Source organism: Vibrio sp. B172a (genome assembly GCF_030248355.1).
GTDB classification, from domain to species: domain Bacteria; phylum Pseudomonadota; class Gammaproteobacteria; order Enterobacterales; family Vibrionaceae; genus Vibrio; species Vibrio owensii.
Genome location: NZ_JAHGAC010000005.1, coordinates 114,397 through 172,067, shown reverse-complemented (window position 1 = coordinate 172,067; position 57,671 = coordinate 114,397). Strand labels below are relative to the sequence as shown.

Genomic DNA, 57,671 nt, shown 5'->3' with positions numbered 1-57,671 from the left:
GAGTCACCATGCGGGTGGTATTTACCCAGTACGTCACCAACGGTACGTGCTGATTTTTTGTATTTTGCTGATGCCGAAAGACCAAGCTCCGACATTGCGTAAATGATGCGTCGTTGAACCGGCTTCAAACCATCGCCAATGTATGGCAATGCGCGGTCCATGATTACGTACATCGAGTAGTTCAGATAAGCGTCTTCAGTGAACTTGCGCATTGGCAACTGTTCAACGCCATCATAAGTAATTTCTGTAGACATCCGTTAAACCTCTGCCATATCGCCGTTGCTTTGTAGCCAAGAACGACGGTCATCTGCTCGTTTCTTACCAAGCAGCATATCCATCATTTCCATGGTCGCCGCTGAGTCATCAATGGTTAACTGAACCAGACGACGCGTATTTGGATCCATGGTTGTTTCACGCAACTGAAGTGGGTTCATCTCACCCAGACCTTTGAATCGTTGCACGTTGATTTTGGCTTTCTTCTTCGACAAGCGCTCTAATACGCCATCTTTTTCGTCATCGTCTAGGGCATAGAATACTTCTTTACCACAGTCGATACGGTACAGAGGCGGCATCGCCACGTAGATATGACCAGCTTCAACCAGCGCACGGAAGTGACGTGTGAACAGTGCACACAATAGCGTTGCGATGTGCAGACCATCCGAGTCCGCATCGGCAAGGATACAGATTTTACCGTAACGAAGGCTGTCTAGGTTGTCACTGTCTGGGTCGATACCCAAAGCAACTGAGATATCGTGCACTTCTTGAGAAGCCAAAACTTGGTCTGCAGAGACTTCCCACGTGTTTAGGATCTTACCGCGCAGTGGCATGACCGCTTGGAACTCACGATCACGTGCTTGTTTAGCTGAACCACCCGCCGAGTCACCCTCCACGAAGAAGATTTCGGTGCGGTTAAGGTCTTGCACAGAACAGTCTGTCAGCTTACCCGGCAGTGCTGGGCCTGAGGCCACTTTCTTACGCACAACCTTTTTGCTCGCACGCATACGGCGATGGGCGTTCGCGATACAGACTTCGGCAAGTTGCTCTGCAAGTTGCGGTTTTTCGTTCAACCAAAGGCTGAATGAGTCTTTCACAACACCTGATACAAACGCAGCGGTTTGACGAGAAGAGAGGCGCTCTTTGGTCTGACCCGCAAACTGAGGATCTTGAATCTTAACCGATAGCACGTATGAACAACGGTCAAATACGTCATCACCGGTTAGCTTCACGCCACGAGGCAGCAAGTTGCGGAATTCACAGAACTCACGCATTGCATCAAGCAAACCTTGGCGCAGACCATTAACGTGAGTACCGCCTTGTGCGGTTGGGATAAGGTTCACGTAACTTTCCGTGATCATCTCACCGCCTTCTGGCTGCCAGATCACCGCCCAGTTTGCCGCTTCGGTTTCCGCTGAGAATTCACCAGTAAATGGTTCTTCTGGCAGAACGGTATAACCTTTTACACCTTCCGCTAGATAGTCTTTCAAACCATCTTCATAGAACCATTTGTAGTCTTTGTTGTTTACTTTATCTGTGAAAGTAATTTCTAGACCAGGACAAAGAACTGCTTTCGCTCGTAGGTTATTCACCAGACGAGTTACTGAGAAGTTTGCAGAATCAAAGTACTTAGCATCTGGCCAGAAGTGCACACTGGTACCACGGTTACGACGACCACATGTGCCTACAACCGTTAGGTCAGAAACTTTATCACCGTGTTCAAAAGCAATCTCATACACTTGACCATCACGACGAACGGTCACTTCAACACGCTTAGACAGCGCGTTTACAACAGAGATACCTACACCGTGCAAACCACCAGAGAATTGGTAGTTCTTATTAGAGAATTTACCACCTGCGTGAAGCTTACATAGGATCAGTTCAACACCTGATACCTTTTCTTCTGGGTGGATATCAACAGGCATGCCTCGACCATCATCGATCACTTCTAGTGATTGGTCAGCATGTAGGATGACTTGTACTTTTGAGGCATGTCCGGCTAGCGCTTCATCGACACTGTTATCGATAACTTCTTGGCCCAAGTGGTTTGGGCGCGCTGTATCCGTATACATCCCTGGTCGGCGACGTACTGGCTCTAAGCCATTCAGTACTTCAATGGCACCAGCATTATATTGTTCAGTCATAATACGGAATTGTTCTCAAAGTTTACTTGTAACCCGAGCCTCGCAATTGTGCGAGCCATACTCGAGAAACGAAAAAGCTACTTCGTCTGCATGCTTATCAAAGATAAGGTCACGCATAACAAAGTAGTCAGGGCTTCATACCCTTAAGATCTTTTTTGGCAAAACATAGTCGGAAAGCCTGCCAACTATGTCAAGAAACGGTTGGATATAGCAATGAAAACTATGAGCCTATTCCAATCGTCTCGTTAGTATTACAGTTTTAGGAATTCAATGATTTGAGCAGGATAACGCTCAAAGCCTACAAAACTGTGATCACCGCCTTCTTCTACCGTTTGTTTCGCGTTTGCGAACTTTTCTACGGCTTGGCGGTAGTCTAAAACCTCGTCTTCAGTTTGCTGTAAAAGCCAGAAGCTCTCAGGCGACGCGATGCTTTGTACATCAAGTGCTTTTAGCTCGTCAATATGACAGGCCTCAAGTGTATAGGTTTCGTGCGTATATGGGTTAGTTTGTTCACCGAGGTAATCCACCAGCAATTCATAAGGCTTCACTGCTGGGTTAACAACGACGGCAGGAAAGCCAAACTTTGCATTAAGCCAAGTCGACATGTAGCCCCCCAAAGAACTCCCCACTAAACCAATGTTGTAGTCGTCTTTGTATTGCTCAACGATATCCAATAGGCATTGAGCAGCCAGTTGAGGGAAACACGGCAATTGAGGCACGATAACCTTGATGTCCGGTCGTTGCTGCTCACAGAACGCTTTCATTAAATTCGCCTTCATCGAAAGCGGCGAACTGTTAAAGCCATGGATATAAAGCAACAAAGAAGGTTTACTCATGATCACCTCAAGTTAAAAAAGTAAGCCCGAACATAAGGTTCGGGCGTGATAATGATTAGTATCCGTTTGAGGTAAAGTCTGGCTGGAATTGGCCATCTGGTAAACGGTTGACCTCAGTCGTAATGTCGCCATTACTGTGCAACTCAAGTTCTCGCCAACCTGGAGATTCAGTATCCAAGGCGAAGTCATCGGAATTCGGTTTGAACTGCACACAAGTTGACGGCGTTGCCATCACACGGATGCCATTATAAAGAACATTCATGTCTTGGTGCACATGACCACATAAAATGCCTTTTACGTTCTCAAAACGGTCCACGACTTGCCAGAATGCTTCCGCATCTTTGAGCGTGTGTTGGTCAAGCCACGCACTACCAACTAAAAGCGGGTGGTGGTGTAAAAGCACCAAGGTGTGTCTTTGCGGGTTTTCCGCTAACTTTTCTTCCAACAGAGACAATTGCTGATCACTTAAGCGTCCGTGAGGTACGCCTACCACTTGTGAATCCAATAGAATCAACTGCCAATGCTCGCCAAGCATTAGATGCTCAACGGCTTGAATTTGAGGAGATGGCAGTACACTGCCCATGTTTGGCTTGTAGTCGTGGTTACCCGGGAGCCAGAAACAATCTTTTTTCAGCGGTGCGATGCCTTCAGCAAAACGCTGATAAGACTCTGCACTGTGGTCCTGTGAAATATCGCCAGTTGCCAAAACGTATTCAAACTGCACCTGACGATGAAGAACCTCTTGTATCACAGCAGCAAAGCTGTCGGCGGTTCTTACGCTCAGCAAGCTGCCCTCATCGGCTTCAAACAGATGAGTATCCGTGATTTGTAATAGCTTTATGCTGTCACTAGATGATTGCAAAATGAAAACCTGATTCGTCCACTATATTGTTTTTTGTTATTTTCCCTTAGCGACGTGACAATCAATTGAAGGCAAGTGGCGTTCTACTAATGCCACTTCGTAAACAGAACGTCAGCCATTCACCAAGGAACGTATTAAGCTGATGCTTTTCATCTTTCTGCATCAACTGGTCGTTGGGATAATCATATTTAGCTTTGATGCGAGAAAACTCTCCGCTTGAGCATACTTCGGCGACTCTCGCATCGTGATAAAGCCTGACAGACATCGTAGGTAAAGGAAACACTGGTGTTTCATCACTCTGACATATCTCAACAACTGTGGTGTATTTTGTGATTTCATTCACGGTCAGTTGGTAAACCATGTTCGCCGCTTGATAGCAACGAACATCACCAACTTCGGCAGAGACAGGCAGCAAAGCGTTCAGCTTGGCGTAGTTGGTCTCATAAGTTCTCATCAGACCCGCTAAGTCAACATGGTATCGCTGTTTTTCAGCTACTTGCGCCATCATTATTTCTCCACCTTTGAGGTTTGTCCCCATTGTGATGTCAATTCTTGGTGATTCAATTGTAACCATTGAAGTGCAATGATTGAGGCACCATTTTCGAATTTTCCATCCTTCACCCATTGATACGCAGTTTCACGGCTGATCACATGAACTCGAATATCTTCATTTTCATAGTCTAAACCATGAATGCCATGCGCTTTAGTTGCATCGACTTCACCGATGAACACATCAAGCTTTTCAGAACAGCCACCAGAAGAAGGGTAATAAGAGGTAACCGAAGCCACACGTCCGACTTGGATACCCGCTTCTTCTTCCGCTTCTCGACGAATCACTTCTTCTGATGACTCGTCACGATCAATCATGCCAGCGACAATTTCTAGCTGCCAAGGATGCGAATGTTCTAATGCGCCAACGCGGATCTGTTCAATGATCACTACCTGATCAGTCACAGGATCATACGGGAGCATGGCAGCAGCATGACCACGTTCGAACATTTCTCGTTCGACAATCCCACTCCATCCGCCTGCGAATAATCTATGCTTAAAACGGTATTTCACCATTTTAAAGAAGCCTTTAAACACGGTTTCTTTTGAGATTATTTCCACATCTTGGGGAGTAAAATCATTTTGTTGCTTGTCACACTGTTGCATTCAACACCTCTCTGAGTGAATCTTGTAGTTTACTCATTGTTATTCGCTTGCTCAAAGGACTTGGCTCAACTTTTTGTACAATAGTTATAAATTATTTTAAGCGTTTCCCAATTATTTATTGCACAAGTGGATAATTACGTGTAAAAAAGTGCAAAGTTTCGAGTAAATATCGTCCAAATTGAGTTAAACTACTGAGAATTAACCAATCTATATACCGCGGGAATGGAAAATGAAAAAACTGCTTCCACTATTTATCAGTGCAGCGCTAGGCAGTATGAGCACATCTGCATGGGCAGACTCTCTTGCTGAAATCTATGACTTAGCAAAACAAAACGACCCTCAATTGCTCAGTGTAGCAGCGCAGCGTGATCAAGCTTTTGAAGCAATCAACTCTAGCCGCAGTGCCCTACTACCACAAATCAACCTAACAGCGGGTTACGACATCGCTCGTGGTGATACTGATTTTGATAGCAAATTACGTTCAAAACAAAGCAATGACCAAAACGTTCTGTCTGCAGGTGTTGGCTTCTCGCAAGAGTTGTACAACCGTGCATCATGGATCACGCTAGACACGGCTGAGAAAACGGCTCGTCGTGCAGACGCAACGTACGCAGCGACACAACAAGGTTTGATCCTTCGTGTTTCTCAAGCTTACTTTGAAGTACTGCGTGCGCAAGACAACCTTGTGTTCGTTCGTGCAGAAAAAGCAGCCGTTGGTCGTCAGCTAGAACAAACTAAGCAACGTTTTGAAGTAGGTCTATCGGCAATCACTGACGTACACGATGCACAAGCACAGTACGATGCAGTACTAGCCGATGAAGTATTGGCAGAAAACGATCTGATCAACAGCTACGAATCACTACGTGAAATCACAGGCCAAGAGCACAAGAACCTCAACGTTCTAGACACTGCTCGTTTCTCTGCAAGCCGCTCTTCTGAGCCTGCTGAAGCTCTGATTGAAGAAGCGAAGACAACTAACCTGAGCCTACTGTCTGCGCGTATCGCACAAGACATCGCTCGCGACAACATCTCGCTAGCAAGCTCTGGTCACCTACCAACGCTATCTCTTGACGGTGGTTACAACTACTCTGACACAGCAGAAAGCACAGCGGACAACACAACGGATGGCTTCAATGTTGGTGTTAACCTAGCAGTGCCTCTATACACTGGTGGTCGTACAACGTCTGAAGTGAAACAAGCGGAATTCGGTTACGTATCTGCGAGTGAAGATCTAGAAGCAGAATACCGTAGTGTTGTGAAAGAAGTGCGTGCACAGAACAACAACATCAACGCTTCTATCGGCGCACTAAAAGCGTACGAGCAATCTGTAGTGTCAGCACAGTCTGCACTTGAAGCAACAGAAGCTGGTTTCGATGTAGGTACTCGTACTATCGTTGACGTACTAGACGCAACTCGTCGTCTATACGATGCGAACAAGAACCTATCAGACGCACGTTACAACTACATCCTTGCAGGCCTACAGCTTCGTCAAGCGGTAGGTACACTGAGCGAGCAAGATATCCTAGATGTTGATGCAGGCCTTAAGCCAGTAAAATAAACATCGATAGCGAAGTAACACGCAAAACGCCAGCTGATTTTTCAGCTGGCGTTTTTATTGCTGCTAGACAAGCCATTCCCCCCTCTAACTCCCCCTTGAAAACGGGAAGGACTGGAATGACTTTGTGGTTAGATTCACTCGTCCAAAAACAACAAAGGCCGCTCGAAAGCGGCCTTTAATAATTAGTTTGTCGTAATCAGCTTGGTTAGGAAGGAATTAACCTTTACCACCTTTGATAGCATTGATGATTTCGCTGGTTGAACAACCGTCTTCAAAGTTCAGTACGCGAACTTCACCACCAGCAGCAATCACTTCTTTACCACCAGCGATCTCTTCTGGTTTGTAATCGCCACCTTTTACTAACAAGCTTGGCAACACTTCAGAGATCAAACGTTGCGGAGTGTCTTCACTGAAAGGTACTACCCAATCTACCGCGCCAAGACCTGCCAATACCGCCATACGACGATCGGTTGGGTTTACTGGACGACCTGGGCCTTTTAGGCGCTTAACGGAATCATCGGTATTTACTGCAACGATTAGGCGATCGCCTAGCTCAGCAGCGTGGTTTAAGTAAGACACATGGCCTGCGTGTAGAATGTCGAAACAACCATTGGTCATCACAACCTTCTCGCCTTTCGCACGTGCTTTCTTCACTGCTTCAATCAGTGCTTGTTCTGAAATCACACCGTAGTCGGTGTCTTGGCTACCGTGAATCGCTTCTGCTAGCTCAATCTCAGAAAGCGTTGATGTACCCAGTTTACCAACTACAACACCTGCGGCTGCGTTTGCCAGTGCACACGCTTCTTCAAACGATTTGCCCGCAGCAACAGATGCTGCAAGAACAGAGATAACCGTGTCGCCAGCACCTGTCACGTCGTACACTTCTTTCGCTTGGGTCGGCAAATGGAACGGCTCTTGGCCACGGCGAATCAAGGTCATACCGTTTTCGCTGCGTGTTACCAATAACGCTTCAAATTCGAACTCTTCAACCAAAGCCAGCGCTTTCTCGACTAGCTCTTGGTCAGATTTCACTTTGCCCACTACGTCTTCAAACTCTTTCATGTTTGGAGTAAGCAGTGTTGCGCCGCGGTAGCGTTCAAAGTCCGCACCTTTCGGGTCAATGAAGACAGGGATGTTTGCTGCGCGCGCTTTTTGGATGTATGCCTGAACGTGCTCTAGAGAACCTTTCGCGTAGTCAGACATGATCACCGCTTTCACACTTGGTAGTGCGGTTTCCATGCGAGACAGCACTGGTTCTGCGTCTGTGTTCTCGAACTTGTCTTCGAAATCCAGACGAATCAATTGCTGACCACGGCTCATCACGCGAAGCTTAGTGATAGTTGGGTACTCTGGCAGCGCCACGAAGTCGCATTTCACTTTTAGCGAGTTCAGCGTTTCCGTTAGTACTTTCGCTGGCTCATCCATACCCGTTAGACCAACAATGTGAGCGTGACCGCCAAGTGAAGCAATGTTCATTGCCACGTTCGCAGCACCACCCGGACGCTCTTCATTGTTTTCTACTTTCACAACAGGTACTGGCGCTTCAGGAGAGATACGTCCAGTCGGGCCATACCAGTAACGATCTAGCATGACATCACCGATGATTAGCACACCAGCGCTGTTGTAATCAGGTAGAATTGGTTTCATTATTGGTCTCCAAAAATTAAATCGTGGTGAGTTTAACACAGCCTTTTTCTAGGCTGAACCTTGTGCACTACTTCTGCTTAGGCAAACCATTGATTCCATGCTTGCTTCACCCACTCTCGCTCTGCAACAAATTTCTCTTCCGCCACATCGGCATCCAAGTTGAGCAAGTTTCGACGATGAATCTCATCGCGCATTGATGTGTATGCGCGCGTCAATTGCATCGCTTGATCTTCTTCCATGACACCTTGTGCAATCAGGGTTTCAAAAATACGCACGTTATCGCACCAGCGAATCAGCTTCGGCTTACTGTGACTGTAGTTGAGCACAAGGTATTGAGCGAGAAATTCAATATCGGTAATACCGCCGTTGTCTTGCTTAAGCATAAAGCGACCGGATTTTTTCCCGCCCAAGTGGTCACGCATTTTCTCGCGCATATCGACCACGTCTTTCTTCAGCGCGTCTTGGTCACGCTGTTTACACAACACATCATGACGGATGTTGTGAAAGGCGATAGCCAAAGGCTCATCACCATAAATCATGCGCGCACGAACAAGGGCTTGATGCTCCCATGTCCATGCATCTTTGTGTTGATAGTCATCAAAAGCATCGGTTGGGCTAACCAATAACCCCGAAGCACCAGATGGACGTAAGCGAGTATCCACTTCGTACAGAATGCCTGATGCAGTGCGGGTCGAGAAAATATGGATGATGCGCTGCGCTAAGCGAAGATAGAACTGGCGACCATCGATTTCTTTCTTACCATCGGTGTAGACGTTCACTGGGCAATCGTGCATGAACACGATATCCAGGTCTGAGTTATAACCCAGCTCCCAACCACCAACTTTCCCGTAACCAATCACGGCGAAACCTTTACCTTCTCGATCTTTCACATGGGTTGGTTCGCCATATTTTTCCGACACTTGTAACCAAGCTTGGTTCACTACCGCTTCCACAATCGCTTCTGCCAAGTAGGTTAAGTGATCACTCACTTTCATCACAGGAAGTACACCAGCAATGTCCGCGGCGGCAATACGCAAGATGCAGATCTGCTTGAACTGGCGCAGCGCTTCCATCTGTTGCTCCATATCATCCTCTGGGATGCGGGCAAGGAAATCACGTAGCTCTGTTCGGTAGCTATCGAGTGGAATTGGGTTGTACAGATGCTGAGGATCGATCAACTCATCAAGCAGAATTGGATAACGCGATAGCTGCTCAGAAATCATTGGGCTAGCGGTACATAGGCGAACCAATTGCACTAACGCAGCCGGATGTTCATCCAACAGCTCAAGGTACGTTGTTCGTGTACAGATGTTATGCAGCAAATGCAAAACTCGCGGCAAGCCAAACTGCGCATCTGGGTGGGCAAATACTGCATCGAAGACTTTTGGCATTAGCTTGGTCAACACTTCTCGCCCACGTGGCCCAAGCGTCTTCTTCGCCAAATCTGCTTTGAACTGCATGATGGTTTTCGCCAAGTGTTCTGGGTTCTCAGCTTTGATGTCCTCTTGTAGAACGTGTTCAAGCACGTCTTGTTTAGTCGCCATGTCCCACAACTCATGGAAATGACGAGCGACGGCTTCCGCTTCGTCCTCTTCATCATCACCAATCAAGCTTTCAAACACCTTGTGCACGTTCGCCATGTGTAGCTGGGTTTGAGCAATGAGCGCATCCCAGCTATCAAAGCGCATCGCAGTAGCAAGTTTTAGCTGCTCGTCTTCACAATCAGGCAAGGTTTGCGTTTGCTTGTCCGCCATCGCTTGTAGTAGGTTTTCTAACTGGCGCAGGTACTTATAAGCCGCTTCAAGGTTATCGACTTCTGGCTGCGTGAGCTGACCTAGCTCACCAATGGCATTCAAGGTTTCTAGCAGGCCACGACCACGTAAAGATGGCTCGCGACCACCACGAATTAACTGGAACACTTGAGCGATAAACTCAATCTCACGAATGCCGCCCGCACCCAATTTGATGTTATTGCTCAAACCACGACGGCGCACTTCACTGCTGATCATGGATTTCATGCGGCGTAGGGATTGAATCGCACTAAAGTCGATATAACGGCGGAAAACAAACGGACGCAGCATCTGGCGCAACTCTTGATATTGCGGATACATTTCACTGCCCATCACGCGCGCTTTGATCATCGCGTAACGTTCCCAATCCCTTCCCTGTTCTTGGTAGTAATCTTCGAGCGCGGCATAGCTCATCACCAACGGACCACTTTCACCAAATGGACGTAAACGCATGTCCACGCGGTAACAGAAGCCATCAAAGGTTTGTTGGTCGAGTGCTTTAATAATGCGTTGACCCAAACGGGTAAAGAACTGCGCGTTGGCAATGCTGCGGCGCGCACCTTGCGTCTCACCGTTTTCTGGGTATGTGAAAATCAAGTCGATGTCAGAAGAGAAATTCAACTCACCACCGCCAAGCTTACCCATTCCGATGATCAGCATAGGTTGCGCTTCACCCTCGGCATTGGTTGGCGTGCCCCACTCATTACAGCAAATCTTGTATTGCCATTGATAAGTTTCGAAGATCATCGCTTCGGCCAATTGAGACAAATGACTGAGCGACTCTTCTAGTATCCAAGTGTGGGTAAAGTCTTTCCACGCAATGTAGACCATTTCGCGGTTACGGAACTGACGCAGCACACGGTGGCCTGCCATTTCATCTTGGCATTCAGCTAAGAGATCGGCGAGGCGTGTACGATAAGCTTGTTGTCGACTGCTTTCTGCCAGCATGCTTGGCAAGTTTTGTGCGAGTGTCTCATCACGATGAATCGCTTCGGTTATGAACTTACTTAACCCAGACACAAAACGAAATTGCTCAGCAATCTCGGTTGGCCATTGTTGAAAGTATCCCGCTTGCTCGGCGTTTTGAACCGCAGAATCCGCGACAGAAATCAGTGACGAAGGCAGCTGCATTTTTCTTCCTTGTGTGAAAAGCACTGTGGTTTGAGAGGTATACATTCTTTTATACCAGAGTTGGCACAAATAAAAACGCCCACAAAAGGTTTGTGGGCGTTTTATCAAAGCTTGCTGAAACTAGACTTCGAAAGATTTAATCTTCTTGTCGAGCTCTTCTGCGTTGTTTTGCATCATCTCAGAGGTCTCTAGCAACTCGCTGACCACCACGACCGATGCTTCCACAAGCTCACGAACATTGGTTAAGTTCTGGCTCATTTCTTCTGCGACGCTGCTTTGCTGACCTGATGCCGTTGCAATCTGGAAGTTCATGTCGTTAATTTGCGTCACTTGACCAACAATGCCGTCAAGCTCAGTGCCAGCATTTGAAACCAGCTCAACACCTTCTGCCGCCTCAACCACGCTCTTCTCCATCAACTCTACCGCTGAGGTTGCGCTCGCTTGAAGCTGAGTGATCATCTCTTGGATTTCTACCGTTGCTTGCTGCGTGCGTTGAGCAAGGTTACGAACTTCATCGGCTACTACTGCAAAGCCACGACCCGCTTCACCCGCACGCGCCGCTTCAATTGCCGCATTCAGAGCAAGTAAGTTGGTTTGCTCAGAAATACCTTGGATGGTACCAACCACGCTGCCGATTGCGTCAACACGCTCTTCCACTTGGTTTACCGCGCTTGCTGAAGAAGCGATATCAGAAGACAGTTCGCTCATCTTAGACACGGTTTTCTGTAAGAACTGCTGACCAGTCACAGCTTGAGTCGACGCTTGCTCGGTAAGAGAAGATGCCGTTTGAGCGTGCTCTGCTACCGTTTGAACCGTAGATGACATCTCGCTCATTGCGGTTGCTAGCTGATCGATCTCGTTGAACTCTTCTTGTGCTGATTCTTTGGTTTCTGACATGCTGAGCGTCATTACTTCCGTCAGCGTAGAAAGCTCATCAGAAGCATTGATCTGCATTTGAATCACATCATGCAGCTGACGACGCGTTTTCTCTAGCTCACGGGCGACATCGCCATACTCATCTTTACAATCCATACCAAATGGCACAGACAGATTTTTGCTTGCCATCAACTTGATTGCATCATTCAAGTACTGTGTTTGACGCAGCATGACACGAGCAGCGGCGAGCAATAACACCACAAACACAGCAATGAGTATCGCGGTTTGCCACGCCACTTGCGTTAGGTAGGCTTCGTAATGTTGTTGGGCAACTTGCTCGTTCTGTGTTGCCGCCAATAATGAGTTATAGAACGTGCTCGCGTCCCATAATTGTTTTGCCACAATCAGGATGGTACTGAATACCATCAACATGACCATTTTCGGAACGAGCTTGATGTCGGATATCACCCTTTCCCACGGCTTAAATGCCAGCTTTTCCATTGTCAGTTCTCCACCGAGTCTTATATAGTCTTTATCTTACTTATAGTTATGCTCGCGCTTGATTCTGGTTGCGCGATTTATTTCGAGCTTCGTATGAAAAACTATGATATCAAAGACAGCACTAAACCGATGGGGTTGCTATCACTAATCTTGTCCTTCATGGCGCTATTTGTGATCTCTGGCCTGTTGTTTTTCCCGCTTGATCACGAAACCCGTCAAGTCTTTATCGGTCTGGATTTTATAATCTGTAGTATTTTTATACTGCAGCTCACTATAGATTTGATCCGAGCCACAGATCGCAAGTTGTTTCTTAAGCACCACTGGATCGATTTTGTGGCGAGCATCCCAATGGTTGAGCCTTTGCGCTTCGCTCGCTTATTCCATATCTTGCGCGTCATTCTGGTACTACGCTCTTCCAAGTTCATTCTTTTCCAGCTCAAGCAAAACCGTCGTGAAACCACATTAGCGTCCATTCTGTTGTTAATGGTGGTACTGATTACTTTAGGTTCTAGTGCGATGCTGTTTATTGAAGGGCAGAATCCTGATGCCAACATTCAGACGGGAACAGACGCATTGTGGTGGGCCTTTGTGACTATTTCGACCGTTGGCTATGGTGACCATTATCCAGTGACGACGGGAGGTAAGCTGCTTGCCGTGCTGATCATCATATGTGGTGTTGGTATCTTCGGTATGATTTCAGGTTTAATCACCTCGTTCCTGACCGCTCCCACTCGTCAGCAAGATAACCGTTCGAAGAATAAAGAAAAGCTGTTGGAACAAGTATTGGATAGGCAGGAGCAGATACTAGATAGGCTTCAATCCATCGAAAACGAACTCAATGAACAGAAACAACGGACAAAAAAATAGGACCTTCAAGGTCCTATTTTTTGTAGTCATCTTATTCTTGCCAGTAGGGCTCAACTTCCACGCTGATAGCGCGAGTCTGATCCATCGCGTGCAAGATGGAGCGCTCTTGGCGATGTAGCCAACGCTCTAACTGTTCTTGCTCTTCCCCTTCTAACATGCCAACTAATGGCAGCAAATGGTTGAGCATGAGCAGGTCGTCAATGCCATGCACTAAGTCCGCCCAAGGTAGACGGAAGCTGGTGCGCTCTTCTGCATCGTACAAACTCGCGAAGCCAATACCAGTGTAAAGATTACGCAGCAGACGGTAACGTTGATCGACATATTCTTGTGCTGACAAATCACGCTCAGCCGGGAAAGCTTCCATCAACTCAGCCCATGTGCGATCTAGTTGCTTCACTGAGAACGGTTGGATGTTACTCGACATCTTTTCACGCGCTTTGTCATCAAGGAATGGCTGCCAGCCACGCGTTAAGATCCAACGGCTCAAATCCAATAGCAAACCCGTGTAGCGAGCAGAACTTAGCAGCTCTAGCACTTCTTCACGGCTTGGTAGCTCGCCCAGTTGTTGAGTTAACTCAGAAACAAGGAACTTACGTGCATCCAGCTTACGCAGCACGTTACCTTTATCGTCCAGTAGCTCTTCTAAATGTGCGTGCTCATCGAGCCACTCAAGTTCTTCTTCCAACCATTTCATTTCTTGGCGCAGAATCGCACTTGCTCGACGTGGCACCATGCTGCCAAAGATAGTGAACGTTTGGCGGATAAAGCGAATGGCGTTGACTATTTCTCTTAGTGATTCGACACAATCACGCTCTGCGTAGATTTGCTCATGGTAATGCCAGTGTGCTAATGCATGCTCTAATGAGTTAATTAGGCAGTATTCCACGGTGTCGTTTTTGCTGCTGTCGACCAATGCCAGCGGTTTCACTTCATCACCCGTGTAGCCACTTGCCAAACGGTAGCCTTTGGCCGCTTTGCTTAAGTTGCCTAGACGCATACCGCCCGCTTCACATAGGCTGCGAGCAAGGGTAAATAGCGCATCTGTTTGACCAGACTTGAGTTCAAGTTCCACTTCACAGATAGGGTCTTGCTTTTCTTCTCCGTCTTCACCTTGGGCAATCACGGCACCTTGGTCGAACGCAACTTCGATTTGGCTGCCATCAGGCATACCAATCAGCCACTGCTCACGAGTGAAGTTAGTAGAGAATAGAGGCCTCAGCTCCGCTTGCAGTGTTGCGATATCTTTACCTGCTGGCCAGATATCAGAAGGATGAAGCGTGAGGTCCGGCTCATTACTGGTGTGCTCGGCATTGTATTCTGGTCTTTGATGAAGGCCAGCAACAACGCGTCCTGCTGTTTTTACAGTCTGGACAAAAACATCATCAAAACGGCGAATTCTTAAACCAATGTCGTGCTTTCTTAACCATTTATCAGCGGTATCAAAGTAGGTGTTACCTAAGTCACGACTACTGTGCTGAAGTACTTTTGTTTCGGAAATTTTAGCTCTTAAAGTTTCTGAAAATTCAGGAGAAACAAAAAACTTCAGTTCTATCTCGGTTTCCATAGCTATACCTTTCAAAGCAGATAGAAACAGGATATTGCCTAATTTCTCACACGGCAAGAAAGAAATATCACCCGAATGATGATCTAAAACAGTTTTAATGAGCGATTTAATGCGTTAACATGCGCGCCTTTATAGCCATCGTTCAACATTTCGCCAAGAAATGGTGTATGTTTTTTTAAGGTTATAGTTATTAGGTTGAATGACCATGCCAGTAAATACAATTATGGGGTTATTTGCAAAGTCCCCAATTAAGCCTTTGCAGCGCCACGTTGTGTGTGTCAACGAATGTTGTTCACACCTGGTTAAGTTCTTTGAAGTTTCTTCAAAGGGTGACTGGGAAAAAGCAGCTGAAATCCGTGCTCAGATTTCTCACCTAGAGAAAGAGGCGGACGTGCTGAAACGTGAAATCCGTCTAAAACTGCCTCGCGGTTTGTTTATGCCAGTCGATCGTACTGACATGCTTGAGCTTCTAACTCAACAAGACAAACTTGCTAACCTGGCAAAAGACATTGCTGGCCGTGTATATGGTCGACAACTTGTCATTCCTGAGGCTCTCCAACCAAACTTCCTCGCATACGTTCAACGTTGTCTTGATGCGGCTGATCAGGCGCAAAAAGTGATCAACGAACTTGATGAACTTCTAGAGACCGGCTTCAAAGGCCGTGAAGTAACGCTAGTTGCTGAAATGATTCATCAGTTGGACGTTATTGAAGATGATACCGATGCAATGCAGATTGAACTTCGCCAACAACTGATGGCGATTGAAGCTGACATGAATCCTATCGATGTCATGTTCTTGTACAAGATTCTTGAATGGGTAGGTGGTATTGCCGACCAAGCGCAGCGCGTAGGTGCTCGTTTGGAAGTCATGCTATCTCGATCTTAAAACATAAGTTAACGACATAACGAAGAGCATTACTAACGCGTGTCAGATGGACGATGACTATTTTCACCGTCTTATGGGCTGACGCGCGCAAAATTTTGCTCCGCTTGTTATAAAACAACTAGGTATTACGATGGATATCCTTGCGAACTACGGCACTGTCCTGATTATTGTTGCAGCGATTTTTGGTTTCATGATGGCGATTGGTATTGGCGCGAACGACGTTGCTAATGCTATGGGTACATCTGTTGGCTCAAAAGCGCTTACCGTTAAACAAGCGATCATTATTGCAATGATCTTTGAATTTGCGGGTGCATATCTTGCAGGCGGTGAAGTAACCGACACTATCCGTAAAGGTGTTATCGAAACATCTCTATTTGCTAGCCAACCTGACATTCTTGTCTACGGCATGATGTCAGCGCTTCTTGCGGCTGGTACTTGGCTTCTACTTGCTTCTTACATGGGCTGGCCTGTATCAACGACTCACTCAATCATCGGTGCAATCATCGGTTTTGCGTGTGTGTCTGTAGGTACAGAAGCAGTTGACTGGAGCAGTGTTCAAGGTATTGTCGGTAGCTGGATTATTACTCCGGTTATCTCAGGCTTCTTTGCTTACGTTATCTTTGTCAGCGCACAGCGTCTGATCTTTGATACTGAGAACCCACTATTCAACGCGAAACGTTTCGTTCCAGTGTACATGTTCATCACGACTATGGTGATTGCGCTTGTAACGATTAAGAAAGGTCTGAAACACGTTGGCCTTCACCTAAGTAATGGTGAAGCGTGGATGTGGGCAGCAATCGTCTCTGCTGCAGTAATGGCAGGTGGTTACTTCTACATTCAGAAGAAATTCGCGAACCGCGAAGAAGACCGCAGCTTTGCTGGCGTAGAAGGCATCTTCAGCGTACTAATGGTTATCACAGCGTGTGCAATGGCATTCGCACACGGTTCAAACGACGTAGCTAACGCGATCGGTCCACTGTCTGCCGTTGTTTCAACGGTTGAACACATGGGTGAAGTTACAGCGAAAAGCACAATCGCATGGTGGATTCTTCCTCTAGGTGGTTTTGGTATCGTAGTTGGTCTAGCAACGCTAGGTCATAAAGTTATGGCTACCGTTGGTACTGGTATTACTGAACTAACACCAAGCCGTGGCTTTGCAGCTCAGCTAGCAACAGCATGTACAGTAGTTCTAGCATCAGGTACTGGTCTACCTATCTCTACTACTCAAACTCTAGTAGGTGCGGTTCTAGGTGTAGGTTTCGCTCGCGGTATCGCAGCACTTAACCTAGGCGTGGTTCGTAACATCGTTGCATCTTGGATCGTTACGCTACCAGCAGGCGCACTATTGGCAGTAGTATTCTTCTACGGCATCCAAGCGATGTTCTCGTAAGAGTAAACACCGTCAATACAATGTAAGCGCTTTGTCATTATTGACTCAAACGCACAGAAAGGGAGGCTTTGCCTCCCTTCTTTGTTGCACCGAAGTTTGAAACTGCATAATATTCGTCTATTTCCGGCTCCAATAATTCGGTGCCAAAGCTGTATCCAAGAAAATCGTTAAGGGATTTACTGTGAAAAAACTAATCATCACGGTTTTGTTTACTTTGCTAGCAGCGCCAGCGGCACTAGCGGCAGACCGTTATATTTCTGATGACCTATTCACTTTTATGCACTCTGGTCCAAACAACACTTACCGCATTATGGGCAGTGTTAACGCAGGCTCTAAAGTACAACTTCTTCAAACAAACAAAGACACGGGTTACACACAAATCCGTGACGCTCGTGGCCGTACAGGCTGGGTGCAAAGCAAGTTTGTTACGAACCAAGAAAGCATGGCAATTCGCCTTCCTCGCGTAGAGAAAGAGCTGAAAGAAGTGAAAGAGCAACTAGCAAACGCACGCCAGAACTCAGACACCGAAAAAGCGGGTCTAGTGACATCACTAGAAACACGCAACCAACAGATTTCTGATCTAGAGAAGAAATACTCTGAAATCAGCGACCAGCTTACTTCTGTTGAAACAGAAAACCGCGAACTTCGCGCGAAGCTAGACACGCAAAAAGACGACATGCTACTGAAGTACTTCACTTACGGTGGTGGTGTTGCAGGTCTTGGTCTGCTATTTGGTTTGGTGCTGCCACACCTGATTCCTCGCAGAAAGAAATCGCCAGCAGGTTGGGCATAATTGCCTTCAGCTGAATAGATAAAGAAAAGCCAGTCGTACTCGACTGGCTTTTTTGTTGGCTTGTTAAGTAGGGGTCTTGTTACTCACCCATTGAACTGGATGCTCGGCGTCTGTCCGTTGCCCCGTAAATCTTGCCATCTTTTAGCTCAATGGCGTTCAAACCACTTACAACTGGAATCACGTGTACTGGGTAGCCAAGTTCCATAAACTCCGGCACCAGCATTTCTGCGAACGTTTTCTTCTCCACCAGCAAGCCCGTCGGGTCATAAGGCTTAGTGCGGTCTATTTTGGTGCCGTACTGGATGTTCGGCAAATCGATGGCCTCTTGCGCTGATAAGTTCCAATCCAGCACCCCAACCACGGTTTTCAACACATAACCCGGGATTTGTGAACTGCCCGGAGAACCAACCACTAAACGCAGGTTGTCGTCACTGTCCATCACCATTAATGGCGTAATGGCAGAACGTGGACGTTTACCCGCTTCAATCGAGTTCTGAGTTGGTTTACCGTTAACCGTTGGCTGAGGTGAAAAGTTTGCCATCTGTGCATTCAGAATAACGCCATCAACCATCACGCCTGAACCCATGCCAGTGCCTACCGTGCTGGTCATGGCAATGGCATTCCCTTCTTTATCGACAATAGAGATGTGTCCGGTATCTTTACTCTCAAAACCTTGGTACTGCGCGTACTGTGTTGCGGTGACTTGCCCTGCTTTTGGATTTTCTTTTGCTACCCCTTCACTTGGAATAAGTCCACGACGCTCATCTAAGTACTCTTTGGACAGCAATTCAGCCGTTGGCGCTTCGACAAAATCTGGGTCGCCGGCATACGCGATACGGTCAGCCTTAGCAATGCGCATCGCCTCAGTCATTAAGCGCCAAGGCTCAACGTCCGTCTTCGCCATTTGTGAGAGTTCGTAATGCTCAAGTAACTCAAGGCTCTGAGAGACCATCAGACCACCGGATGCAGGGTAACCAAACGATAGGATTTTGTTGCCTCGGTAATCGCTCTCAATAACCTCACGTTGCTTTACTTGATAGTTTTTGAAATCGTTTAATGACAACTTCTCATGTTGATCATCAATGCGGCTATTGACCGTGTCTACGATGTGCTTACCAAACTCACCGCCATACAAATAGCTATCACCTTGTTGAGCAATGTTTCTCAATGTCTCAGCCATCTTCGGGTTCTTCATCAAGGTGCCCGTCGGCTTGATTTCGTCTCCTTGCCAATACAAGGCTTTGACTTCCGGGTCTTGCTCAAGTCGGCTTTGCTCTCGTACGACAATGTCATAGGTGTAGCTGTTCATCGCGTATCCTTCGCTCGCCAGTTCAATAGCAGGCTTGATAAGCTCTGACCATGGCAGCTTTCCGTATTGCTCGTGAGTGGTGTAAAGCAAGCGCAGCGTTCCCGGCACAGCAATAGAGCGAGGGCCAAGTATCTCATTGCGGCTAAGCACTTCTCCGTTTTCCACAAACATCTCTGGGTTTGCGCTAGAAGGTGCTTCATCTCGTCCATCCAAGGCGAGAAAATTTTGTTTATCGTGCTGGTAGAACAGAGCGAACGTACCGCCACCGATGCCCGTCATGTCTGGTTCTACAACGGACATCACCATTTGCATCGCAACCATGGCATCGACCGCGTTGCCGCCTTGCTTCAATACGGAATAGCCAGCACTACTGACATAAGGGTTGGTTGCACTCACCATAAAATGTTCACCAGTATTATCTGGCGTAATTGGGAAAGGTTCTGGCTTTGCGGCATGGCTCACCGCGGCAATCAAGCTCAAAGAAAAAGTAAGAATACGCATACGTTCCGGATAGACTCCTGTATTTATAAGATGTCTAACGTTGACTCAATGCTTATTGCGAAGTTCGTCAATATGGCGTTTTTTTACACAACACTGACTGGGGAACACCTATCAATAAGTACGCCGTATCGGAGTCATTTAAACGACAGGCATAAGGTATATTTTGTTTCTTTGAACCCTGAGTTGGCATCACTAAAATGGATAAACTAACCGCTCTACAGAGGTAAAAAAAGCCAGCGGCAAAAGCTCACTGGCTAGATGTGATTTGGAAGAAAAGACGGCTTTAGTTTGAAGCTTAGCCTTTCCATTCATAGAGAGCTGGGATACGGATTTTCTCTCCTTGGAATTCGACGATCACCGCTTGCGGTTGGATCTCTTTCAAAGTGATCTGCCCATCAACCACATCACCTTGATGGTACTCAACGTTATTGATCTTCACCCAACGACGATTCACGTCACTCGAGTACATGTGCGTTTGCAAGTTCATAGCCGGTAATCGTCCATGCCATTGCCGAGCGTCACGCTCAAGATCATCAGCCGATGATGCATTATCTGCAGATGGTTGATCGTTGTTTGCTAACGCGTTCTCTACCTTCAATGCTAAATCTGGAGATAAAGAAGACAAATCAAGATCGTCCAGTGATAAGCCGAGATCATCATGGCTTTGCATTTTCGGACTGGTAGGCGCGGTTTTCTGAGGTACTTCTAACAAGTCTTGCTCACCCGGAACCGAATCATTATTGGCATACCCTTGATCAACGAACGTCCCAAACTCTTGTGAGAGTTCGGCAGTCGGCCAATCTCGTTGCAACTGCGCCAGTTGTGGCTCCTCGGGGTAACTCAAGCTTTCGAACTTAGGCTTAACCACTGGTTTTACTGGCTCAACGATCGGCTGCGCTTTTTCGACCACAACAGGCTCTGGGGCATCTTGGGCAAAGAGATCCAAATACCACGCCGCGCCAACCGCCGTAATGCTCACTGGCAATAGAAAGAGTCCAACATGCTTCATGACTGACATTATGCGTCCTCCTCATCAATTTGCTTTAGCTGCGGTGCATCCATTTGTACGCTCTGCTGCAATCGCTCCAATGTACGTTGTCCTGCGATACCATCAACACCAATGCCTTGCCAACGTTGGAACAACTCAACACGCTCTTTTAGTGCGCCGTCATAGATATCAGAACCTAGCGGTTGCTCATTCACTGCCTGTGCCAAGAGTTGGTCAAGAACATCAATCGCTGGCCCTTCCATATCTAAACGCAACGTATCCTTGAGCGGCGCTTGCCACAACTCAATGATGTTGCCTTGCCATAATGGTTTAAGCCAAGAAACAGGCAAACGAAGGCGTTGACTGCCGTTGAGCACTTCAACTTTGTCATCACCAATGGCATACAAAACAACATAACCCACTTGGCCTTGATAGTTGAGCTCTAAGATAACCGGACGATTTTGCTGCACCAACAACGGCCATGTCGCCATTTTACGCTCGCATCGCATGGTTGATTGAGGCTCTGACAAACATAAATTGTCACGTACCGAAGCACGATAACCCCAAAGCTTGTACAGTTCATTCACCGCTAGATTCGATTGTTTTTGTTCTAGCAACATGTTGCGCTGCTCATTGGTCAATTGCTCATTCACTACAGGCGCAGCGATTTGAGGTACTGTGGTTTGAACGACTTGAACAGGCGCAGTGCTCACCGTCGACTTCAAAGGCATTTGCTGCATCACAGCCCAACCAATACCGACAGCAGCGCAAACACCGATAGCAGCCGAGCCCCATGTCGGCCACTCAAAACTGCGGCGAATGGGTTTGTCTTGCTGATAAATCTCCGCTTGGAACTGCATTACTTCTTCACACGCTTGATGAACCGTTTGCTTATCCACGACCACATTGCCTTTGTAATAGCTCATGTTCAGGGATTTATCGCAAATCAAGTTAATCAGGCGTGGAATACCGTGACTGTATTTGGCAATCAGCTTGGTAGAACTGCGGTCAAACAGCTGCTTATCACCACCAGCGGTGTGCAAACGGAACGTGATGTAATCTGCGGTTTCTTTCTCATCCAATGGCAGCAAGTGATAACGGCCAGTAATGCGCTGAGCAAGTTGACGCAGTTGCGTAGTTTGCAACAAGCGCTGTAATTCAGGCTGGCCCACCAAAAGCACTTTAAGCAGCTTACGTGTATCCGTTTCTAAGTTGGTTAACAGGCGTAATTGCTCAAGCACATCGGCAGCCAAGTGCTGAGCCTCATCGATAACCAATAAGGTTGTCCAACCTGACTTGTGATTATTCAACAAGTACTCATGAATCACTTGGTTAAGCTGCTTTAATGTCGCATCTTGCGGATAGGTGACTTTGAATTCATCACAAACGGCTTCGAGCAAATCTCGACTTGAGAACGTTGGATTGAGGATCAACCCCGCTTTGGTGTTCTCGTCTAAGTTTGCCAACATGGCTTTTGCGACCGTGGTTTTACCTGTCCCTACCTCGCCCGTCAGCATGGCAAAACCACCACCATCGCCTAACCCCGCCTGAAGATGCGTAATCGCCTCTTTATGACGTTGGCTCAGATACAGATAACGCGAGTTTGGAACAATCGAAAATGGCAGTTCAACAAACCCGAAAAAGTCCTTATACATTAGGATCTCCAGCTAAAACCCACCCGCAATCAAATCGGGATATTCCTTATTAGACTTAAACAAAGCGCTAAGTTCTTTTAGATGTGAAGAAAAGTACCATTGCTTGCTACAATGTCCAACGTCATATCCATAAATTAAGAGGTAATCCGTGCAAGTTTATTTAGTTGGTGGTGCAGTTCGAGATCATTTGCTCGGAATCGACAGTTATGACAAAGATTGGGTGGTCGTCGGCTCGACACCAGAAATGATGCAAAGCCAAGGCTACACTGCTGTCGGGAAAGACTTTCCTGTATTTCTTCATCCCAAGACTAAAGAAGAGCACGCCCTTGCACGAACCGAAAGAAAATCTGGCACAGGTTACACTGGCTTTGAATGTTTCTTTGACCAAAGCGTCACACTAGAAGAAGACCTCATCCGTCGCGATCTCACTATCAACGCTATGGCGATGGATAAAGATGGTAACTTGTATGACCCATATGGCGGCCAAAAAGATATCGATGCAAAAGTACTTCGTCATGTCTCGCAAGCTTTTGTTGAAGACCCTCTGCGTGTTTTACGTGTTGCTCGTTTCGCGGCTAAGTTAGCGCACTTGGGCTTTAGTGTCGCAGAGGAAACCATGCTGCTGATGCGCGATATGGCCGAATCCGGCGAGCTAAGCACGCTAACGCCAGAACGTGTTTGGCAGGAATGGCACAAGTCGCTTTCTACCTCTCGTCCAGACGTGTTTTTATCCGTTTTAAGAGATTGCGGTGCATTAGCCGTTGTCTTGCCAGAAATTGATGCGCTGTTTGGTGTACCTCAACCAGAAAAATGGCATCCGGAAATCGACACGGGCATTCACACCTTAATGGTGGCACAGCAGGCAGCGAAGCTAAGTGATTCACTACCGGTTCGATTTGCTGCGCAAGTACATGATTTAGGCAAAGGCGTCACGCCAGAAAACGAATGGCCAAGTCATAAAATGCACTGCCATACAGGGTTAAAACTGATTAAAAAACTGTGCGACCGTGTACGCGTACCTAATGAGTTTCGTGACTTAGCACTAATGGTGTGCGAGCAGCACTCTAACATCCATCGAGCAGCTGAACTCAAGCCTCAAACCATCATCAAGATCCTCAACAAGTTTGATGTGTGGCGTAAATCAGAACGTTTACAAGATATTTTAATCTGTTGCCAAGCCGATCATGCGGGTCGAAAGGGGCTAGAAGACCAACCTTACCCGCAAGCAGAGTTGTTTATGCGAGCTTACCAAGCAGCGGCATCTGTCGATGTACAAGCGATCATTAAAGACGGCTTCAAAGGCCCTGCAATTCGTGATGAACAAGAGAAGCGTCGCGTTGAAGCAGTCAGAGTTACGCTAGGAAAATAAACCGATAAGTACATAACAGACAAACAAAAACGCCCGCTGTAGAAAGCGGGCGTTTTCATTCGGATTGAGTTTAAGCAGTCAGCAAGAAAGCAAACAAGCCAAAACCTAGAATCAGACGGTAGATAACGAATGGTGTCATGCCCATGCGTGAAATCATCTTCAAGAAGAAGTGAATACAGATGTACGCACTGATAAACGAAGTCACAATGCCCGTTAACAGGAAGCCAACGTGTACTGGTTCACCGCTTGTCACCAACTTCATACCTAGGTAACCACCCGCCAAAGTAATGATTGGGATAGACATTAGGAATGAGAAACGTGCCGCCGCTTCACGAGTGAAGCCAAGGTAAAGTGCCGCCGTGATTGTCGCACCAGAGCGTGAAGTACCAGGAATCATCGCGAGTGCTTGAGCGATACCGATAAACAGAGCCTTCTTCCAGCCCGTTTGGTATTCATCAGCCACTAGCTCTGCATTTTTATCTACCCACCAAAGCAGCAAGCCGAAAATGATAGTCGTGGTTGCAATCACGTAGGCACTACGTAGGTAAACCTCGATGATGTCTTTCATCAACAAGCCAAACACACAGGCTGGGATCGTTGCAATGACGATCATCCATGCCAGTTTGGCCTCTTTGCTGCGATCACCTTTAAAGATCGAGGCAAACAGCGCTTGGAAAAGCGTGATCACTTCTTGACGGAAGTAGATCACCACCGCCATCAACGTACCAACGTGAACGGCAACATCAAAGGCCAAACCTTGGTCTTCCCAACCAAGAATGGCAGAAGGCAGGATCAAGTGCGCAGAGCTGGAAATTGGTAAAAACTCTGTCAGACCCTGAATCAGAGCCAAAATAAAGGCTTCAAAGTAACTCATGTAAACAACTCAGATTAAAGTGAAAAAGAAACTGGTTTGAGTGAATCGACAGGCTGCATCACCTGCCAAATATCTGCGATTGTTCTTCCATCGCCGGGGATCACCAATTGAGGTTCGAGATCATACAGGGGCTTTGTTACAAAAGGATATTTGTAGATATCACTGCGAGGTAGCTCAGGTTTTTGCTGCGAAATGCACTCACCAAACAAGACTATATCGAGATCTAAAGTTCGATCCTGATACTTCTGCGCGTTTTCTTCACGCCCCCACTGAAATTCAATCTCGCGTAAGCGGTGACTCAACTCTTCGAGTGATAACTCCGTGGAAAAACTAATCACGAAGTTGTAGAAGTTTTGACTGCTAAAGCCGATTGGCTCGCATTCGTATATCGGCGAAACACTCAGATCACATCCAAGCTTTTGCAGCTCTTGATAAGCCACAAGTGCGTGATGTTCTCGGTCAATATTGGTCCCTACACCGATATACGTTTTGATCATGCCTGACCTCGCTCAATCACAACGCCAACAGCGCGTGCTTGAGGTACAGCACCTGGTTTTGCTAGACGGATCTTCACCCAAGGAACAGAGAAACGTTGCATGATAAGCTCTGCGACTTCTTCTGCCACGCGTTCCACCAACAAAAAGCGACCATTCTCGATGTGATTTAACACCGCTTCGCTCACTTGTGAGTAATCCAACGCATCTTGAACATCATCACTCTTGCCCGCAGGCTTGTTGTCGTGCGCCATTTCGATGTCCAGAACCAGCTTCTGCTTGATTTGCTGTTCCCAATCGTAAACGCCGATGGTGGTGATCACTTCTAACTGTTCAATAAAAACTTTATCCAGAGCCATCTTATGTCCTTCTATTACAGAGGTCGGATACCCGATTTGGGCATTTTGATCGTACTATTCTATACCCAAGCAACCTGCTACGGCCTTTAACCACGTCAATTGGTGGCAAAAAGTCGCTTGGGTATAAACTGTGAAGACTCTTTATATACAAGAAATCCCATAATGCAAGCTCTATCGCAGAGAGTATTTTTGCTCGCAGCCGAATCGCGGTATGATAGCAATTACTCAGGAACTGAGCATTAAATTCCAATCCATCAAGGACTTCTATGGACGCACTGGCACTAATAATGACAATGGCCGCCTATTTGCTGGGTTCGATCTCCAGTGCGGTTCTAATTTGTCGTTTGCTGAGACTGCCAGATCCACGCAAAGTTGGCTCGAATAACCCAGGCGCCACCAACGTATTACGTATTGGTGGTAAAGGGGCCGCGATTGCCGTATTGCTTTGCGATATGCTCAAAGGCACCATTCCAGTTTGGGGTGGCTACTTCCTTGGTATCGACCCAATTATCCTTGGTGTTATCGCCATCGCGGCCTGTCTTGGCCATATGTATCCGATCTTCTTTCACTTTAAAGGTGGCAAAGGCGTTGCAACGGCACTGGGCGCAATTGCGCCGATTGGTTTGGATTTAACTGGGCTGGTGATGCTCACTTGGCTCTCTGTGGCGGCTTTATTCCGTTACTCTTCCTTGGCTGCCTTGGTGACGGTGCTGGTTACTCCTCTTTATACTTGGATGTTCAAACCCCAATACACTCTGCCTGTGGCCATGTTGTGTTGTTTAATCGTCTTTAAGCACCATCAAAACATCCGCCGATTATTGTCCGGTGAAGAGCCCAAGATTGGCGAGAAGAAACTGATAGAAAAAAACTCGGCTTAATGCCGAGTTTTTTGTATTTGAATCATGCTGTTCAAGATTTTATGCATGTACTTTGTTGAGGAAATTCAACAGCATTTGGTTAACGAACTCTGGCTGTTCTAAAGAGCTGATATGTCCCGCTTCAGGAATCTCCACTAACTCACTGCCCGTAATGCAATCATTCATTAAGTAAGATTCAAACACTGGACGTGGCTTATCCTCACGACCAACCGCAATCAACGTTGGCAATGCGAACATCTCAGAATCTTCAATCACATCACGACGACCAAACACCATGCGTCCAATACGAGCGACTTCAACGGCACGCTCACCTTGCAGAGCTTCAAGACTTTGTTTGAATGAAGCGACTAACTCAGGGTTCACTTGCTCGGCATTATTGGCAAAAAACAAAGGAGTAACGGCCTCAACAATTGGCGCTGGCACGGCTTGCACTTGGCTGATGGTATCTAACATCGCAAAGTACTTCTTGTGCGTCACTTCAGGCTCAAGCCCAATGAAGGTATCCATCAACACCAATGACTTCACACGCTGCGGCGCTTGAGAAGTCAGCTCTGCACCCCACATGCCGCCGACAGACAAACCAACAATTGAGAATTGTTCGATCTCCAAATGATCCATCAATGCCAGCATGTGCTGAGCGTAATCCACCAAAGAACGGGTTGAAGCTGGCGCAGCATCTGACTCACCATGCCCCCAAAGGTCTGGCACAATACAACGGTACGATTGGCTCAACACTTCAATTTGTGGAGCCCACATTTGGTAATCCCAAAGGTAGCTGTGACCAAACAGAAGCACAGGACCTTCGCCCTTATCTAAGTAAGCAAGTTCTTGGCCTTCAATTTCAAACTTATTCATTGTTATATCCATTTCTTATTCTTGCGCATCATCCTATCACCAAAACAATATAGAACTGCTCGCATCAGTCAGACTTTCACATTAATTACACGAAGCCTTTCAATTCGTTAGCTAAAAATAAAGGCCTCTGATGAGCAGAGACCTTTATTATCGTGAATCTATTTCAAACCTTCAGCTGAAGTTTGTTTACGCGATTGGCGTCAGTTGGTCGATTGGCCAACGTGGGCGCGCTTCCACGGCCATGTCTGACACTTCACCATTCTTCAGACGCTGCATACCAGCATAGGCGATCATCGCACCGTTGTCGGTACAGAATTCCGTGCGTGGGTAGTAAACTTCACCACCGACTTTCTTCGCCAGCTTCTCAAGCTCAGCACGCAAACGACGGTTAGCACTTACACCGCCAGCAATAACGATGCGCTTCATGCCTGTTTGCTCTAGTGCACGCTTACATTTGATTGCGAGTGTTGCACACACGGCTTCTTCGAATGCTAAAGCGATGTCCGCGCGTGTTTGCTCGTCATCACCGTTTGCCGCAATAGTATTAGCAGTAAAAGTCTTTAGACCAGAGAAGCTCATGTCCAAACCTGGCACATTGGTCATTGGACGTGGGAACTTAAAGCGACCCGGTGTGCCTTTCTCTGCCAGTTTAGATAGCAGTGGACCACCTGGGTAATCCAAGCCCATTAGCTTGGCGGTTTTATCGAACGCTTCACCCGCTGCGTCATCGATCGATTCGCCTAGGATTTTGTACTCGCCGATGCCTTTCACTTCCACCATCATTGAGTGACCACCTGATACCAATACCGCAACAAACGGGAACGGTGGTGGATTATCTTCTAACATAGGCGCAAGAAGGTGACCTTCCATATGGTGAACAGGTACCGCAGGTACGCCCCAAGCGTAAGCGATACTGCGACCAATCGTTGCACCAACAAGCAAAGCACCAACAAGACCAGGGCCTGCCGTGTACGCCACACCATCAATGTCTTTCGGGGTTAGGTTTGCTTCCTTTAGCGCCTCTTTAATGAGAGGAATGGTTTTCTTAACGTGGTCACGTGAAGCCAACTCAGGCACCACGCCACCGTAATCCGCGTGAAGTTTTACTTGGCTGTAAAGCTGGTGTGATAGCAGACCTTTTTCATCGTCGTAAATCGCGATGCCAGTCTCGTCACATGAGGTTTCAATACCGATAATGCGCATGGTTTTCTCAGTGGGCTTTCTATATAGAGGAAATTTGGGCGTCATATTACCTTGCCTTGGTGCTTCAAACAAATTTTGTACAGACAATAAGCGATAAAAGGCTTTACAAAGCTTATGTGATCGGATTAAAATTCCGCACCATTTTTGATCAAGCTGGTAATAGACCAAACAATTGTGATTTGGTTTACTGAAATCCAGCGTTAACGAATAACCCCTGAGGTGAAAGGCATATGCCAGTAGTTAAAGTACGTGAAAACGAACCGTTCGACGTTGCTCTACGTCGTTTCAAGCGCTCTTGCGAAAAAGCAGGTATCCTTTCTGAAGTGCGTCGTCGTGAGCACTACGAAAAACCAACTACAGTTCGCAAACGCGCTAAAGCAGCAGCTCAAAAGCGTCACGCTAAGAAGCTTGCTCGCGAAAACGCTCGTCGCGTTCGCCTGTACTAATAACTGAGCTCCGGAAAGGAATTTAGTTATGGCTCTGATTGATAAACTCAAAGAAGAGCAAAAATTAGCGATGAAAGCCAAGGACAAATTGCGCCTTGGTACTATTCGTTTAGCTCTATCAGCAATTAAGCAACGTGAAGTTGACGAACAGATCACTCTGGGCGATGACGACATTCTTGCTGTATTGACTAAGATGGTTAAACAACGTCGCGACTCTGTAACGCAATTTGAAGCAGCGGGTCGTCAAGATCTAGCTGATGCGGAACAAGCTGAAATTACGGTTCTTGAGGACTTTATGCCTCAACCACTGACAGACGAAGAAGTTGCAGCTCTTATCGAGAATGCAATTGCGGAATCTGGTGCAGCTGGCATGCAAGACATGGGCAAAGTAATGGGCGTTCTGAAACCGCAAATTCAAGGGCGTGCAGATATGGGTAAAGTAAGCGGTCTAGTTCGCGCTAAATTGGCTTAATACCCCACCCAATTGCAGCAAGCCGTGCTATCCTTTGGAACGCACGGCTTGTTTGTATCTGGCAGAATGGAATAACAAAAAGCCGTACACATGCTTTTCTCTGTAACCCATTCACACCAATCATGATTTTCTTTTTTTGTTAGGTTTTATGGCTGGACACATCCCTCGCAGTTTTATTGATGACCTCCTAGCTCGACTCGATATTGTCGATATCATCGACGCGCGCGTAAAACTTAAGAAAAAAGGCAAAAACTACGGTGCTTGCTGCCCTTTCCATAACGAGAAGACCCCTTCTTTCAGCGTTAGCCAAGAGAAACAGTTTTATCACTGCTTTGGCTGTGGCGCGCACGGCAATGCCATCGACTTCATTATGGAGTTCGAACGGTTAGAGTTTGTCGAAGCGATTGAAGAACTGGCGTCTTACCTTGGTTTGGATGTACCACGCGAACAGCGCAGTGGTGGCGGTGGTCAGTTTAAATCTGGTCCTCAAGCAAGCAGCAGTGAAAAACGCAGTCTTTACGATTTGATGGGCAGCATTGCTCAGTTCTATCGTAACCAACTCAAGCAACCAGCAAGCAAAGTGGCGATTGAGTACCTGAAAGATCGCGGTCTATCTGGCGAAATCGTACAGAAGTTTGGCATCGGCTATGTGGCTGATGAATGGGATTTAGTCCGTAAGAACTTCGGCCAGAACAAAGACAACCAAGACATGCTTGTAACTGGCGGCATGTTGATCGAGAACGACAAAGGTAATCGTTATGACCGCTTCCGTGGTCGTATCATGTTTCCGATTCGTGATCGTCGTGGTCGAGTGATTGGATTTGGTGGTCGCGTTCTTGGCGACGGCACTCCGAAATACTTAAACTCACCAGAAACGCCTATCTTCCATAAAGGTAAAGAGCTTTACGGCCTTTATGAAGTTTTACAAGCATATCGTGAACCACCACGAATTTTGGTGGTTGAAGGTTACATGGATGTGGTGGCTTTGGCGCAATATGGCGTAGATTACTCTGTCGCTTCATTGGGCACGTCAACGACCGGTGACCACATTCAAATGCTGTTCCGACAAACCAACACCGTTGTGTGTTGTTATGACGGTGACCGAGCAGGTAAAGAAGCCGCATGGCGCGCGTTAGAGAACGCACTTCAATACCTAAAAACAGGTAACACATTGAAGTTCTTGTTCTTGCCTGATGGTGAAGACCCGGACAGCTACGTTCGCAAATATGGCAAGCAAGCCTTCGAACAACAAATTGAACAAGCGACACCGCTTTCGAGCTATCTTTTCGATAACCTGATTGAATTGCACCAAATCAACTTGGGCAACAATGAGGGTAAATCCGCACTGCGTGCCTACGCGAGTGCCTTAATCGACAAGATACCTGACCCCTACTTTCAAGAGTTGCTCGAAAAGCTGCTTGATGAACGCACGGGCTTTGATAACCGCTTACGCCAACCGCGTAAGAAGACGAGCGAAACTCGACCTCAGCCGCACAAAGAGATCAAACGAACTCCAATGCGTGAGGTAATCGCTCTACTTATTCAAAATCCGAGCTATGCTCAAATGGTACCTGATTTGTCTTCGGTAAGAGATTTATCAATACCAGGACTAAGTTTATTTGTTGATGTACTTGATAAATGTCAGGCACATCCCCATATCAATACAGGCCAATTATTAGAGCATTGGCGAAATAGCCAAAATGAGACCCTTCTGTCTCGTCTCGCGAGCTGGGATATTCCCCTCGTAGAAGACAACCTAGAAGAAATATTTTTAGACTCACTGGATAAAATTATTGCCCAGTGCGTAGAAAAGCAAATTGAAAACCTGCAGGCCAAAGCAAGAAGTGTCGGTTTATCAGCCGAAGAGAAAAGGGAGCTGCTAGCTTTAATGCTAGATTTAAAAGCGTAACCCTGATTAATTAGTCAGCAACAATTAAATTTGCTATAGTAAGTGGTTTGCATTTCGCATACTAATTCCTTCACCAGATTACGAAGTTGGATACCGTCTATGGATCAAAATCCGCAGTCACAGCTAAAGTTACTTGTTATCAAAGGCAAGGAACAAGGCTATCTGACCTACGCCGAAGTAAATGACCACCTGCCTGCTGAAATCGTAGATTCAGAACAGGTAGAAGACATCATTCAGATGATCAACGATATGGGTATCAAGGTAGTAGAAACTGCCCCTGATGCCGATGATCTAGCACTGAACGATGACACAAACATTACCGATGAAGATGCAGCAGAAGCTGCAGCAGCAGCACTTTCTAGCGTAGAAAGTGAAATTGGTCGTACAACAGACCCAGTGCGTATGTACATGCGTGAAATGGGTACTGTAGAGCTGCTGACTCGCGAAGGCGAAATCGACATCGCAAAACGTATTGAAGAAGGTATTAACCAAGTTCAATCGTCTGTTGCTGAATACCCTGGTACTATCCCATACATTCTTGAGCAATTTGACAAAGTTCAAGCAGAAGAACTTCGTCTAACAGACCTAATCTCTGGATTTGTTGACCCTGATGCAGACGACACAGCTGCACCAACAGCAACGCACATCGGTTCTGAACTGACTGAATCTCAGCTAGAAGAAGAAGACGAAGAAGACGTTGATGACGACGAAGAGAGCGATGACGATTCAGATGATTCTGAAGAAGATGTTGGTATCGACCCAGAGCTAGCGCTTGAGAAATTCAACCAGCTACGCAGCACGTACCAAAACCTTCAGCTTGCAATCAACGAGCACGGTTACGAGAGCCCGAAAGCAACAGTAGCTAACGAGTTGATGCTAGACGTATTCAAAGAATTCCGTCTAACGCCAAAACAGTTTGATCACCTAGTGAATGAACTGCGCACGGCAATGGATCGCGTTCGTACTCAAGAACGTTTGATCATGAAGGCTGCTGTTGAATACGGCAAAATGCCGAAGAAATCATTCATTGCACTGTTCACAGGCAACGAATCAAGCGAAGCATGGTTGGATGAAATCCTATCATCTGACAAGCCATACGCTGAAAAAATCAAACGTAGCGAAGAAGAAATCCGTCGTTCAATCACTAAACTAAAAATGATTGAAGAAGAGACTTCTCTAAACGTTCAAAACATTAAAGACATCAGCCGTCGCATGTCTATCGGTGAAGCAAAAGCTCGCCGTGCGAAGAAAGAGATGGTTGAAGCGAACTTACGTCTAGTAATTTCTATCGCGAAGAAATACACCAACCGTGGTCTACAGTTCTTGGATCTAATCCAAGAAGGTAACATCGGCCTGATGAAAGCGGTAGATAAGTTCGAATACCGTCGTGGTTACAAGTTCTCGACTTACGCAACGTGGTGGATCCGTCAGGCAATCACTCGTTCAATCGCGGACCAAGCACGTACGATTCGTATTCCGGTACACATGATCGAAACGATCAACAAGCTAAACCGTATCTCTCGCCAAATGCTGCAAGAGATGGGTCGTGAGCCTCTACCGGAAGAACTGGCAGAGCGCATGCAGATGCCAGAAGACAAGATTCGTAAAGTACTGAAAATCGCTAAAGAGCCAATCTCTATGGAGACACCAATCGGTGACGACGAAGATTCGCATCTAGGTGATTTCATCGAAGATACAACGCTAGAACTACCGCTAGATTCTGCAACTGCGACAAGCCTGAAAATGGCAACAAAAGACGTACTTGCAGGCCTAACGCCACGTGAAGCAAAAGTTCTTCGTATGCGCTTTGGTATCGACATGAACACTGACCACACTCTAGAAGAAGTTGGTAAGCAGTTCGACGTTACTCGTGAACGTATCCGTCAGATCGAAGCGAAAGCACTACGTAAACTACGTCACCCAAGCCGCTCAGAAACACTGCGCAGCTTCCTAGACGAGTAATCGAAGCGATTAAAATCAAAAAAGGTGACCAACGGTCACCTTTTTTATTATCCGTGAAGCTAAGTGAATAAAAACTAAGCGCAATTGCCCTACCTAGTGGCTAGACACCTTGCAACGCTTCCCCTATAATCGTTGACCTATTAAGGCCCCTTAGCTCAGTGGTTAGAGCAGTCGACTCATAATCGATTGGTCCCCAGTTCAAGTCTGGGAGGGGCCACCAAATTCAGAAGGCTCGTAGAGAAATCTACGGGCCTTTGTTGTATCAGGAAGACAGAGATTCCATCCAATACCAACAACCCAACACTAACTTTAGAGGTAGTTTGGAACTGAGGTTTGTTTAGAGCTAGGGGCGCTCTAACTCAAGCTTGCTGACTTGGTAATCCTCTGTCGCTGCGACTAAGTCAGGGCGATTAATGACTTTCCACAAGAAATAAGGCGGGATCAGAAACGCGACGAAGTAAAACGATTCGTGGAAGAAGATATGTGCGATATTTTCTTGATGCTCGCACAGTGCCGCAAGGGCGCAGAAATCCAATAAGATACTCAAAACCCCGAACACCACAGAGACCACGATGGTCAAACCCAGTAACTCTCTGAGGTAATGTTTAAATGCCATTCTAGTAATTCCTTCTAGCTAATCAGTGCGGTCAAAATTACGCCTCTAACTCCTTCTCTGAATTGACTTTTATCAACTTCATCGCCAAACAAATAAGAACTTAGTTTTATAAAAGATCACTTGCACAAATCAGAAAAAGAGCGGCAATTAAAATGCAATTAATTGAGCATTAAAAAAGCCAATCAAATGACTGGCTTCAACTGTTACTCAGGGTTAGCAAGAAATAGAGTTAATCCGACAAGTAATATTGAACGGTTGAAACAACACGTACTTTCTTAATATACGGCGTGTTGCTATCACGATCGTAAATAGAGAACTGGCCTTGCGTCGCACGCTTGATTTTACCAAGCGAGCTTTGCGAATCTTTGGCGAACTTCTCTGCCACTTCACGAGCGTTCTTGGTCGCTTCCTCAATCATATCTGGCTTGATGTCATTAAGCTTAGTAAAGCTGTACTCAACACGATTTGCATAAGGGTCTTGGTTAAGCAAAACACCCTGTTTACCTAGCTCACCAATTTCATTGATCGCCGCTCTGACGACATCAATATTCTGGCTATAAACCGTCACCGTTCGATTGGCTAAGTAACGATACTCAATGTCCTGCTCATTGCCGTATTGCTGCGCTTTGCGGTCTGTTACTGCAGGAGAGGAAAGAGAAAAGTTTGATTCATCCAACCCTTTAGCAGCCAGAAAATCGAGCACCAGCTTAGTTTGCTGATCAATCTCATCAAACATCGTCGGCATATCATTACTCGCAACAGTAAACTGAATTGGCCAAATCACCGTATCTGCTGGGTACTCACGCTCAGATAAGCCCTTTACCGTCACTACGCGTTCATAGGCTTTGTATTTTACCGCGGTCTGTTGAATGAAAAAGCCCAACACTCCTAACCCGATGATTAAGCTCAGCCCTAGCCACAGTGACGACTTATTGGAAATCCGCTCCATTCATCCTCCTAATTTCGTTAAACCAATCAATTTGTTATCTAGATAACATAGCCTAGATACCGCAGGAAAATAGCGACTGAAAGCTAAGTTTTTGTCATATCGCTCGAAATGATAAGCGCAATAGCATAAAATCGAACAGTGTTTTATTTTCAAGTTTCATTACTATGTTAAAAACAAAGTTGATGGTGTTGCTCAGTGGCCTACTCGTCTCTGCCTCTTGTTTGAGTGCTGACGAGATTTCCTCTGAGGAGATGAGTGAAGAACAAGTGGTCGAAAACGCAGCTCTAGACGAGTCAGCGATTGCTTGTACTGAGGAGGATTGCGAAGGCAAGGGCTTTGATGGGCGTATTCTGTTAGACAACGAGCCAACCAAGCAGGTATTGAGCTCTCTCGAAAGCCTGGGGGAAACACTAAACTCGTTGAGTTTCTTAATGTTCGCTGGGGATAAAACCTAACGCAACCATTGGTAACTCTCGCCTCAATGCCTTTGGTCAATAAAGCTTCATTGGTTTGTCACCAAAGGCTCATGCTTTTGCCTCTTTACTGTCATATGTAATTTCTACTATCCAATCAGCAACTTGTACGCTGAGGTAAATATGGATAGTTCGACCCCTTTTCGTCTCCCACGTAAAACGCCGTTTGGCATTGGTGAAAACGTTGCTGAATGGGCAACTGGTTTAAACCAACTTAATAAGTTCTACGCCCAACGCCCTGTTAATGCCGATACCAAAACTTTTCTTCGCTTCACGCTGGATATCTTAGGTATCGACTATCGCATTGCCCATGGTTCACTCGATTCAGTTCCTAAACAAGGTGCTACCGTCATTGTGGCGAACCACCCGCTTGGTTGTGTGGAAGGCGTGATCTTGGCTGAATTACTGTTGATGGTCAGAGGCGATATCCAAATCCTAGCTAATCAATACCTTAAAACCGTGCCGGAGTTAGATCAGCTCTTTATTGGTGTCGATGTATTTGAAGGCAAAGACGCCGTCAAATCGAATATGAAAGCCCTGAGAGCGGCCAATAAACACCTCGCAAGTGGCGGCTTATTGCTTGTCTTTCCTGCCGGCGAGGTTTCCCAGTTAGTCGATGCCAAACAGCAACGCTTGGAAGACAAAGCGTGGAGTCGAAGCGTCAGCAGCCTAATCCGAAAAAACAAAGCAACAACAGTTCCGGTATTCATCAGCGGTCAAAACTCGAAACGCTTCTATATGGCAGGGAAAATCCATCCACTTTTGCGTACCTTACTGCTCGGGCGAGAACTGCTGAACAAACATGCACAAACCATCAACTTGTCTTTTGGCCAATCAATCAAATTCAAAGAAATCAGCACACTTAACGATGATCAAGTGGTGAACTATTTGCGGCTCAACACTTACTTACTCAATCGTGAAACCCAATCAGTGAAGCCCTCTTCCTCATCAGAACGGCTCTCTCCAATAGCGGCAGGGTTACCCGTGGGCGAATTGCTTGAAGAGCTGAACAGCTTACCAAAAGAGTCCAAGCTGCTAACAAGTGGTGAGTTCGATGTCTACTGCACGGAGTCGCAGAATATCCCTTCCCTACTGCATGAAATTGGTCGCCTACGTGAGCTCAATTTTCGACAGGTTGGCGAAGGGACGGGACTAGCAATAGACATTGACCATTTCGATCATGATTACCTGCATCTGTTTGTGTGGGACAGAGAAAGCCATTGCTTGGTAGGGGCGTATCGTTTAGGTCTGGTTGATCAACTGATTGAAAAGCACGGCGTAGCAGGTCTGTATTCACGAACGTTGTTTAACTATGACCAACGCTTTATCGACCAAATGGGTAAATCCATCGAAATGGGGCGCTCAGTGATTGCACAGCAATATCAAAAGAGCATGAGCGCGCTATTGCTGCTGTGGAAAGGCATCGCAACCTTCGTGCATCAAAACCCAGATTACACTCACCTATTTGGTCCGGTAAGCATTAGCAACGACTATAGCGATACTGCACGCCAACTGCTGGCTCAATCAATGACGCTTCACCACTACGATAACAACTGCGCAGAGTACGTCACGCCTTCTAACCCACTTCCTGAGCACCACCGTGACTGGAACACCAGCATGCTTACTGCTCTGGGAGATTTACAGTTACTATCACGCGTAATTGCCAGAATCGATGAAGGGAAAGGTGTGCCCGTGTTACTGCGTCAGTACTTAAGCCTCAATGGCAAACTGGTGTGCTTTAATGTCGATCCTGCATTCAATAATGCTCTAGATGGGTTGATTACGGTGGATTTGCGCGATGTTCAAGAAAAGACGTTGGCAAGGTATATGGGACGCGAGCAAACTCATGAATACATCACCTACCATGCAATTAGCAGCCATAAGTAAGAGCATTGAGTAAGAAGGGAGTTGTGAGTCAATAAAAACAGTGTAGCGACTCTCTTTTACTTTTCTATCAATTAGATAAGAGCACTTCGTGAAGTACGCCGAAAAGACTCTTATAAATACATTCTATCGAAGAGTCGCAATGACATTGATCACGCCAATCCCGTCGCAAACTTTCACAAAACACCAAAATCGACTTAGATCACATTTTATATCCAGACCAAATCGAAACAAAATGTGACATCGATCGTCACTGGTATTTAATTTGAATTTCAAAAGAAATCAAAAGTGATCAAAGTCACAAATTATTTTGATTTTAAATTTGTCAGAAGATCGAATTGATCACTAAGATTTTTATTGACAGATTTGAAAGTGGCTTTTTGTTATTAAGTTACAAGTTAATAAGTTGAACTTGGTCACTTAAAAACCGTTTCTCAGCCTAAGAAATGCGGGCGTAGATCACGAAAAACCCGTTGTCAGTTCCAATTGGAAAATGTGTGGTAAATTGATTGGGTACTAAGCAATCAAACAAACGGTTTTGGCGAACCGTTTACTACAACAAGATTCATCAGAACATCGAACGGGGAATTGTTATGATATCACCAGATGCCAAGATCAAGATACAAAATTTTGGTCGTTTTCTGTCAAACATGGTAATGCCAAACATCGGCGCGTTTATCGCGTGGGGCTTTATCACTGCTCTATTTATCCCAACTGGATGGCTACCAAACGAAACGTTAGCCTCTATGGTTGGCCCAATGATTACCTACTTGCTGCCACTACTTATCGGTTATACCGGTGGTAAATTAGTTGGTGGCGATCGTGGTGCGGTAGTCGGTGCAATCACAACAATGGGTGTGATTGTCGGTACAGACATCCCAATGTTTATGGGTGCAATGATGGTCGGCCCAATGGGCGGCTGGGCGATCAAGAAATTCGATAACTACATCGATGGTAAAGTAAAAAGTGGCTTCGAGATGTTGGTTAACAACTTCTCTGCGGGCATCATCGGCATGCTATGTGCGATCCTTGCTTTCATCTTTATCGGTCCATTCGTAAAAATTCTTTCTGGTGGCTTGGCGGCAGGCGTTAACTTCCTAGTTTCTGCTCACCTACTACCACTGACTTCAATCTTCGTTGAACCTGCGAAGATCCTGTTCCTAAACAACGCGATCAACCACGGTATCTTCTCTCCACTGGGTATCCAACAAGCGTCTGAGACAGGTCAATCGATCTTCTTCCTAATCGAAGCAAACCCAGGCCCTGGTCTAGGTATCCTGCTAGCTTACATGGTGTTTGGTAAAGGTACGGCTCGTCAAACGGCAGGTGGTGCATCAATCATCCACTTCTTCGGCGGTATCCACGAGATTTACTTCCCATACATCCTAATGAACCCTCGCCTAATCCTTGCGGCTATCGCAGGTGGTATGACTGGCGTATTCGTTCTAACTATCTTTAACGCAGGTATCGTTTCTCCAGCATCGCCAGGTTCAATCTTTGCAATCTTGTTGATGACTCAGAAAGGTTCAATCGTTGGTGTTCTAGCGTCTATCGCAGCAGCAACAGGCGTGTCATTCGCCGTAGCAGCTCTGCTAATGAAGACACAAACGTCAACAGAAGAAGACGGTGATGAAGCAGCACTAGAAAAAGCAACATCACAAATGAAAGACATGAAATCTGCATCTAAAAACGATGCGGTGGTAAACAGCCAAAGCAAAGGTGACGTAGACCTAGCGACAGTACAAAGCATCATTGTCGCTTGTGATGCGGGCATGGGCTCGAGTGCAATGGGCGCGAGCATGCTACGCAAAAAGGTTCAAGACGCAGGTCTGAACATCCACGTAACCAACCTTGCCATTAACAGCTTACCAGAGAGTGCAGATATCGTGATTACTCATAAAGACTTAACGGATCGTGCACGTAAGCATGCTCCAAACGCACAGCACATTTCATTGACTAACTTCCTAGATAGCGAAATGTACAACCAGCTAGTCACCAAACTACTAGCAGCACAAAACCAATCCGCAGCCAATGACGACCAGATGGTAAAAGTGTCAGTCATGGCGGCGAACGATGACAGCTTTGAGCCACAACAACCATCTGTATTCCAAATCCAGCGTGAGAACATTCACCTAGGTTTGAAAGCAGCCAACAAAGAAGAAGCAATTCGCTTTGCAGGCAACAAATTGGTTGAACTTGGCTACGCAGAACCAGAATACGTAGACGCGATGTTTGAACGTGAAGCGTTGGTTCCAACTTACCTAGGCGAATCTATCGCAGTACCTCACGGTACGGTAGAAGCGAAAGACCGCGTGAAGAAAACCGGCATTGTAATCTGCCAATACCCATCGGGTATCCAATTTACTGAAGACGACGATGATGTAGCGAAACTGGTTATCGGCATTGCCGCTAAGAACGATGAGCACATCCAGGTGATTACCACCATTACAAACGCGCTCGATGAGCCGGAGGCAATTGAGAAGCTAACTAGCACCAACGATGTGGAAGAGATTCTGAACATCCTTGGCGGCCAGCAAGCGGCTTAATCACTCCCTTTAATTTGCTCCTGAGCAAACCGAGGTCAGCTGTCACCCCCTATGCGGTTGGCCTCACCCTAAATTCGTTTAGTCAACATTTCAGACATTGGTAGGTAAGAATTATGAAAAACGCAGTTCATTTTGGCGCAGGTAACATTGGTCGTGGCTTCATCGGTAAACTATTAGCAGACGCAGAAGTCGAGGTGACATTTGCAGACGTTGATGCACCACTCATCGATCAACTGAGTCACAAGCAAGAATACAAAGTAAAAGTGGTCGGTACTGAGTGCCAAATCGACACAGTAACTCACGTCACCGCGGTTAACTCAGCTAGTGAAGATGTCATCGACCGCATTGTAAAAACCGACTTGGTAACAACAGCAGTGGGCCCTAACGTACTGGACATCATTGCAAAAACCATCGCTACCGGCATTGCTAAGCGCTTTGCAGCAGGCAACGATAAACCATTGAACATCATCGCGTGTGAAAACATGGTTCGCGGTACCACACACCTAAAAGGTGAAGTGTACAAACACTTGGATGAATCATTGCACGCAAAAGCAGACGAGTTGGTTGGCTTTGTCGATTCAGCGGTAGACCGCATCGTACCACCAGCAGAAGCGGCGAACGATGACCCACTAGAAGTGACGGTAGAAAGCTTTAGCGAATGGATTGTGGATGAACAGCAATTCAAGGGCGAAATCCCTGATATCGCAGGCATGGAAAAAACCAACAACCTAATGGCATTTGTAGAACGCAAGCTGTTCACACTCAATACAGGTCACTGCATTACCGCTTACCTAGGTTGCTTGAAAGGCCATCGTACTATTCGTGAAGCGATTGAAGACCCAAGTATTCATGCTGAAGTAAAACAGGCGATGCAAGAGAGTGGTGAAGTGCTGATCAAACGTTACGGTTTCGACCGTGACATGCACAATGCTTACATCGAGAAGATTCTAGGACGCTTTGCCAACCCATACTTAGTGGATGAGGTTGATCGCGTAGGTCGTCAACCAATTCGTAAATTAGGTGCAAACGATAGATTAGTGAAGCCTTTACTCGGTACAATTGAGTATGGCACTGAAAATAAGACACTTTTGAAAGGCATTGCCGCTGCGTTGAAGTACACTAACGACACTGACCCACAAGCCGTAGAGCTACAAAACTCATTAAAAGAAGTGGGTGTGAAGAAGACGCTAGCGACATACACAGGTCTTACAGAAAACAGTGCTGAAGTGACTCAAATCGAGACACTTTACAACCAACTTTGATTTACCTGGGGGAGCTTGGCTCCCCTTCTATATCCATCTCCATTGAAGAGTTGGGATAGCTAATAATTAGAAATGTATTCAGTATATGGCAGATAACATCAACGAAACCGAGATCATTGAGCGATTAAACAGCGCACCATCGGTACGAGGCTTTTTCATTGCAGCAGTCGACGTTTTTAACGATTCGATCGACGGGTTAGTGCAAAGAATTTTTCGTAAAGATAACTTCGCTGTTCAATCGGTTGTCGGTCCGCTGTTACAAGACTCGGGACCGCTGGGCGATCTGTCTGTTCGTTTGAAGTTATTGTTTGGCTTGGGTGTGCTTCCCGATGATATTTACCACGACATCGAAGACATCATTAAGCTCAAAAACCATCTCAATAGCGACGCTTCTGACTACGAGTTCACGGACCCTAATATTCTAGATCCAATCAAAAAGCTGCATTTGGTGAAGAAGATGGGCATGGTGCAACTGGAAGCCAACGAACCAGATGACGACATCGACCTTGAGTTTTATCAGCTACAACTGCAACGTCAACAACAAATCATTAAGTCAGGGCTCTCGCTTGCGATTGTCGAGATCTGCAATGAACTCGGCAAAGAGAGCCCATTCTAACGCCACACTTTATACCCAAGCCACCTTCAAAAGGATTCGAGGTTGCTTAGGTATAACAAGATAACAATGTCAGCCGCTCTACACCCAAAAACGTAGGAGCCCTACCCAATGTTAAAAGCTGTACTTTTTGATATGGATGGACTGATTTTCGATACCGAATCCATCTACAAACAAAGTTGGCAATACGCCGCTACCGAGCAAGGCTTAACCATCACCGATGATTTCTACCAACAGTTTATCGGTGTCCAAGATCCTGAATGTGAAAAAATACTCGCCGAGCATTTTCAAGACGCCATCGATATGCCGCGCTATAAAGCCGTGCGAGATGAGCACTTCCATAATCTCAGAAACCAAGGCATTGCGCTCAAACCCGGATTCGACGCACTGTTTTATGCCATCAAACAACATGGCTTATTAACCGCGATTGTTACCTCTTCTCACCTTCCTGAGGTAAAACACAATTTCTCAGGCAGCGAGTACCTTGCACAGTTCGATTTAGTGATTACCGCAGAAGATGTAGAACGTGGCAAACCAAACCCTGATTGCTATCAGATGGCTTATCGCCACTTAGGTGTGGACGCCAAGCAGTGCTTAGTATTGGAAGATTCGAACAACGGCATCAAAGCCGCACTCGCTGCGAAATGCCAAGCTGTAATGATTCCGGATTTGCTTCCACCTCTGCCAGAGCTCGAAGACAAAGTCATCATTAAAGCGTCTCTTGAGGAAGTGATTCCACTGCTGAGTCAGCTTTAGCCGCTGGCAGTATCAAACAAAACTGGGTTTGGCCATCTTCTGAAGTGACGCTTATGCTTCCATCGTAGGCGTGAACAATCGACTGAGTGATCGACAAACCCAGCCCGGCTCCCACGCTACCTGAATGTTGGCGAGACTTGTCGACCCGATAAAAGCGGTCAAACAGATACGGCAGGTTTTGCTTGGGAATCGCCTCACCAACGTTGCTGACGGTTATCTTCACAAGTTCACCAACCTGCTCAATATCAACCGAAATCGTCGTCTCGTCATACGCATGGCGAATCGCGTTGGACAATAAGTTACTGATAGCGCGCTCAAACATGTTTCGGTCCATATACAGCATCGCCTCACCTGAAGTGGTAATGGCCAATGCTGAGTCTTCCGCCAGTATTTCGAAGTACTCGATCAAATGAGCCACTTGTTCATGAGCTGCGAAGCGCTCGTTGTGTCGATGGATCAGTTTGTTTTCTGCTTTGGCGATATACAGTAAGTCATTGATGGTTTTAGTTATCCGTTCAAGCTCTTCCAAAGTAGAAGCAATCGCTTCTTGATACTCCTCAGAACTGCGGGCAGCGCCAAGGATTACTTGGTTTTGAGTGGTGATGTTAGTCAGCGGCGTTTTAAGCTCATGAGCAATATCAGAGGAGAACTCACTCAAACGATGAAAGCCGGTTTGTAATCGATCCAACATCGCATTGTGCTTTATCGCTAACTCTCTTAGCTCAATCGGCAACGTCTCAGGGTCAATACGAATATCTAACTGTTCAGGGGTAATATGTTGGATGTGTTTGTTTAAGGTAAGAATCGGCCTCAAACCTCGATTTACTATGGTTCGGCTATATAGAGCAGAAGCTAAAAACGCAAAGCCCAACGACCAGAATAGTATCCACCCCAGTTTGTTGAGGAACAGTATATGGTGGTTAATGCTGGTGCCTATCACCACAGTGACATCTTTGGCTTTAAAGGCGAAGGCTCGAATATCCAAAGAATCTTCATGCCATTCAATCGCATTGTTTTGATTCAAAATCTGCGGTGAACTCAAGGTGAGAGACAGTTTGTTAGGAATAGAAAGCGTTGAGTTTTTGTAGGTCTGCTCTCCCTCCTCAAACGCCCACATGTAAGCGGAGCTGTTGTCGATAAGCAGATAAGCCGACTCAGGAGAAACCATCATGGTCTTCTCTATCGCATTATATTTGCTGACCATTTCGTTATAGTCTTGAGTAAAGAAATGGCGCTCGATGGTGTAATAGAGGATAAAAGCTAAAGCGAGGTACACCACCAGCGTCGTGCCTACAAACATCAGCACCAGTTTATTTTGCATGGATAGGTTGGCTGGGCGTTTAAACATCTGGCGCTTCCAGCTTATACCCCATCCCTCTAATGGTATGAATTAGAGGCGTTTCAAATGGCTTGTCGACTTTATTGCGCAGTCGTTTGATGGCGACATCAATCACGTTCGTATCGCTATCAAAGTTCATGTCCCACACCAATGACGCAATGGTGGTCCGTGATAACACCTGACCTTCTTTGCGCATCAGCAGCTCAAGCAGCGCGTACTCCTTTGCCGTTAGCGTAATACTTTGCCCGCCTCGCGTTGCCACTCGCTTCATCATGTCGAGCTCTAGATCGGCAATTTGCAGCGTCTGAGAGGAGGTCTGTACACGAGAAGAAGTATGATGACGAAAAACATTCTGGATGCGTGCCAGCAGCTCAGCAAACGCATAAGGTTTTACCACGTAGTCGTTGGCTCCTAACTCAAAGCCACGCACGCGATCTTCTATCTGTTCTTTGGCAGTAAGCATAATAACTGGGGTGTGAATGTCACTACTGCGCAGCGTGTTGAGCACTTGCCAACCGTCGAGTTTGGGCAGCATGATATCGAGAAGAATAAGATCATAAGGTTCACTGGTGGCGTGATACAAACCATCGACACCGTCGCGAACCCAATCAACAACGTAGCCCGATTCCACCAACCCTTTTTGCAGGTATTCCCCTGCTTTTACTTCATCTTCTACAATCAGTAGTTTCAATTTCAGCCCTCTATCTCAACGGGATGTGCTCAGCATAGACGATCGCAAAAAGAGTACGACACAAATTGCATCATACTCTTTTCATTCAATGTTTTTATCGATTACTGTCGCGCTGTGCGTAGTTCACTTTCACGTTCACAGTACCCAGATATTCCAACTGTCCCTGCTCGTTCATGCGCTCTTGTACCGTAACAAAACCACCGTCCTGCAGGTGCGTGCTGTTTCTCGCGACATCGAAAGTTACGATGTTCAACTCTTTATTAAGCTCATGAGACGACATGTCTTTTAAAGAGTTTAGTTCAGCTAACGCTTGTTGATAAGCCGCATCCGAGGTTGCCGTTGGCTCAACAGAAATGGTCTTCATTTCTTCACGGCTAATGTATTTTCCACCAGTGAAAGTCGGTTGAGCGAATGCTGATGCGCTAGTGATTGCCATTGTTGTTACAAGGAGAGCGGTTTTCAGTACTTTCATGTTGATGACCTTTGAGTGTGTTTGTTTTCAATGGCTTCATTATTCAACAACACACCTGACATCAACCTATCTCGAAGATGACATTTTTGTCATAAACCAAAATAGCGATTGATTACCGATAACCACCCAAACTACAGCTCGTAAGTCAGACCAAAATGGAACTTATAGTCGTCTTTCTCTGGCACCACACCTTCCGCATCGGCTTTGGTATCCGAAACATGATCCCAAATCGCTTTAATGCTTAGATCAAGATCATCAACAAGGTCGATATCAAAACCAAGCTCGTTGGTATGTCGAGTACCACCAGCATCGTTGCTCGCCCAGTTGAGGTTATAGGTATGACTGAAATCGATGTCATCGGTCAGTTCATACTCAAAGTTAGATTCGAAGGTTAAGGTGTTACTGGTTGCATCGCCAGATTCCCCTTCTTCAACGGTTTTAAAATCGGTGTACTGGTAACCGGGACCGATGGAGACATCCCATTCTGTCTGTGAATTAGCAATGATGAAGTAACCCATCTGCATCGAGGCATTAACTTGATAATCAATGTTTTGGAACTCATCTCTGAGCAATGAGAGCTTAAGTGGCCTAAAGAAGAGTCGGTTACTTAGGTAAATATCGTAGGAGCCATCAAACGAACTGTTATTCGCGGTGGTCTCATCATTGGTCTTGGAGTTTTCGTGTTTGGCTTTTAACTTGGTGCGCGAGCCAACGGTATTTCTTTCCGCTTCTACTTCACCAAGGAGTGAGAACTCATCAGTGTTGCCTTTGCTGATGTCTAATCCCAAAAAGATCTCAGTCGTCCAGTGGTCTGAATCTGTCTCTGAACCACGATAGATCGACACGACTTCTGTCACGGGGAATGCGATCTCCTCACCATCATTGCTGAGGTATAACTTGTCTTCGCGGATCGACAAATAGCCATCGTAGATATCACCACTAGAAGTTCGAATGGTAAAGAAACTTGCTGTCTCTAGCACCGCAATGTCTTCCAGTTCGATCTCTTGATCACCAAGATCATCACTATCGAATTCAACTTCTTGATCGAACGAGTTGGTTTCTTCCTTGATCGTCCCAGTCAGCTCCCCTTTGATCACTTCACCAGATTTGAGTTGTAACCAGTCATCGCTTTCATCGATGAATACTGTTTGGCTTTTGCGCTCTTCTGTTTGTGTTTCTTCCTCTGCCATCACTGATGGATGGTAAATCGAGGACGCGATACATAAAGCCAAGAGTTTGATTTTCATAGTGACCTTTTCAGTTCAATGGAAACCACATCCGTTGGGCTTACGATAGTGATGCTCACCGCTCGGCGTGTCAGAAAGTAAACAATTGAATGTCAACGTATTGCGCATCATAACCATGTCTACAGACATAAAAAAAGCGAAGTCATGTGACTTCGCTTTAGGTTCTCGCTACTTACATAGCGCAACATAAACAAGTGTAATCTTAATCACACCTTACGTTGCTTACTCTACCGTTACTGCTTTCGCTAGGTTACGAGGTTGGTCTACGTCCGTACCTTTGATCAACGCTACGTAGTAAGACAGTAGCTGCATTGGGATGGTGTAGTAGATCGCCGCCGTGATTTCACTAACGTGTGGCATAGTGATGATCTTCATGGTCTCATCGCCTTCGAAGCCTGCATCAGCATCAGCAAATACGTAAAGCAGACCACCACGAGCACGTACTTCTTCAACGTTTGATTTCAGTTTCTCTAGAAGATCGTTGCTTGGTGCAACCACCACAACTGGCATATCTGCATCGATCAACGCTAGAGGACCGTGTTTCAGCTCACCCGCTGCGTACGCTTCTGCGTGAATGTAAGAGATCTCTTTCAGTTTTAGAGACGCTTCCATCGCGATTGGGTAGAACTCGCCACGACCTAGGAATAGAGTGTGGTGCTTATCAGCAAAGTCTGGTGCTAGTGCTTCGATTTCTTTTTCGAAAGACAGCGCTGCGTTGATTTGTTTCGGCAGAGCGTGAAGCGCTTCTACGATCTCTTTTTCTTTCTCTTTGCTGATGCGGTTTTGTTGCTTACCAAGAGCAGTCACCAGCATCAGTAGTGCAGAAAGCTGAGTCGTGAACGCTTTAGTTGATGCAACACCAATTTCCACACCAGCACGGGTCATAAATGCAAAGTCAGACTCACGAACCAAAGAAGAGCCCGCTACGTTACAGATGGTCATTGCCGCCATGTAACCTTTCTCTTTTGCTAGGCGAAGTGCTGCTAGCGTATCGGCAGTTTCACCAGACTGAGAAAGCGTGATCAATAGGCTGTTTGGACGCGTCACAAACTTGCGGTAACGGAATTCAGAAGCGATTTCTACGTCACAGCTTACGCCTGCAATGTCTTCAAACCAGTAACGTGCTGTCATACCTGCATTGTAAGACGTACCACATGCAACGATCTGTACGTGTTCCACTTTGCTTAGGATTTCTGCCGCGTTAACACCGATTGCCTCAGTAACAACAGAATCAGCCGTAATACGACCTTCCATTGTGTTGATCAGTGCAGTTGGCTGCTCGTAAATTTCTTTCTGCATGAAGTGGCGGTATTGGCCTTTATCGCCTGCGTCGTGTTCCGCGTTTGATTCTGTGATTTCGCGTTCTACGCGCTCACCTGTTGAATCAAATACAGTCACGTCACGACGAGTGATTTCTGCCACGTCACCTTCTTCTAGGTACATGAAACGGCGTGTTACGTTAAGTAGCGCAAGTTGGTCAGAAGCAAGGAAGTTTTCACCTACACCAAAACCAATGACGATTGGGCTGCCTGAGCGTGCTACTACGATGCGTGAAGGATCTTTACGATCCAGCGCTACTGTGCCGTATGCGCCATCCAGTTGTTTTGCTGTCTTCTGTACCGCTTCTAGTAGCGTTTCTGAAGTGCGAAGTTCCCACTCAACCATGTGAGCGATAACTTCAGTATCCGTTTGAGATTCAAATACGTAACCGCGAGATTGAAGTAGCTCACGTAGCTCTTCGTGGTTTTCAATGATGCCATTGTGCACCACTGCAATGTCACCAGACATGTGTGGGTGTGCGTTCACTTCTGAAGGTTCACCGTGTGTTGCCCAACGAGTGTGCGCGATACCGGTACCACCGATCACTTTTGCTTCGTCTACTGCGTCTGCCAGCTCTTGTACCTTACCTAGACGACGAATACGCGTTAGGTTTGTCTCACCATCAACAATCGCAACGCCCGCAGAGTCGTAACCGCGGTATTCCAAGCGACGTAGGCCTTCAACTAAAATTTCTGCAACATCTCGTTGTGCTACTGCACCTACGATTCCACACATGTGTTTATCTCCGTTTGTAGTTTTGTTCTTCCCTGACCATGATTTCAAATAGAGGCAGCAAGCAAAGGCCTTTATCCAGAGGGAAGTGAAATATGAAACTGTTTACATTATTAGATTAGGCGCAAATGACTTTAACGCCATGTTGTTCAATCTGTATTTTGTGTTCTGGCTGTAACTCAGCATCGGTAACCAACACATTAATTTGGTCCCAAGCGAGTTCTAAGTTCGGGATCTTGCGTCCTACTTTTTCTGACTCAATCATGACGATGACTTCACGAGACACTTCTGCCATGACCTTACTTAAGCCAACTAATTCGTTAAACGTGGTGGTACCGCGTTCTAAATCGATGCCATCAGCACCAATAAACAACTGGTCAAAGTCGTAAGCTCTTAATACAGATTCGGCTACTTTGCCTTGGAAGGATTCTGAGTGCGTATCCCAAGTTCCGCCTGTCATTAACAGGGTTGGTTCGCTCTCTAATTCGTTAAGTGCATTGGCGACATGCAATGAGTTGGTCATAACAACCAAGCCTCGTTTGTCGTTTAATTGCTGAATCAGCGCAGCCGTTGTACTGCCACTGTCGATCACAATTCGGTTATGTTCTCGGATCAGTGATGCCGCTGCTTTTGCCAGACTTAACTTTCGACTCGAAACATTTGGGCTCATTTCCTCATGGATAACTTCCGTTGGAATCGCAATTGCACCACCGTAACGGCGCAAAAGTTGTCCGTTTTTCTCTAAAGAAGCTAAATCCTTTCTAATCGTGACCTCTGAGGTTTCAAATTTCTGCGCTAGCTCATCTACGCTAACTTCCCCAAGCTCATTTACTAGGTTAGAAATGGCGTGTCTTCTTAGTTGAGTGTTTCGTTTCGACATTTAAATTTTGATTTTAAGTTTCGGTTTGAAATTTATTATAGTCAAAACGAAACTTTTAAGTCCATTTATTTCGATCCAAAAAATTAATATTTCTCGATAAAACCTTGTCCTAAGACAATTCTTAAACAGTGATATTGGATTCATTCGGTGGTAGAATTCGCCACCGAAAAGAAAAAAAATTACAGAATTGACGGTTATTTTTTTGCAACTTTCTGCATATAAAGTGGGATTAGTCACAAAAAGGTAACCATAATCGCCGATCTTTTAGTCATAAAATGACTAAACTTGGTGAAAGACTTTCAGAATCTGAAGTTCCAATAATGTGGCGGAAAATCGGTGGGTGGCAGGCACTAAATGTCATCAAAGCGCCCTAACTTCAGAGTAAACAACCGACTTTCAAATTGTAACTATACTTACCGGAGAGTATCTTCCATGAAAAAGACCAAAATCGTATGTACGATTGGCCCTAAAACTGAATCTGTAGAGAAGCTAACTGAACTAGTAAACGCTGGCATGAACGTTATGCGTCTTAACTTCTCTCACGGTGACTACGCAGAGCACGGCACTCGTATCGCGAACTTCCGCCAAGTAATGGAAGCTACAGGCAAACAACTTGCAATCCTTCTAGACACTAAAGGTCCAGAAATCCGCACTATCAAACTAGAAGACGGCAACGACGTTGATCTAGTAGCTGGTCAAGAATTCACTTTCACAACTGACATCTCAGTTGTAGGTAACAAAGACAAAGTTGCAGTAACCTACGCTGGTTTTGCTAACGACCTAAACGTTGGTAACACTATCCTAGTAGACGACGGTCTAATCGAAATGGAAGTTCTTGCAACTTCTGAAACTGAAGTTAAGTGTAAAGTTCTTAACAACGGTGCTCTAGGCGAAAACAAAGGTGTTAACCTTCCTGGCGTTTCTGTAAACCTACCTGCACTATCTGAAAAAGATAAGAACGACCTTAAATTCGGTTGTGAGCAAGGCGTTGACTTCGTAGCTGCTTCTTTCATCCGTAAAGCTTCTGACGTTCAAGAAATCCGTGAAGTACTTGCTGCAAACGGCGGCGAGAACATCCACATCATCTCTAAGATCGAAAACCAAGAAGGTGTTGATAACTTCGACGAGATCCTAGAGCTTTCTGACGGCATCATGGTTGCTCGTGGTGACCTAGGTGTTGAAATCCCAGCTGAAGAAGTAATCTTCGCTCAGAAAATGATGATCGAGAAGTGTAACCGTGCACGTAAGATGGTTATCACTGCAACTCAAATGCTTGATTCTATGATCAACAACCCACGTCCTACTCGTGCGGAAGCAGGCGACGTTGCTAACGCGGTAATGGACGGTACTGACGCAGTAATGCTTTCTGGTGAAACTGCTAAAGGTAAGTACCCAGTTGAAGCGGTAACTATCATGGCTCAAATCGCGAACCGCACTGATTCAGCTCTAAAAGCTGAGCTAGGTTCTCGTCTAGACAGCCCACGTCTACGCATCACTGAAGCAGTATGTAAAGGCGCAGTAGACACAGCTGAGAAACTAGCTGCTCCACTTATCGTTGTTGCAACTGAAGGTGGTAAGTCTGCACGTTCAGTACGTAAGTACTTCCCAACTGCAAACATCCTAGCACTAACTACTAACACTAAGACTGCTGCACAGCTAGTTCTAACTAAAGGTGTTACTCCAGTAGTTGTTGACTCTATCGCGAACACAGACGCGTTCTACGTAGCAGGTAAAGAACTTGCTCTAGAATCTGGTCTAGGTAACAAAGGCGACATCGTTGTTATGGTTTCTGGTGCTCTAGTAGCTTCAGGTACAACGAACACTGCTTCTGTACACGTTCTATAAGACTGACGTATTCAATCATCAGTTCAATAAAAAAGAGGGCTTCGGCCCTCTTTTTTTATATATTTTATCTTGCCCTCATAATCAGTACGCTGTATTATCAACCACAACAGAACTACGTACTGTTTAGTTGTCGTCACGATAATAAAATTTCATGAGGTTGCTTGTGTCTAGTCCTACCCTAACCGATAAAGTTGCAAAAATGATCTGCCAGGACATCCTGACAGGTGCTCTAAAACCAGACCAAAAGCTTGTGGTTGCTGACCTGAAAGAGAAATACAACGTTGGTGCATCACCTATCCGCGAAGCCCTTGTGCAACTGTCTTGGAGCAAGTATGTAAAGCTTGAGCCACAAAAAGGCTGTTGGGTTGCACCCGTGTGCAAAAAAGAATTGAACGATCTATACGAAAGCCTTCGTGTGGTTTCTTCTGTATTGCTTAAGAAAGCAATCTTGGCGGGTGATGAAAGCTGGGAGTTGGATGTACTGACTTCTTACCACAAGCTATCTCGTCTGAACTTTGATGAAACTTTCTGCTGGCAAGAGTGGGAAGAGCGTCATCACCAGTTCCATGTTTCTCTGCTTGAAGGCGCGGATTCAAAGAACATGTTTGAGTTCTTTAGTGACCTGATTAACCAGATCAAGCGTTATCGTTACTTTGCAATGCAAACGTTAAACTCAGAACAAGACGCACTATTCAACATTGATGAGCACGAGATGATCATGAAGCTTGTTCTTGCGAAGAACAGCGAAGAAGCAATGGACTTACTTGATAAGCACTTGTTGAGCTCAATGCAACGCATCGAAACAGCGTTAGAGCTAGAAACCGCTTAATTCGGTTCAGCAGCGAACAGAAAAAAATCGGGGTTATCCCGATTTTTTGTTTTGTAGAAAAGCTTCTGCCTATCTGTTTACCGCGACAGCCTCTAAGCAATGTCATCGAAACTGTGACAAATCGACACTCGGTTACGCCCTGCACTCTTTGATTCGTACAGGGCGATATCTGCACACTTATAGCTGCGTGTTCGGTCTCCAGTGAGATCACTGTAACCCACACTCACTGTCACTGCTTTTTCACTGTTTAACTCTACGGCAACTCGAAGTCGATTCAATACCACTTCCGCTTCTTGCGTCGTCGTATGTGGCATGATCACGGCAAATTCTTCTCCGCCGACACGAGCAACAAAGTCGGTATTTCTTACCCCATTCGACAACGTGTCTGCCACGCCGCAAATCACTTTATCACCCTCATCATGGCCCATTTCATCATTAATGCGTTTGAAGTGGTCGATATCAAACAGTGCAAGACAAGTCGTTGGCGTATCCGGATAACGTTCAACCATGTTGGCATATTGCGCAAGCTGCTCTTCAAACTTACGACGATTCCATAAGCTGGTTAAGCCGTCTTTCTCACTCAAGTTACGCAGTTTCTCTTCTAGCTCTTTACGCTCAGAAATATCCACCAGCGAAGTAATGTAGTAGCTAACTTTGCCAGACTTCGCCATGATGGCTTGAATACGCATGATAGCGGTAAATACGTGGTTGAGCTTAGTGCGACAACGCACTTCCCCCTCCCACACTTGCTCGATACCAAGCTTATTCCAAATCGCCAGAATCTCTTCGATGTCTTCAGGAATGAAGATTAGGTTATGTGCATTCCAACCACGCAATCGCGAAGAGCTATAGCCCATCATGTTTTCAAACTCTTGGTTCACCATCATGATTCGATGTGACGTGTCCGAAATCATCACAGCCGTCATGCCATCCAATGCGGCGCGGGCAAGTTTAGATTCAATGCTATGACGACGATAATGCAGTGCCAACGAAGTGATAGGCAGAGCAAACACCAACATTAAACTCAGCACAAAGAAGGCTTCTTGGACTAAGTCATCAATATCTCGGTCAGCTCGCTCCAACAATTGCTCTTGAGAGAGGTCAATGAGCAAGTGAAGAGGTTCACCCGGCACAAATTCAATCGTATTGAAGGCAATCAGGTGTTTACCATCATACTTATAGCCCATCTTCTGTGAGCCTATGTTTTGCCAGATATCAGGATGGAGCAAACCAAAGTTAAATCGAGCACGATCTGGGATAATATCGCCGTACAGCTTGTCGCTGTGAGAGCTTGCTGCGTAATAACCCGATTGGTTTATCAGCTCGATGTTGAAATCTCTGACTGGGGAATAATTCAAACGAGAAGAAAGGTATTTTACGTCGATATTGAGGATCAAATAGCCTTCACGAATATCATCCATAGCCACTGGCATCATAATGCGAACAGAAGGGCTGTACGGATAAACGAGATTGCCGTTCTCTTGCTCGAGTTCAATCCCCCAAGAACCTATTTGGTCATTTTTTAAATTCTGAGCATATTGGAAATACTCGCGATCGGATTTGTCTTGCAGAGTACGAGCGGCAGCTGCGGTGCCAGTTTTAAAGTCGTAGTTGATTCTGACATTCTCTTGCCCATTAACGTTAAGGAAGCGAATCTGTCGATACCATTTCTGGTTAACCGCAACAGAACTCCACACCTCTTCTAAAATGGCGAGATTCTTGGGGTTTGGGTGGCGCAGGTAGTCATAAAGGCTTTGGCTATGACCGAGCAGGTCACTGATGGAAGAGATTTGGTCTTGAACGTTGTTGTATTCACGCTCTGAGTAAGCCAGTTGATGAAGGGCTTCTTTCGCCGTATTTTCTACATTAGCCGCTAACAGAGTCTGGTATTTCTGGTAGTAGTAGATAGAGATGAGCGCGCTAAAAAATAGCGTGGTTGCCAGCAAAGCGCTGACCAACTTCCTTACTTTCACGCGTTCTACTACCCAATTTGTTTACGAAAGCAGCAATTATATCATTAATTGTTATTTTCTAAACAAAAAGCCATCGATGAACGATGGCTTTTCTTAAATGCATTCAGTGTAATTACGGTTTGAGGCAACGCTCTCCACGTGCCACACCAACCACACCACTTCGGGCTACTTCAACCACTTCGGTAACTTCAGAGATAGCTTGGATAAACGCATCCAGCTTTTCACTCGTGCCTGCAAGTTGAACCGTATATTGAGCAGCTGTGACATCAACAATCTGGCCACGGAAGATATCCGCCGTACGTTTTACTTCTGCACGCGCAAAACCGCTCGCTTTAACCTTCACCATCATCAACTCACGTTCGATGTGATCAAACTCTGTCACTTCTTGCACTTTCAGTACATCAATCAGTTTGTGCAACTGCTTTTGGATTTGCTCAAGCTGCATTTCATCCGAGTTCGTCGTGATGTTTAAGCGTGATAGCGTCTCATCATCGGTTGGTGAAACGTTCAGAGACTCGATGTTGTAACCACGCTGAGAAAACAGACCAACAACTCGAGACAGCGCACCAGGTTGGTTTTCCATTAACAAAGAAATAATGTGTCTCATATTAAGTACGCTCCGTTTTGCTTAGCCACATCTTGTCCATACCCTCGCCTTTGATCTGCATTGGGTATACGTGTTCGGTTTCGTCTACGTTGATGTCAACAAACACCAGACGATCTTTCATATCTAACGCTTTTTGTAGACCCGCTTCAAGCTGATCTGGCGTTTCAATACGAATACCGACGTGACCATAAGCTTCCGCAATCGCTGCAAAATCAGGAACAGAACTCATGTATGAGTTAGAGTGACGGCCTTGGTAAATAATGTCTTGCCACTGTTTTACCATGCCTAGGAATCGGTTGTTCAAGTTGATGATCTTCACTGGAATGTCGTATTGCATTGCTGTCGACAGTTCTTGGATGTTCATCTGAATACTGCCGTCACCAGTGACAACCACCACTTCTTCTTCTGGCATCGCGAACTTCACACCCATACCAGCAGGCAGACCGAAGCCCATCGTGCCGAGACCACCAGAATTAATCCAACGGCGTGGCTTATTAAATGGGTAGTAAAGCGCAGCGAACATTTGGTGCTGACCTACATCCGATGCCACATAAGCATCACCGTTGGTCAGTTTATGCAGTGTCTCAATAACCTGTTGAGGCTTGATACGTTCAGGCGACGTTTCGTATGCAAGACAGTTACGTTCACGCCAAACTTGAATGTCGTCCCACCATTGACCAATTGCTTCTTGGTCATTGCTACTGCTTTGCTCATTCAGCAAGCCAACCATGGTCGCTAGCACTTTATCGGCTGAGCCTACAATAGGCAGATCCACTTTCACGTTTTTAGAGATTGAAGATGGATCGATGTCGATGTGCATGACTTTCGCGTTAGGGCAGTACTTCTCAAGGTTGTTGGTTGTACGGTCATCAAAACGAACACCAATACCGAAGATAAGGTCAGCTTCATGCATCGCCATATTGGCTTCATATGTACCGTGCATCCCGAGCATACCTAGAGAGTTTTTGTGTGTGCCCGGGAATGCCCCCAAGCCCATCAAAGTGCTCACAACGGGTAGATTCAATTCGTCTGATAGCGCTTGAATATGCTCATGAGCACCCGAAATGACCGCACCGCCACCGATGTACAAAACAGGCTTCTTCGCCTCAAGCAAAGCTTTAAGTGCTTTCTTGATTTGGCCTTTGTGGCCAGACGTCGTTGGCTTGTAGGAACGCATTGAAATGCTTTCCGGATACTCGTAAGGGAGCTTGATTTGCGGATTAAGGATATCCTTTGGCAAATCAATCACAACCGGGCCTGGTCGGCCAGTCGTTGAGATATAAAACGCTTTTTTGATCGTCTCTGGAATGTCTTCCGCTTTCTTAACTAAGAAGCTGTGTTTCACCACTGGGCGAGATACACCCACGATGTCACACTCTTGGAATGCATCATTACCGATGAGATTGTTTGGTACGTTACCAGAGATAACGATCATTGGGATTGAGTCCATGTACGCCGTAGCAATACCTGTGATGGTGTTGGTTGCACCTGGACCCGAACATACTAGTACCACACCCGGCTTACCCGTTGCTCGAGCATAACCATCTGCCATATGCGTAGCAGCTTGCTCGTGTCTTACTAATACGTGTTTGATTTGGTCTGTTTTGGCGTGCAGGGCATCGTAGATATCTAAAACGGAACCGCCTGGGTAACCAAAGATTTGTTCTACGCTCTCTTCGATCAGAGATTGCACAACCATCTCTGCGCCTGACAACATTGCTGTCATAATTGCTCTCCTTACCAGTTTTCCTCACCGTAAGGCCAACGGTTTGGTCTGGTTTTACATAGTCTAGGTCTTATTCGTAGCCTAATAGAAATACTTCCACTTTTTCAGCTATGTCTTGCGTCTGTCATAACAAAACGCAAGGTAACACAACAAATGTAACGTTTTATTATCAACGGGTCTAATGAGAGTTGAATCAAATTTTAAACAAGATGCTGTCAATCAGAACAAAGGTAGGGTTTGACGCTATCAAGCGCGCTCAATTTGGAATCAATAAAAGAAAGAAGAAGAAAATAAAGTGAATAATTTCACTCAAAATAGCCACTTCAAGTGATTATTTCTCTTTATCAAGGGGAAAGAAGTGTGAAAGACAGTCATAAAAAATCCCCAGCAGCACAATATTAGGCAACTGGGGATAATTTCATCAATCTGAAATCTAAGTCAGCTTAAGTTACTTTTTATCTGACTTTTCGTTGTACATTTCTTCGATTTCATCTTGGTATTTGTCATTAATGACTTTACGACGAAGTTTTTGCGTTGGGGTCAACTCACCATCATCCATCGAGAACGCTTTTGGTAACAGTTTGAATTTCTTAACTTGTTCAAACTTAGCCAGTTCTTTTTGCAGGTCATTAACGCGCTTTTCAAGCATCTCAACGATTTGGTGGTGTTTGATCAATTCCACACGATCGTGATACTTGATGTTCAGCTCTTTCGCGTACTCTTCTAGCGAGTCATAACACGGAACAATAAGCGCTGATACAAACTTACGAGTATCGGCAATAACCGCGATTTGCTCGATGAAATGATCTTTACCGATCGCACCTTCGACAACTTGAGGCGCAATGTACTTACCGTTTGAGGTCTTCATCAGCTCTTTAATACGGTCAGTAATGAACAAGTTGCCATTTTCATCAATGTAACCTGCATCGCCCGTCTTCAAGAAGCCGTGCTCGTCGAATGTCTTCTCGGTTTCTTCTGGCATTTTGTAGTAGCCACGCATCACCATTGGGCCACGCACCAAGATCTCGTTGTTTTCGCCGATCTTAACTTGTGCACCTGGCATCGCCATACCGATAGAGCTTGGGTCAAAACACTGGTCATCCCAACAAGAAACCGTAGCCGTGGTTTCTGTCATACCATAACCAAGCTTCACGTTGATGCCAATCGCATGGAAGAAACGACCAATGGTCTCATCCAACTTCGCACCACCACATGGCATGAAGTTAATGCGGCCACCAAGTAATGCACGTAGCTTGCTCAGAACCAGTTTATCCGCCAGAGCGTATGACTTACGCAGCATCAACGAAGGTTTACGGCCTTCTTGGTGACAAGCCGCCATCTTGGCGCCCATGTTAACGGCCCAAGTGAACATGATCTTACGGTGAAATGGTGCTCGTGATACTTTCTCATGAATTGCTGAGAAGATTTTTTCGTAGAAGCGAGGTACCGCACTCATTACTGTAGGGCGTACTTCGCTCAGAGCATCACGCACTTGCATGGTGTCTTGTAGGTAGCAGTTCGTTGCGCCTTTGTAGAGCACGTAGAACGTCCAAGCACGCTCAAATACATGTGATAACGGAAGGAAACACAAAGACACGTCATCTTCAGTCAAACTTAAACGCTCATCGTGGCCTTCAAGCTGA

49 protein-coding genes and 1 tRNA gene (2 of these 50 only partly in view) are annotated in these 57,671 nt (G+C 46.0%); 20 read left to right on the top strand and 30 right to left on the bottom strand.

Features of this window, described 5'->3' with window-relative positions:
* From parC to nudF, 6 genes are all read right to left on the bottom strand, one after another.
* A protein-coding gene (gene parC / locus KIT90_RS07205) for a DNA topoisomerase IV subunit A (protein WP_285376026.1) crosses the window boundary here: on the bottom strand, nucleotides 1-254 show its 5' portion. 2,035 nt of this gene lie to the left of the window's left edge; the window shows 254 of its 2,289 coding nt (coding positions 1-254); it begins with the start codon at nucleotides 252-254; its stop codon lies beyond the left edge, outside the window.
* 3 nt (nucleotides 255-257) lie between these two features.
* A complete protein-coding gene (parE, locus tag KIT90_RS07200) occupies nucleotides 258-2,138 on the bottom strand; it encodes a DNA topoisomerase IV subunit B (protein WP_005436086.1) in 1,881 nt (626 codons plus the stop codon).
* Nucleotides 2,139-2,389: 251 nt separating this feature from the next.
* Nucleotides 2,390-2,974 (bottom strand): esterase YqiA, encoded by a 585-nt coding sequence (gene yqiA, locus KIT90_RS07195; protein WP_033005255.1) that lies wholly within the window; start codon nucleotides 2,972-2,974, stop codon nucleotides 2,390-2,392.
* Between the two features lie 55 nt (nucleotides 2,975-3,029).
* The gene (gene cpdA, locus KIT90_RS07190; RefSeq protein ID WP_038893952.1) at nucleotides 3,030-3,836 is read right to left on the bottom strand and encodes a 3',5'-cyclic-AMP phosphodiesterase; all 807 of its coding nucleotides are present in this window, start codon (nucleotides 3,834-3,836) and stop codon (nucleotides 3,030-3,032) included.
* Nucleotides 3,837-3,897: 61 nt separating this feature from the next.
* Nucleotides 3,898-4,341 carry a DUF1249 family protein gene (locus KIT90_RS07185; protein WP_009707750.1) on the bottom strand — a complete coding sequence of 148 codons (444 nt, stop codon included), beginning with the start codon at nucleotides 4,339-4,341 and terminating at the stop codon, nucleotides 3,898-3,900.
* 2 nt (nucleotides 4,342-4,343) lie between these two features.
* Nucleotides 4,344-4,991, bottom strand: a complete 648-nt coding sequence (gene nudF / locus KIT90_RS07180; RefSeq protein WP_005436080.1) for an ADP-ribose diphosphatase — start codon at nucleotides 4,989-4,991, stop codon at nucleotides 4,344-4,346.
* Between the two features lie 229 nt (nucleotides 4,992-5,220).
* Between nudF and tolC the strand changes: the two genes are divergently transcribed.
* A complete protein-coding gene (tolC, locus tag KIT90_RS07175; protein WP_054823010.1) occupies nucleotides 5,221-6,549 on the top strand; it encodes an outer membrane channel protein TolC in 1,329 nt (442 codons plus the stop codon).
* Between the two features lie 216 nt (nucleotides 6,550-6,765).
* Here the strand turns inward: tolC and hldE are convergent, their stop codons facing one another.
* From hldE to KIT90_RS07160, 3 genes are all read right to left on the bottom strand, one after another.
* A complete protein-coding gene (gene hldE, locus KIT90_RS07170; RefSeq protein ID WP_005436078.1) occupies nucleotides 6,766-8,196 on the bottom strand; it encodes a bifunctional D-glycero-beta-D-manno-heptose-7-phosphate kinase/D-glycero-beta-D-manno-heptose 1-phosphate adenylyltransferase HldE in 1,431 nt (476 codons plus the stop codon).
* Between the two features lie 77 nt (nucleotides 8,197-8,273).
* Nucleotides 8,274-11,117, bottom strand: a complete 2,844-nt coding sequence (glnE, locus tag KIT90_RS07165) for a bifunctional [glutamate--ammonia ligase]-adenylyl-L-tyrosine phosphorylase/[glutamate--ammonia-ligase] adenylyltransferase (protein WP_285376024.1) — start codon at nucleotides 11,115-11,117, stop codon at nucleotides 8,274-8,276.
* A 120-nt stretch (nucleotides 11,118-11,237) separates the two neighbouring features.
* A complete protein-coding gene (locus tag KIT90_RS07160) occupies nucleotides 11,238-12,494 on the bottom strand; it encodes a methyl-accepting chemotaxis protein (RefSeq protein WP_009707755.1) in 1,257 nt (418 codons plus the stop codon).
* Nucleotides 12,495-12,542: 48 nt separating this feature from the next.
* Here KIT90_RS07160 and KIT90_RS07155 point away from each other — a divergent pair, with 48 nt between their 5' ends.
* Nucleotides 12,543-13,361 (top strand): potassium channel family protein, encoded by an 819-nt coding sequence (locus KIT90_RS07155; RefSeq protein ID WP_285376021.1) that lies wholly within the window; start codon nucleotides 12,543-12,545, stop codon nucleotides 13,359-13,361.
* A gap of 31 nt (nucleotides 13,362-13,392) precedes the next feature.
* On the opposite strand, the gene KIT90_RS07150 is transcribed toward KIT90_RS07155, so the two are convergent.
* Nucleotides 13,393-14,925, bottom strand: a complete 1,533-nt coding sequence (locus tag KIT90_RS07150; RefSeq protein ID WP_285376020.1) for an inorganic triphosphatase — start codon at nucleotides 14,923-14,925, stop codon at nucleotides 13,393-13,395.
* Nucleotides 14,926-15,130: 205 nt separating this feature from the next.
* Between KIT90_RS07150 and KIT90_RS07145 the strand changes: the two genes are divergently transcribed.
* The 3 genes from KIT90_RS07145 to KIT90_RS07135 all read left to right on the top strand — a co-directional run bounded on the left by KIT90_RS07145 (nucleotide 15,131) and on the right by KIT90_RS07135 (nucleotide 17,994).
* Entirely contained in the window at nucleotides 15,131-15,811 is a 681-nt protein-coding gene (locus KIT90_RS07145; RefSeq protein WP_005431974.1) for a TIGR00153 family protein, read from the top strand.
* A gap of 130 nt (nucleotides 15,812-15,941) precedes the next feature.
* Nucleotides 15,942-17,201: an inorganic phosphate transporter gene (locus KIT90_RS07140; protein WP_005431976.1), complete on the top strand. Its 1,260-nt coding sequence runs from the start codon at nucleotides 15,942-15,944 to the stop codon at nucleotides 17,199-17,201.
* 181 nt (nucleotides 17,202-17,382) lie between these two features.
* Entirely contained in the window at nucleotides 17,383-17,994 is a 612-nt protein-coding gene (locus KIT90_RS07135; RefSeq protein WP_005528771.1) for a TIGR04211 family SH3 domain-containing protein, read from the top strand.
* Nucleotides 17,995-18,073: 79 nt separating this feature from the next.
* Here KIT90_RS07135 and ggt read toward each other — a convergent pair whose 3' ends face one another.
* The 3 genes from ggt to KIT90_RS07120 all read right to left on the bottom strand — a co-directional run bounded on the left by ggt (nucleotide 18,074) and on the right by KIT90_RS07120 (nucleotide 22,447).
* The gene (gene ggt / locus KIT90_RS07130) at nucleotides 18,074-19,804 is read right to left on the bottom strand and encodes a gamma-glutamyltransferase (RefSeq protein WP_285376017.1); all 1,731 of its coding nucleotides are present in this window, start codon (nucleotides 19,802-19,804) and stop codon (nucleotides 18,074-18,076) included.
* 295 nt (nucleotides 19,805-20,099) lie between these two features.
* A complete protein-coding gene (locus tag KIT90_RS07125) occupies nucleotides 20,100-20,822 on the bottom strand; it encodes a general secretion pathway protein GspB (RefSeq protein WP_005436050.1) in 723 nt (240 codons plus the stop codon).
* The gene (locus KIT90_RS07120) at nucleotides 20,822-22,447 is read right to left on the bottom strand and encodes an ExeA family protein (protein ID WP_199453186.1); all 1,626 of its coding nucleotides are present in this window, start codon (nucleotides 22,445-22,447) and stop codon (nucleotides 20,822-20,824) included. Before KIT90_RS07120 ends, KIT90_RS07125 begins: the two co-directional genes overlap by 1 nt.
* A gap of 148 nt (nucleotides 22,448-22,595) precedes the next feature.
* Here KIT90_RS07120 and KIT90_RS07115 point away from each other — a divergent pair, with 148 nt between their 5' ends.
* On the top strand, nucleotides 22,596-23,816 hold the full coding sequence (locus KIT90_RS07115; protein ID WP_285376014.1) for a multifunctional CCA addition/repair protein: 1,221 nt from the start codon (nucleotides 22,596-22,598) through the stop codon (nucleotides 23,814-23,816).
* A gap of 70 nt (nucleotides 23,817-23,886) precedes the next feature.
* On the opposite strand, the gene KIT90_RS07110 is transcribed toward KIT90_RS07115, so the two are convergent.
* From KIT90_RS07110 to folB, 3 genes are read right to left on the bottom strand one after another with little or no spacing between them, the layout of a single operon-like run.
* Complete coding sequence (locus KIT90_RS07110; protein ID WP_005436046.1) at nucleotides 23,887-24,690, bottom strand: undecaprenyl-diphosphate phosphatase; 804 nt, start codon at nucleotides 24,688-24,690, stop codon at nucleotides 23,887-23,889.
* Nucleotides 24,691-24,704: 14 nt separating this feature from the next.
* Nucleotides 24,705-25,187, bottom strand: a complete 483-nt coding sequence (gene folK / locus KIT90_RS07105; RefSeq protein WP_039841437.1) for a 2-amino-4-hydroxy-6-hydroxymethyldihydropteridine diphosphokinase — start codon at nucleotides 25,185-25,187, stop codon at nucleotides 24,705-24,707.
* Nucleotides 25,184-25,543 (bottom strand): bifunctional dihydroneopterin aldolase/7,8-dihydroneopterin epimerase, encoded by a 360-nt coding sequence (gene folB / locus KIT90_RS07100; protein WP_005436044.1) that lies wholly within the window; start codon nucleotides 25,541-25,543, stop codon nucleotides 25,184-25,186. The genes folK and folB overlap by 4 nt, the downstream gene beginning before the upstream one ends.
* Nucleotides 25,544-25,809: 266 nt before the next feature.
* Between folB and plsY the strand changes: the two genes are divergently transcribed.
* Entirely contained in the window at nucleotides 25,810-26,421 is a 612-nt protein-coding gene (plsY, locus tag KIT90_RS07095) for a glycerol-3-phosphate 1-O-acyltransferase PlsY (RefSeq protein ID WP_285376009.1), read from the top strand.
* A 39-nt stretch (nucleotides 26,422-26,460) separates the two neighbouring features.
* On the opposite strand, the gene KIT90_RS07090 is transcribed toward plsY, so the two are convergent.
* Nucleotides 26,461-27,276, bottom strand: a complete 816-nt coding sequence (locus KIT90_RS07090; protein WP_285376007.1) for an alpha/beta fold hydrolase — start codon at nucleotides 27,274-27,276, stop codon at nucleotides 26,461-26,463.
* Between the two features lie 186 nt (nucleotides 27,277-27,462).
* On the bottom strand, nucleotides 27,463-28,479 hold the full coding sequence (gene tsaD, locus KIT90_RS07085; protein WP_009707767.1) for a tRNA (adenosine(37)-N6)-threonylcarbamoyltransferase complex transferase subunit TsaD: 1,017 nt from the start codon (nucleotides 28,477-28,479) through the stop codon (nucleotides 27,463-27,465).
* A gap of 230 nt (nucleotides 28,480-28,709) precedes the next feature.
* Between tsaD and rpsU the strand changes: the two genes are divergently transcribed.
* From rpsU to KIT90_RS07060, 5 genes are all read left to right on the top strand, one after another.
* On the top strand, nucleotides 28,710-28,925 hold the full coding sequence (gene rpsU / locus KIT90_RS07080; RefSeq protein WP_001145625.1) for a 30S ribosomal protein S21: 216 nt from the start codon (nucleotides 28,710-28,712) through the stop codon (nucleotides 28,923-28,925).
* 28 nt (nucleotides 28,926-28,953) lie between these two features.
* The gene (locus KIT90_RS07075; protein ID WP_020193982.1) at nucleotides 28,954-29,397 is read left to right on the top strand and encodes a GatB/YqeY domain-containing protein; all 444 of its coding nucleotides are present in this window, start codon (nucleotides 28,954-28,956) and stop codon (nucleotides 29,395-29,397) included.
* A gap of 148 nt (nucleotides 29,398-29,545) precedes the next feature.
* Complete coding sequence (dnaG, locus tag KIT90_RS07070) at nucleotides 29,546-31,306, top strand: DNA primase (protein WP_005436030.1); 1,761 nt, start codon at nucleotides 29,546-29,548, stop codon at nucleotides 31,304-31,306.
* A gap of 99 nt (nucleotides 31,307-31,405) precedes the next feature.
* On the top strand, nucleotides 31,406-33,268 hold the full coding sequence (rpoD, locus tag KIT90_RS07065) for an RNA polymerase sigma factor RpoD (protein ID WP_054823018.1): 1,863 nt from the start codon (nucleotides 31,406-31,408) through the stop codon (nucleotides 33,266-33,268).
* Between the two features lie 144 nt (nucleotides 33,269-33,412).
* Nucleotides 33,413-33,488: transfer RNA gene (locus KIT90_RS07060), tRNA-Ile, on the top strand.
* A 123-nt stretch (nucleotides 33,489-33,611) separates the two neighbouring features.
* On the opposite strand, the gene KIT90_RS07055 is transcribed toward KIT90_RS07060, so the two are convergent.
* Both KIT90_RS07055 and KIT90_RS07050 read right to left on the bottom strand, forming a co-directional pair.
* A complete protein-coding gene (locus KIT90_RS07055; protein ID WP_005436028.1) occupies nucleotides 33,612-33,884 on the bottom strand; it encodes a hypothetical protein in 273 nt (90 codons plus the stop codon).
* 229 nt (nucleotides 33,885-34,113) lie between these two features.
* Nucleotides 34,114-34,833: an SIMPL domain-containing protein gene (locus KIT90_RS07050; protein WP_005437434.1), complete on the bottom strand. Its 720-nt coding sequence runs from the start codon at nucleotides 34,831-34,833 to the stop codon at nucleotides 34,114-34,116.
* A 164-nt stretch (nucleotides 34,834-34,997) separates the two neighbouring features.
* On the opposite strand from KIT90_RS07050, the gene KIT90_RS07045 reads away from it, so the two are divergent.
* From KIT90_RS07045 to KIT90_RS07020, 6 genes are all read left to right on the top strand, one after another.
* On the top strand, nucleotides 34,998-35,288 hold the full coding sequence (locus KIT90_RS07045) for a hypothetical protein (RefSeq protein ID WP_285376003.1): 291 nt from the start codon (nucleotides 34,998-35,000) through the stop codon (nucleotides 35,286-35,288).
* A 141-nt stretch (nucleotides 35,289-35,429) separates the two neighbouring features.
* Nucleotides 35,430-37,193: a lysophospholipid acyltransferase family protein gene (locus tag KIT90_RS07040; RefSeq protein WP_285376001.1), complete on the top strand. Its 1,764-nt coding sequence runs from the start codon at nucleotides 35,430-35,432 to the stop codon at nucleotides 37,191-37,193.
* Nucleotides 37,194-37,783: 590 nt separating this feature from the next.
* Nucleotides 37,784-39,736, top strand: a complete 1,953-nt coding sequence (locus KIT90_RS07035; RefSeq protein WP_285375999.1) for a PTS mannitol transporter subunit IICBA — start codon at nucleotides 37,784-37,786, stop codon at nucleotides 39,734-39,736.
* 113 nt (nucleotides 39,737-39,849) lie between these two features.
* Nucleotides 39,850-40,998 carry a mannitol-1-phosphate 5-dehydrogenase gene (locus KIT90_RS07030; protein ID WP_285375997.1) on the top strand — a complete coding sequence of 383 codons (1,149 nt, stop codon included), beginning with the start codon at nucleotides 39,850-39,852 and terminating at the stop codon, nucleotides 40,996-40,998.
* A gap of 85 nt (nucleotides 40,999-41,083) precedes the next feature.
* Nucleotides 41,084-41,614, top strand: coding sequence for an MltR family transcriptional regulator (locus KIT90_RS07025; RefSeq protein WP_285375994.1), 531 nt, complete (start codon nucleotides 41,084-41,086; stop codon nucleotides 41,612-41,614).
* A 108-nt stretch (nucleotides 41,615-41,722) separates the two neighbouring features.
* Nucleotides 41,723-42,367: an HAD family phosphatase gene (locus KIT90_RS07020; RefSeq protein ID WP_077261924.1), complete on the top strand. Its 645-nt coding sequence runs from the start codon at nucleotides 41,723-41,725 to the stop codon at nucleotides 42,365-42,367.
* Here KIT90_RS07020 and KIT90_RS07015 read toward each other — a convergent pair.
* From KIT90_RS07015 to KIT90_RS06990, 6 genes are all read right to left on the bottom strand, one after another.
* Nucleotides 42,321-43,715 carry a heavy metal sensor histidine kinase gene (locus tag KIT90_RS07015; protein WP_005437416.1) on the bottom strand — a complete coding sequence of 465 codons (1,395 nt, stop codon included), beginning with the start codon at nucleotides 43,713-43,715 and terminating at the stop codon, nucleotides 42,321-42,323. The two genes, KIT90_RS07020 and KIT90_RS07015, sit on opposite strands and share 47 nt — an antisense overlap.
* Entirely contained in the window at nucleotides 43,708-44,397 is a 690-nt protein-coding gene (locus tag KIT90_RS07010; RefSeq protein WP_005437415.1) for a heavy metal response regulator transcription factor, read from the bottom strand. The genes KIT90_RS07015 and KIT90_RS07010 overlap by 8 nt, the downstream gene beginning before the upstream one ends.
* A 94-nt stretch (nucleotides 44,398-44,491) precedes the next feature.
* Nucleotides 44,492-44,869 (bottom strand): DUF3316 domain-containing protein, encoded by a 378-nt coding sequence (locus tag KIT90_RS07005; RefSeq protein WP_009707777.1) that lies wholly within the window; start codon nucleotides 44,867-44,869, stop codon nucleotides 44,492-44,494.
* Between the two features lie 131 nt (nucleotides 44,870-45,000).
* A complete protein-coding gene (locus tag KIT90_RS07000; protein WP_285375991.1) occupies nucleotides 45,001-46,116 on the bottom strand; it encodes a YdiY family protein in 1,116 nt (371 codons plus the stop codon).
* Between the two features lie 222 nt (nucleotides 46,117-46,338).
* Complete coding sequence (gene glmS, locus KIT90_RS06995; RefSeq protein ID WP_045416442.1) at nucleotides 46,339-48,171, bottom strand: glutamine--fructose-6-phosphate transaminase (isomerizing); 1,833 nt, start codon at nucleotides 48,169-48,171, stop codon at nucleotides 46,339-46,341.
* Between the two features lie 115 nt (nucleotides 48,172-48,286).
* Nucleotides 48,287-49,048 (bottom strand): DeoR/GlpR family DNA-binding transcription regulator, encoded by a 762-nt coding sequence (locus KIT90_RS06990; protein WP_005437403.1) that lies wholly within the window; start codon nucleotides 49,046-49,048, stop codon nucleotides 48,287-48,289.
* Nucleotides 49,049-49,480: 432 nt separating this feature from the next.
* Between KIT90_RS06990 and pykF the strand changes: the two genes are divergently transcribed.
* Both pykF and KIT90_RS06980 read left to right on the top strand, forming a co-directional pair.
* Nucleotides 49,481-50,893, top strand: a complete 1,413-nt coding sequence (pykF, locus tag KIT90_RS06985; protein ID WP_009707779.1) for a pyruvate kinase PykF — start codon at nucleotides 49,481-49,483, stop codon at nucleotides 50,891-50,893.
* Nucleotides 50,894-51,044: 151 nt separating this feature from the next.
* Nucleotides 51,045-51,722, top strand: coding sequence for a GntR family transcriptional regulator (locus KIT90_RS06980; protein ID WP_285375989.1), 678 nt, complete (start codon nucleotides 51,045-51,047; stop codon nucleotides 51,720-51,722).
* Between the two features lie 92 nt (nucleotides 51,723-51,814).
* On the opposite strand, the gene KIT90_RS06975 is transcribed toward KIT90_RS06980, so the two are convergent.
* From KIT90_RS06975 to KIT90_RS06960, 4 genes are all read right to left on the bottom strand, one after another.
* A complete protein-coding gene (locus tag KIT90_RS06975; protein WP_171370848.1) occupies nucleotides 51,815-53,695 on the bottom strand; it encodes a GGDEF domain-containing protein in 1,881 nt (626 codons plus the stop codon).
* 112 nt (nucleotides 53,696-53,807) lie between these two features.
* Complete coding sequence (gene ilvN, locus KIT90_RS06970) at nucleotides 53,808-54,302, bottom strand: acetolactate synthase small subunit (protein ID WP_009707783.1); 495 nt, start codon at nucleotides 54,300-54,302, stop codon at nucleotides 53,808-53,810.
* Between the two features lies 1 nt (nucleotide 54,303).
* Nucleotides 54,304-56,028, bottom strand: a complete 1,725-nt coding sequence (locus tag KIT90_RS06965; RefSeq protein WP_020193967.1) for an acetolactate synthase 3 large subunit — start codon at nucleotides 56,026-56,028, stop codon at nucleotides 54,304-54,306.
* 448 nt (nucleotides 56,029-56,476) lie between these two features.
* Nucleotides 56,477-57,671, bottom strand: partial view of a long-chain fatty acid--CoA ligase gene (locus tag KIT90_RS06960; RefSeq protein WP_285375984.1) — the 3' portion only. It continues 614 nt past the right edge of the window; the window shows 1,195 of its 1,809 coding nt (coding positions 615-1,809); the start codon falls outside the window, past its right edge; its stop codon occupies nucleotides 56,477-56,479.

Excerpts from the sequence above, each read along its gene's own strand:
- parE (WP_005436086.1), bottom strand. The coding sequence starts at position 2,138 with ATGACTGAACAATATAATGCTGGTGCCATTGAAGTACTGAATGGCTTA.
- yqiA (WP_033005255.1), bottom strand. The coding sequence starts at position 2,974 with ATGAGTAAACCTTCTTTGTTGCTTTATATCCATGGCTTTAACAGTTCG.
- KIT90_RS07185 (WP_009707750.1), bottom strand. The coding sequence starts at position 4,341 with ATGGCGCAAGTAGCTGAAAAACAGCGATACCATGTTGACTTAGCGGGT.
- nudF (WP_005436080.1), bottom strand. The coding sequence starts at position 4,991 with ATGCAACAGTGTGACAAGCAACAAAATGATTTTACTCCCCAAGATGTG.
- tolC (WP_054823010.1), top strand. The coding sequence starts at position 5,221 with ATGAAAAAACTGCTTCCACTATTTATCAGTGCAGCGCTAGGCAGTATG.
- hldE (WP_005436078.1), bottom strand. The coding sequence starts at position 8,196 with ATGAAACCAATTCTACCTGATTACAACAGCGCTGGTGTGCTAATCATC.
- glnE (WP_285376024.1), bottom strand. The coding sequence starts at position 11,117 with ATGCAGCTGCCTTCGTCACTGATTTCTGTCGCGGATTCTGCGGTTCAA.
- KIT90_RS07160 (WP_009707755.1), bottom strand. The coding sequence starts at position 12,494 with ATGGAAAAGCTGGCATTTAAGCCGTGGGAAAGGGTGATATCCGACATC.
- KIT90_RS07155 (WP_285376021.1), top strand. The coding sequence starts at position 12,543 with ATGCTCGCGCTTGATTCTGGTTGCGCGATTTATTTCGAGCTTCGTATG.
- KIT90_RS07150 (WP_285376020.1), bottom strand. The coding sequence starts at position 14,925 with ATGGAAACCGAGATAGAACTGAAGTTTTTTGTTTCTCCTGAATTTTCA.
- KIT90_RS07145 (WP_005431974.1), top strand. The coding sequence starts at position 15,131 with ATGCCAGTAAATACAATTATGGGGTTATTTGCAAAGTCCCCAATTAAG.
- KIT90_RS07140 (WP_005431976.1), top strand. The coding sequence starts at position 15,942 with ATGGATATCCTTGCGAACTACGGCACTGTCCTGATTATTGTTGCAGCG.
- ggt (WP_285376017.1), bottom strand. The coding sequence starts at position 19,804 with ATGCGTATTCTTACTTTTTCTTTGAGCTTGATTGCCGCGGTGAGCCAT.
- KIT90_RS07125 (WP_005436050.1), bottom strand. The coding sequence starts at position 20,822 with ATGTCAGTCATGAAGCATGTTGGACTCTTTCTATTGCCAGTGAGCATT.
- KIT90_RS07120 (WP_199453186.1), bottom strand. The coding sequence starts at position 22,447 with ATGTATAAGGACTTTTTCGGGTTTGTTGAACTGCCATTTTCGATTGTT.
- KIT90_RS07110 (WP_005436046.1), bottom strand. The coding sequence starts at position 24,690 with ATGAGTTACTTTGAAGCCTTTATTTTGGCTCTGATTCAGGGTCTGACA.
- folK (WP_039841437.1), bottom strand. The coding sequence starts at position 25,187 with ATGATCAAAACGTATATCGGTGTAGGGACCAATATTGACCGAGAACAT.
- folB (WP_005436044.1), bottom strand. The coding sequence starts at position 25,543 with ATGGCTCTGGATAAAGTTTTTATTGAACAGTTAGAAGTGATCACCACC.
- plsY (WP_285376009.1), top strand. The coding sequence starts at position 25,810 with ATGGACGCACTGGCACTAATAATGACAATGGCCGCCTATTTGCTGGGT.
- KIT90_RS07090 (WP_285376007.1), bottom strand. The coding sequence starts at position 27,276 with ATGAATAAGTTTGAAATTGAAGGCCAAGAACTTGCTTACTTAGATAAG.
- tsaD (WP_009707767.1), bottom strand. The coding sequence starts at position 28,479 with ATGCGCATTATCGGTATTGAAACCTCATGTGACGAGACTGGCATCGCG.
- rpsU (WP_001145625.1), top strand. The coding sequence starts at position 28,710 with ATGCCAGTAGTTAAAGTACGTGAAAACGAACCGTTCGACGTTGCTCTA.
- KIT90_RS07075 (WP_020193982.1), top strand. The coding sequence starts at position 28,954 with ATGGCTCTGATTGATAAACTCAAAGAAGAGCAAAAATTAGCGATGAAA.
- dnaG (WP_005436030.1), top strand. The coding sequence starts at position 29,546 with ATGGCTGGACACATCCCTCGCAGTTTTATTGATGACCTCCTAGCTCGA.
- rpoD (WP_054823018.1), top strand. The coding sequence starts at position 31,406 with ATGGATCAAAATCCGCAGTCACAGCTAAAGTTACTTGTTATCAAAGGC.
- KIT90_RS07055 (WP_005436028.1), bottom strand. The coding sequence starts at position 33,884 with ATGGCATTTAAACATTACCTCAGAGAGTTACTGGGTTTGACCATCGTG.
- KIT90_RS07050 (WP_005437434.1), bottom strand. The coding sequence starts at position 34,833 with ATGGAGCGGATTTCCAATAAGTCGTCACTGTGGCTAGGGCTGAGCTTA.
- KIT90_RS07045 (WP_285376003.1), top strand. The coding sequence starts at position 34,998 with ATGTTAAAAACAAAGTTGATGGTGTTGCTCAGTGGCCTACTCGTCTCT.
- KIT90_RS07040 (WP_285376001.1), top strand. The coding sequence starts at position 35,430 with ATGGATAGTTCGACCCCTTTTCGTCTCCCACGTAAAACGCCGTTTGGC.
- KIT90_RS07035 (WP_285375999.1), top strand. The coding sequence starts at position 37,784 with ATGATATCACCAGATGCCAAGATCAAGATACAAAATTTTGGTCGTTTT.
- KIT90_RS07030 (WP_285375997.1), top strand. The coding sequence starts at position 39,850 with ATGAAAAACGCAGTTCATTTTGGCGCAGGTAACATTGGTCGTGGCTTC.
- KIT90_RS07025 (WP_285375994.1), top strand. The coding sequence starts at position 41,084 with ATGGCAGATAACATCAACGAAACCGAGATCATTGAGCGATTAAACAGC.
- KIT90_RS07020 (WP_077261924.1), top strand. The coding sequence starts at position 41,723 with ATGTTAAAAGCTGTACTTTTTGATATGGATGGACTGATTTTCGATACC.
- KIT90_RS07015 (WP_005437416.1), bottom strand. The coding sequence starts at position 43,715 with ATGTTTAAACGCCCAGCCAACCTATCCATGCAAAATAAACTGGTGCTG.
- KIT90_RS07005 (WP_009707777.1), bottom strand. The coding sequence starts at position 44,869 with ATGAAAGTACTGAAAACCGCTCTCCTTGTAACAACAATGGCAATCACT.
- KIT90_RS07000 (WP_285375991.1), bottom strand. The coding sequence starts at position 46,116 with ATGAAAATCAAACTCTTGGCTTTATGTATCGCGTCCTCGATTTACCAT.
- glmS (WP_045416442.1), bottom strand. The coding sequence starts at position 48,171 with ATGTGTGGAATCGTAGGTGCAGTAGCACAACGAGATGTTGCAGAAATT.
- KIT90_RS06990 (WP_005437403.1), bottom strand. The coding sequence starts at position 49,048 with ATGTCGAAACGAAACACTCAACTAAGAAGACACGCCATTTCTAACCTA.
- pykF (WP_009707779.1), top strand. The coding sequence starts at position 49,481 with ATGAAAAAGACCAAAATCGTATGTACGATTGGCCCTAAAACTGAATCT.
- KIT90_RS06980 (WP_285375989.1), top strand. The coding sequence starts at position 51,045 with ATGAGGTTGCTTGTGTCTAGTCCTACCCTAACCGATAAAGTTGCAAAA.
- ilvN (WP_009707783.1), bottom strand. The coding sequence starts at position 54,302 with ATGAGACACATTATTTCTTTGTTAATGGAAAACCAACCTGGTGCGCTG.
- KIT90_RS06965 (WP_020193967.1), bottom strand. The coding sequence starts at position 56,028 with ATGACAGCAATGTTGTCAGGCGCAGAGATGGTTGTGCAATCTCTGATC.